This is a genomic window from Eisenbergiella massiliensis, from assembly GCF_003435485.1.
In genome coordinates this window covers 1-57,671 of the sequence record NZ_QVLV01000003.1, presented here as the reverse complement: position 1 = coordinate 57,671, position 57,671 = coordinate 1, and the positions used below count along the sequence as shown (strand labels likewise).

Below are 57,671 nucleotides of genomic sequence, written 5' to 3'. Positions count from 1 at the left end.
TGGGGGAGGAAGTGAACGATACCACGGCCAGCCTGGTTGTGGCACAGCTTCTCTTCCTGGAAGCCGAGGATCCGGAGAAGGATATCCATCTTTACATCAACAGCCCCGGAGGGTCTGTGACGGCAGGTATGGCGATTTATGATACCATGCAGTTTGTAAAATGTGACGTATCCACCATCTGTATCGGCATGGCGGCCAGCATGGGGGCATTCCTTCTGGCTGGCGGCACAAAGGGCAAGAGAATGGCCCTTCCCAATGCGGAGATCATGATTCATCAGCCTTCCGGCGGTACGCAGGGGCAGGCAACCGAGATTGAGATCACTGCGAAGCATATCCTGCAGACCAAGGAAAAGCTTGCAAGAATCCTTGCACAGAATACCGGTCAGGATTTTGAAGTCGTTATGGCAGATACCGAAAGGGATAACTGGAAGACGGCGGAAGAAGCGAAAGCTTACGGACTGATCGACAGCGTTATCATATCAAGAGCAGATGCCCAGAAACAGGCATAAATTTTTTCCGGGTATACTGCCGCTTTGCGGCGGTGTATCCGGTAAGTTTTGACGCAGATGTCAAATGTTCCCCGCGGGTCCGCCCTGCAGGGCGGAACGGATGCATACGGCATTGTATTGCAGCCGCAGGGGACCGGACAGCTGTACTTTGGCAAAGTATTTTTGAAGGGAAAATTAAGGATAACTATTCAGCCAGCCAGGCGCAGTAAATGCGCTGAGGGCAAGAAAGTGATGCAGGAGCGCCTGAATCCATCGCCGAAGGCGATTTAAGATGGAGCCTGGCAGCAACTGGGAAGGGACTGAACAGTTACAAATTGAGGTAAAAAAATGGCAGGTAGAAATTCAGACGACCAGATAAGATGTTCTTTTTGTAATAAGACGCAGGATCAGGTCCGTAAATTAATTGCTGGCCCGAATGGTGTCTATATCTGTGACGAGTGCGTAGATATCTGTGCGGATATTATTGAGGAAGAATATGAAGATGAAGCACCGGAAGAAGCGATGGACATCAATCTTCTGAAGCCTGTGGAAATAAAGGAATTCCTCGATGATTACGTGATCGGCCAGGATGAAGCGAAGAAGGTTTTGTCGGTTGCGGTATATAATCATTATAAACGCGTGACCGCAGAGAAGGATGCGGATGATGTTGAACTTCAGAAGAGCAATATCATCATGGTCGGCCCCACGGGTTCCGGTAAGACCTATCTGGCACAGACACTTGCCAAGATTATCAACGTACCGTTTGCAATTGCGGACGCTACAACGCTGACGGAAGCAGGCTATGTAGGAGAGGATGTGGAAAACATTCTCCTGAAGCTGATTCAGGCGGCGGATTATGATGTGGAACGAGCACAGTATGGAATCATTTATATTGATGAAATAGATAAAATTACAAAAAAGAGCGAAAATGTATCCATTACCAGAGATGTATCAGGAGAGGGTGTACAGCAGGCGCTTCTTAAGATTATAGAAGGCACTGTTGCAAGCGTTCCGCCTCAGGGAGGCAGGAAGCATCCCCATCAGGAGCTGATACAGATTGACACTTCCAATATTCTTTTTATTTGCGGCGGAGCTTTTGACGGCCTGGATAAAATTGTGGAAACGCGCCTGGATAGAAAATCGATCGGTTTTAATGCTGAAATAGCTGATAAGAGTACCAGGGAGATGGGTGAGCTTCTTGCAGAGGTGACACCTACCGACCTTGTTAAGTATGGTCTGATTCCGGAGTTTGTCGGCCGTGTGCCGGTGAATGTATCCCTCCAGGGACTGGACAGGGAAGCAATGATGCGCATTCTCACAGAGCCTAAGAATGCTCTGGTGAAGCAGTATCAGAAGCTGTTTTCCTTTGACCATGTTAAACTTACTTTTGAGCCTGATGCAGTGGAAGCAATTGCCGAGAAGGCAATGGAGAGAAAGACCGGTGCGAGAGGACTTCGTTCTATCCTGGAGAATGTGATGATGGATGTGATGTACCGCATCCCTTCCGATGACACAATTGAACAGTGCATTATCACTAAAGAAGCCGTGGACGGAGAAAGTAAGCCTTTGGTTGTCCATCGGGAAACCGGGGGACGGCTGGAAGATTATAGAGAAGCACAGTAATTGGTTAAGATAACGCCGCCCTTTTTTAAGGGCGGCGTTTATGGTAATATATAACAGCTGCTGCGCGCTGGATGATTTCATGAAGGGCAGACAGCGGGAGCAGTAAAAAAACAAACAGATGAGGCCGGCCGTGCTCGGAAAAGGAGAGAGAGCAGTACGGCTGCTTGCCAAGATATAGGGATAATCAAAATGGAAGAAAATACAAAAGCAGGAAATATGAATTTGGATGAAATTATAACAGATTATGCATCCTCAGAAGAACAGAATGGAAATTCCACAAGAGTCCTTCAGGTACCCACAGTAGCGCTGCGTGGTATGACAGTGCTTCCGGGCTTGGTGATTCATTTTGACTTAAGCCGCACAAAATCCATTTTGGCAGTGGAACAGGCTATGATGAGCGATCAGAGGGTTTTTCTGGTAGGCCAGAAGGATGTGGAAGAGGATGATCCGGATTATACCAAGGTATATCATATGGGATGTCTTGCCCAGATCAAACAGGTAACCAGGCTGCCTGAAAATGTGGTGCGCGTGCTTGTAGAAGGGCTTGACCGGGCAATTTTGCGCGGTTTTTCGGATGAAGAGAAAAATTATCTGGTAGGGGAGATCGAAATTGTGGAATCCCCTCTCCATCTGGAAGGCGTTGCCGAGGGCAGCACCATCGAAGAAGAAGCCATGATGCGCAATCTTCGTGAGCTGTTCATGGAGTTCTGTTCCTTCTTCCCGAGAATCGGTAAGACTATGCTGAAGCATTTTGACGGCACCTTCAGCCTGGGTGTGCTGATGGATGAACTGATCGAAAGCATGCCTGTTACCTTTGACAAAAAGCAGGCGGTTTTAGAGGCTGTCGATCTGGGAACCCGTTATCAGGTGCTTGCGAAAATCCTTTATGAGGAAATCGAGGTTGCCAAAATCAGGACGGAGCTTACGGAACAGGTCAAGGGCCGGATGGAGAAAAACCAGAAGGAATATATGCTTCGTGAGCAGATGAACTATATCCGTGAAGAGCTGGGTGAAGATAATGTAATGTCCGATGCGGAGCAGTTCCAGCAGGAGCTGAACAAGCTGAAGGCGGGCCGGGAGGTCAAGGAAAAAATACAGAAGGAAATCAACCGTTTCAGGAGCCTGGGACAGGGAAGCGCCGAATCCTCCGTGGAAAGAGGATATCTGGAAACCCTTCTGGAGCTGCCCTGGGATAAGGTTTCCAAGGATAATACAGACATTAAGCGGGCAGAACAGATTCTGGAGCGTGATCATTACGGTCTGGAGCAGGTAAAGGAGAGAATCCTGGAATTCCTGGCGGTCAGAAGCCTGACAAAGCGGGGAGACAGTCCGATTATCTGTCTGGTGGGACCTCCGGGAACAGGCAAGACCTCCATTGCAAGAAGCGTGGCGGAATCCCTGAATAAAAAGTACGTCCGCATCTGCCTGGGCGGCGTCAGGGATGAGGCGGAAATCAGAGGACACCGCCGTACCTATGTGGGCGCCATGCCCGGACGCATTGTCACCGGACTGAAGCAGGCCGGGGTGAAAAATCCGCTGATGCTTCTGGACGAGATTGATAAGGTAAGCAGTGATTACAGGGGTGATACCTCCTCTGCGCTGCTGGAGGTGCTGGACAGTGAACAGAACAACCATTTCAGGGATCACTATGTGGAAATCCCGGTGGATCTGTCCGAGGTGCTGTTCATAGCTACTGCCAATTCCACGGCGGAAATACCCAGGCCTTTGCTGGACCGCATGGAAATCATTGAAGTGACAAGCTATACGGCCAATGAAAAATTCCACATCGCCAGGGAGCATCTGATCGCAAAGCAGCTGGAAAAGAACGGCCTGGATGCAAAGAAGCTGACTATCAGCGATGGGGCGCTGCGGGAAATCATACTTTCCTATACAAGCGAGGCAGGTGTCCGCGAGCTGGAGCGAAAGATCGGGGAAATATGCCGGAAGGCGGCAAGACAGTTGCTGGAGCAGAAAAAGCCGGCGGTTCATGTTACCGGAAGGAATCTGGAGCAGTATCTGGGCAAACGTAAAATTGCCAGGGATAAGGCCAATGATAAGGACGATATCGGTATTGTGCGCGGACTGGCCTGGACGAGCGTAGGCGGCGTTACCATGCAGGTTGAAGTGAACATGATGCCCGGAAAAGGGGAAATCAGGCTTACGGGACAGCTGGGAGATGTGATGAAGGAATCCGCGCTTACGGGCATGAGCTACATCCGGTCCGTCAGCGATGAATACAGCCTGCCGGAGGATACCTTTACCGCCTATGATTTCCATATCCATATCCCGGAGGGAGCAGTGCCCAAGGACGGGCCTTCCGCAGGCATCACCATGGCGACGGCAATGCTGTCCGCCATTACCAGGACTCCTGTCAGGGCAAATGTGGCCATGACGGGTGAGATCACCTTAAGAGGCCGTGTGCTTGCTATCGGCGGCCTGAAGGAAAAGCTGCTGGCAGCCAAGACTGCGGGAATGAAGACAGTGCTTGTTCCCAAAGAAAACGAAAAGGACGTGGAGGAAATCTCCAAGGAAATCAAGAGCGGCCTGGATATCATTCTGGTGGAAAAAATGGAAGAGGTAATCCGGCACGCGTTTGCAGAAAAATAAAAAGCGGCCGGACAGGCACGGCGGTCTGCCCATGGTCAGGCTGCCGGAAAAAGGGCAGGCAGAAAGGAACCAATATGATAATTAAAAATGTAAACCTGGAAACCGTATGCGGCATAACAAGTACGCTGCCTGACAACACACTTCCGGAAATCGCTTTTGCAGGAAAGAGCAATGTGGGAAAATCCTCCCTCATCAATGCGGTTATGAACAGAAAGTCCCTTGCAAGGACCTCCGCCCAGCCGGGAAAGACACAGACCATTAATTTTTACAATATCAATGATGCTTTCTATCTGGTGGATCTGCCGGGTTACGGTTATGCGAAAGCCAATGAGGCGGTGAAGGCCCAGTGGGGAAAAATGATTGAGAGATACCTGCGCAGCTCGAAAAAGCTGAAGGCGGTATTCCTGCTGATCGATATCCGCCATGAACCCTCCGCCAATGATAAGCAGATGTATCAGTGGATTCTGTATCAGGGATATCATCCGATTATTATTGCCACAAAAATGGATAAACTGAACAGAAGCCAGATTCCGAAGGCTGTAAAAACGGTGAAGCAGGGCTTGGAAGCGGAAAAGGATGCGGTGGTCATTCCATTTTCCGCCCAGACCAAGCAGGGACGGGAAGAAATCTATGATTTGATTGACAATCTGCTTGCAGGGGAGGGAGCGCAGGCGGATTAACCCGAAGCAGACTGGAAAGGCAGGTGTACGGGATATGCAGCAATCCGGTTCAACGAAGTATATTAAGGCGGTGCTGAATCTGCTTACGGCGGTGGTTCTTTTGCTGCTGGTGATTTTTGTGCTGCCCAGACTGTTGGGATTTTTCATGCCTTTTGTAGTGGGCTGGATCATTGCCATGATAGCCAACCCTCTGGTGCGTTTCTTTGAACAGAAAATTAAAATCAGGAGGAAGGCAGGCTCCGCCATCGTCATTGTGGCGGTGCTGGCGCTGGTCATCGGCCTGGGCTATCTGATTATCGCCAAGCTGGTATCCGAGGGCGCCGGATTTGTATCCGAACTGCCATCCATCTGGAATAACCTGGAACGGGACATGAATCAGGTGGGGGATAACCTCACGGATCTCTACGCCCGTTTTCCGCTGGATTTCCGGGATAAAATAACCACGGTGATTGACAGGCTGGGCCAGTATATCGGAGAGGCCGTCAATGGGCTGAGCGCGCCTACGGTAACTGCAGTGGGGAATTTTGCAAAAAATATTCCTTCGATTATCGTCAGTACGATTATGTGCCTTCTGTCCGCTTATTTTTTCGTGGCGGAAAAGGATAACATCGGCAGGTTTATGAAAAAGAATCTGCCGGAAAGCTTCCGCAGAAAGTGGAATATCCTGTCCTCCAGCCTTACAGGGGCATTGGGGGGATATTTTAAGGCACAGTTTAAAATTGAGATCTGGATCTATCTTGTGCTGATGGTGGGGCTATGGATTTTAAAGGTGAAATATTCCCTGCTCATTGCGCTTTTAATCGCATTTCTTGATTTTTTCCCAATCTTTGGGACCGGCGCGGTCCTCTGGCCCTGGGCTTTGATTGAACTGCTGGCCGGGGATTACCGCATGGCGCTGAGCCTGATGATAATCTGGGGAGTTGCCCAGCTGCTTCGTCAGATTATACAGCCCAAGATCGTGGGGGATTCCATCGGAGTACCTCCTGTTCCAACGTTGTTTCTTCTCTTTATCGGCTATAAGATTGGAAGCGTGTTGGGGATGATCCTGGCGGTGCCCGTAGGAATTGTTGTGCTGAATATGTATGAAGCGGGCCTGTTTGAAACGACACAGAACAGCATACGGATTTTGATAAACGGTTTTAACCGGTTCAGAAGGCTGAATAAGGAGGACCTGGAAGAATAATGAAGAAGGTAGCGGTTTTTAATTTAAGGGAATTTGATGAAGCGGAATGGTTTGAAAAATATGCCGGGGATCTGGGGCTGGAGCTTTCCACGTGCCCGGATGCGCCGGATATGGATAATATCGCATCCGTTACGGAGGGCTGTGAATGCGCCGATATCATTACCTCCCAGATTACCAGGGAGCTGATGGCGGAGTTTGCCAGGAACGGCATCCGTTACATCACCACAAGGACCATAGGCTATGATCATGTGGATCTGGAGGCTGCCAGGGAATTCGGCATCCATGTGGGCAATGCGCCCTACGGGCCGAATGGGGTGGCGGATTATACAGTAATGCTGATTCTCATGAGCATCCGCAAAATGAAACGTATCCTGGAGAGGACCAATATCCAGGATTATACGCTGGAAGGAATCCAGGGCAGGGAGCTGAAGGATCTTACGGTGGGCGTAATTGGGACGGGACGCATAGGACGTACCGTTATCAGTAACCTGAGCGGCTTTGGCTGCCGTATCCTGGCCTATGATCTGTATGAAAACGAGGAAGTGAAGCGTTACGGACAGTATGTTTCCCTGGAGGAGCTGTGGAGGGAAGCGGATGTAATCACCATGCATACGCCTCTGACCGAGGAAAACTTCCATCTGGTGAATGAAAAAACGCTGTCACAGATGAAGGACGGCGTTGTGATCGTCAACACGGCCAGAGGCGCGCTCATCGATTCCGAGGCTCTGATTGCGGGAATCGAAAACGGAAAAATAGGCGCGGCCGCCCTGGATGTGGTGGAGAATGAGTTCGGACTGTATTATTACGACCATAAGTCAGATGTGCTTTCCAACCGGGAGCTTGCTATCCTGCGGGGGTTCCCCAATGTGACGGTTTCCCATCATATGGCGTTTTATACGGATAACTATACAAAAACGGTGGTAAGGGATTCCCTTTCCAGCTGTAAGCTGTTCATGGAAGGGAAAAAGAATCCCTGGGAGGTTTGTTGATTGCGTAATTTCAAAATAGTTCTTCAATATGAGGGCACAAGATATAAGGGCTGGCAGAAGCAGGGCGGAACGAATGCGGGCCGCAGGGAGGATGCGGAGTCTTCCGACAGCAGTTTCCTGGAAACAAATGCGAAGGAATACACCATCCAGGGAAAGCTTGAACGCCTGCTGTCCCGCATTGCCGGGGAACCGGTGGAAATCCATGGCTCCGGCCGCACGGATGCAGGCGTCCATGCTTACGGTCAGGTCGCCAGCTTCCATATGGATACGAAGCTGACTGCGGAGGCCCTGATGGAGAAGATAAACAGCTATCTTCCTGAGGATATTGCCGTGATTTCCATAGAAGAGGTGCCTGACCGCTTCCATGCCAGGCTGGGCGCGAAGGGAAAAACCTATCGCTACCGGGTGTTAAACAGCAGCGTGCCACATATATTTGAAAGAAGGTATGTCTGGCAGGTCCCGGAAAAGCTGGATGTGCAGGCCATGTGCAAAGCGGCCTCATACCTGGAGGGCACTCACGATTTTAAGGCGTTTACTTCCACAAAGAAGGGGAAAAAATCCACGGTGCGCACCATCGAAGCTATTGAAATTGTCCGATGCGGGGATGAAATCCATTTTACCTTCCGGGGAAACGGGTTTTTATTCCACATGGTGCGTATCCTGATGGGGACTCTGATTGAAACAGGTAAGAAGAACCGCAGGCCTGAAGAGATGCCGGCTATTCTGGAAAGCGGGCTCCGGGAAAATGCGGGGCCGCTGGCTCCTGCCTGTGGACTGGCGCTGATGGAAGTAAGCTATTGATCCGGTGTCTGGCAGGAGCGCACCGGGGCAGAGAGGATATCATTTGCAGAAACAAAAACGGGAAAACATCCGCAGGGCTGTTTTTTTGATTTATCTGATGCTTACTATCAGGCTTATTATTTTTAAATACCCTTTCGCTGATCTGAAGGAGATTATGGATACCTGGCAGAGCGGCGTAATTCTGCGGGGGCTGGAGACTGCTAATTTCAGGCTGTTTAAGACGGTGCGGATGTATATTGTGTACAGGGACCGGCTGAACAGTTTTGAGAACCTGTTTGGGAATGTGGCAATTTTTATTCCCTTCGGGGCGCTTCTGCCCTGGGTGGATTCCCGCTTTGCAGCCTGGTGGAAGGTGCTTGTTAATGCGTTTTTGTTTGTGGCGGGAATTGAGGTGTTCCAGCTGTTTTCCTCCTTTGGCGCTTTTGATGTGGACGATCTTCTGTTAAACTGCTTTGGCGCCATGCTTGGCTACTGGGGCTGGCTGGTTTTCAGGAAGAAGGCTTGACAGGGGAAGAGGCTGAGAGTAAGTTAAAGGTAGAATAGTAACAGTTCAGGCAGGTCTGCGCATTTGCTGCGCAGACCGTGAGAAAATGTGGTGGCAGCAGGCATCCGACCGTCGCCGAAGGCGATTTTTAATGGGCGGATGCGGTAACAGTTCGGCCCAAGACTGTACTGTTACGTAGAATATGCTGTGACTTTAGCCGTACAGGCCCTGGCCGCAGAAGCGGAGGAACCGCAGAGGGGAGCTTGAATTAAATGAAAGATTTTATGCAGGAGCTGAAGCTTAATTTTATTTTAACCGCGCTGTTCTGTATTGTATGCGGAGTGGTGTTGTTCGTATGGCCGGATGTGTCGGCCAGAATCGTGTGTATGGTGCTGGGAGCCATTCTGGTACTGATGGGAGCGGTCTATCTGGTAAGCTTCTTTTCCTCACCTGCGGGATCGTTCATGAAGCAGATCCACCTGCTGCTCACGATCTGTTTCGTGGCCATCGGCGTATGGATTCTGCTGAAGCCGGAATTCGTAATCAGGCTGATACCGGTGATTGTGGGGATTATCATTATTCTCCACGGCATTTACGATTTGCAGCAGGCGGTTTACCTGTGCAGGGCGAAGTACAGCTTCTGGTGGCTGGCCCTGCTGTTTGCAGTGCTGACCGTGGCTTTCGGGGGCGTCCTGATCTGGAATCCTTTTGAGGCGATGAATATTGCTGTTAAATTTATCGGTGTTTTCCTGGTATTTGACGGTGTTTCCGATCTGTGGATTTTCTCCAGGGCGCGGCGTGTGACGAAGATTATCCGGGACGCGGTGGAAAACGGAATGGACGGCAGCCTGTATGGGGATGATGACATTATCGACTGAGGGAAGCTGATATGTTTATCCTGAGCTGTGCGGTGCTTTAGCAGTACAATTGCGGATATAAAGCGGCAGTGGCATGGTTGGCTTTAATCGCAGTACACTGCATATGTTACAATTCCATAAAAAGGAGGAGCGGTATGGGGTATTTTGAGCTGGACAATGGGAAAATTACGGCCCGGATAGCATCGTTTGGGGCGGAGCTTCAGTCACTGAAGGATGCCGGAAGCGGCAGGGAATATATGTGGAGCGGCGATCCGGCATACTGGAAGAGAGTGTCTCCGGTGCTTTTTCCATTGGTAGGAAATTATAAGAATAAAAAGACCAGCTTCGGCGGACAGGAATATGTCATGTCACAGCATGGCTTTGCAAGGGATCGGGAGTTTACGCGGATATCCGGTACGGATACGGAAATCTGGCTGGCGCTGGATTCGGATGAGGAGACAAGGAAAAGTTATCCCTTTGATTTCCGGCTGGAGCTGGGGTATCGTCTGAAGGACAGAACCCTGGAAGTGCTCTGGCGGGTGAAAAATACGGACAGCAGGAAAATCTGGTTTTCCATCGGAGGGCATCCGGCCTTTGCCTGCCCTTTGAATGAAGAGGGAAATAAAGACGGCTATGCCCTGCAGTTTGATACGGCAGGACCGGTGGAAACAAGGATTATCGGACCGGACGGCCTGGCGACGGATGAGCATGAGGAATATCTTCTGGAGGATGGAAGGCTTCCGGTAAAGGAAGCGCTTTTCGACAGGGATGCGCTGGTGCTTGAGGGCGGACAGGCCCATTCCCTGGGACTGGTGGATCCAAAGGGAAATACTTTTGTGACGGTCCGGTTTGACGCGCCTCTTTTCGGCATCTGGTCGCCGCCGGGGAAAAATGCGCCTTTTATCTGTGTTGAGCCCTGGTATGGAAGATGCGATCACAGGGATTTCAACGGCACGCTGGAGGAACGGGAATGGAGCAATTCCCTGGAAGCGGGCGGCGAATTTAACGCTTCCTACAGCATCAGCGTGTAGCATTTTTAAAAACTAAAAAAAGAAAACGGCAGCCCCGCATAATTACGGGGCTGTAATATTGAAAACAGGGGATTTACATAAAGTGAGCTTACGGAAAAAACTGATAGGGACAAAAGACTTTTACAAGCTGGTGCTGTCTGTGGCGGTGCCGATAATGATTCAGAACGGAATCACTAATTTTGTGGGACTGCTGGACAATATTATGGTCGGGCAGGTAGGAACGGAGCAGATGTCGGGAGTTGCTGTTGCCAACCAGCTGCTTTTTGTGTTTAATATCTGCATTTTTGGCGCAATATCGGGGGCCGGAATTTTTGGCGCCCAGTTTTACGGATGCGGAAATTATGAGGGCGTGCGGAATGCGTTCCGGTTCAAGCTGTGGTTCTGCGCGGCGCTGGTGCTGCTTGGCATCGCTGTGTTCATCGGCGGCGGGGAAAGCCTGATTTCCCTCTATCTGCATGAAAGCTCGGAGGCGGGGGATGTGGCAAGGACGCTTTCCTTCGGCTACAGCTACCTGCTATGCATGCTTTTCGGGCTGGCGCCGTATGCGTTGTCGCAGGCGTATTCCAGTACGCTGCGTGAGTCGGGGGAGACCATGCTTCCCATGAAGGCCGGGATTGCGGCGGTGCTGGTAAACCTGGTATTGAATTATATCCTGATATACGGAAAGTTCGGTGCGCCTGCCCTGGGTGTTGTGGGCGCGGCGATTGCCACTGTAATCTCCAGATATGTGGAGTGCCTGATTGTGGTGCTTTGGACGCATGTCCACCGGGAGCGCGCGCCGTATATGGAAGGCGTGTACCGGACGCTGAAAATACCCTCTCATCTGATTGGGCAGATTGTGATCAAGGGGCTGCCGCTGATGTTAAATGAGACGTTGTGGTCCGCAGGCATGGCGATTATGATGCAGTGCTATTCCATGCGGGGGCTGGCGGTTATTGCCGGGCTTAACATATCCTCCACGATTTCTAACCTCTTCAACGTGGTTTTCCTGGCTCTGGGGAATTCCGTTTCCATCATTATCGGCCAGCTTCTGGGCGCGGGAAAGATGGAAGAGGCGAAGGATACAGATACGAAGATGATCTTTTTCTCCGTGGTGAGTTGCCTGGGCATCGGCGCCGTGATGGCGGTGATTGCGCCGCTCTTCCCCAGAATGTACAATACGACGGATGAGGTGCGCCACCTGGCGGAGCAGTTTATCTGGATATCCGCGATGGTAATGCCGATCCAGGCCTTTATGCATGCCTGCTATTTCACGCTGCGTTCCGGAGGGAAAACCTTTATTACCTTCCTGTTTGACAGCGCATTCATGTGGGTGGTGAGCATACCGCTGGCCTTCTGCCTGAGCCGCTTTTCGGGCCTGCCTATCGTACCGCTGTATCTGATATGCCAGATGGCGGATATAATCAAGTGTGTGATTGGGTTTATCCTTGTGAAAAAAGGAATATGGATACAAAACTTTGTTGCGGAGGAAGCATAGGGATGAGAATTATTTTTGTGAGACACGCGGAGCCGGATTACGCTAACGATACGCTGACGGAAAAGGGCTGGAGAGAGGCTGCGCTTCTGGCGGAGCGCGTGAGCGGATGGGATGTGACGGATTTTTATGTGTCGCCGCTGGGGAGAGCCCGGGATACGGCGTCGCTGAGCCTGAAAAAGATGGGCAGGACGGCTGAAACCTTTGACTGGCTGAGAGAGTTCCATGGCCCTGTTAACGATCCCACCAGAGGGGAAAATGTGATACCCTGGGATTTTTATCCGGAATACTGGACGAAAATACCTGAGATGTACGATAAGGACGGGTTCGGAAATACCGAAGTGATGAAGAGCGGCCGGGTGATGGAGGAGTACGTAAGAATTTCGGGTGAACTGGATGCGCTCCTGGCAAAATACGGCTATGTGCGTGAGGGAGGGCTTTACCGTACCGGCAAAACGGAGGGCGCGGCGCATGATGCCACAATCGTCCTGTTCTGTCATATGGGCGTGACACTGTTTCTGTGCAGCCATCTTCTGGGCATTTCCCCGGTGGTGCTCACCAGCGGCTTCTTCCTGGCGCCTGCCTCAGTCACGGTGCTTGCTTCCGAGGAACGCTGTCCCGGAACGGCATATTTCCGCTGTCAGACGGCGGGGGATACCAGCCATCTGAGGGCCGGAGGGGAACCGGTTTCGGAAATGGGGTATTTTACGGAGCCGTTCCAGGGATAACAGGCATGGGGGCCATGCAGAGGGAAAGAGTGCGGTGTTTCAAGGTTTGGCATATTAATAAAAAAGCAGGTTTGCCGCTTTAAAGTTTGGCGTTTCAATAAAAAAAAGCATTGACAACAGCCTCTGTCTTTGTATAATATAATCATATGAACAATCAATCATATGTTTTAACGAAATTTTCAGGAGGCATATCATTATGAAGAAAAAATACAACCTTACCGATCTCGACTGCGCAAACTGCGCTGCAAAGATGGAGGACGCCATTAAGAAAATTGACGGCGTCAATAATGCGACCGTGAGCTTTATGGCGCAGAAGCTGACCATTGATGCGGATGACAGCCGTTTTGACAGCATCATGAAGGAAGTGGTAAACGTATGCCGCAAGGTTGAGCCGGACTGTGTTATTGAAATGTAAACCCGGCCGGGCCGGTTAACCGGACCGGTGCGGGAAATGTGTTGCAGCCCGGTCCTGGTATGCTCGCCTGCAGGCCGGACTGTAACGGATATGCCTTAATATGGCAAACTTGTACTTGCAATGTATATCAGTATTGTGTACAATAAAAAGCAGTTCAGGAAAGACACAGGCAGGGGAATCCTCTGCCTGTATTTTATAGGAGTTTCAGACGAAAGAGGTGTACCCCCATGCTTGAAGTGAAACATCTTTCATACACGGTAACGGAGAACCAGGAAACGCTTCCCATCGTTGCCGATATCAGTTTTACCGTAAATGACGGCGAAATGCTTGTCATCACAGGCCCTAACGGAGGCGGCAAATCTACAATTGCCAAGCTCCTGATGGGAGTTATTAAGGAGACGGAGGGACAGATCCTTCTGGACGGAAGGGATATTACGCCGCTTACGATTGACCAGCGCGCCAATGCGGGAATCGGTTTTGCCTTCCAGCAGCCGCCCGCTTTTAAAGGGATGACCGTGCGCAGGCTTTTGAACCTGGCGGCGGGAAGTGAGCTGCCGGAGCATGTCAGCTGCAGGCTATTAAGCAGCGTCGGCCTGTGCGCGAAGGAATATCTGGACAGGGAGGTGGACACCACGCTGTCCGGCGGAGAAAGAAAAAGAGTGGAAATTGCCACGGTGATGGCGAAGGATCATAAAGTAAGCATCTTCGACGAACCGGAGGCCGGAATCGATCTGTGGAGCTTTTCCATGCTGGTGAAGCAGTTTGAGCAGATTCACAGGGAGAAAAAGGAAAGCCTTGTCCTGATTTCCCATCAGGAAAGAATTATCCGCATGGCAGACCGCATCATGGTAGTCAGGGACGGCAGGGTGGAGAGCTGCGGCAGCAGGGATGAAATTGTCCCCATGCTTTTCCTTGACCAAGCGGGATGCACATGTCTGGACAGGGAAGGAGGAAACGGCAATGAAGCTGGATGCAGTTACTGATGGCGTATTAAGCAAAATAGATGACCTTGGCTTTAAGCAGGAGGGCGCTTTCAACCTGCGCTATAACGGACAGCCGCTTTGCCACGGTGATACGGAGCATATCAAAATCCGCAGGAAAGAGGATAAGCAGGGGATTGACGTGTATATCAGCCGTGAGGCACAGGGGGAGCAGGTGCATATTCCTGTAGTGGTATCCGCTTCCGGTATCACGGATGTGGTATACAATGATTTTTATGTGGAAGAGGGAGCCAACGTTACGATTGTGGCAGGCTGCGGCATCCATAACGATGGCTGCAACGACAGCCGGCATGATGGTATTCATGCCTTCCATGTGGGAAAGAATGCCAACGTTACCTATGCGGAGAAGCATTATGGAGAAGGAAGCGGCACCGGAGAGAGGATATTGAATCCTGTGACGCAGATTTTTCTGGAGGAGGGCGCCGTATTTACGCTTGATACGGCACAAATCGGCGGCGTGGATTCCACAGTGCGAAAAACTGAGGTTTCCATGGAGGCTGATGCGAAGCTGTTTGTGATGGAGAAGCTGATGACCCATGACAACCAGACCGCTGTTTCGGATATGACTGTGGAAATGAACGGCGCCGGAAGCTCGGCCCAGATCGTGTCCCGTTCCGTGGCGAAGGGCCATTCCGTTCAGACCTTCCACCCGATTGCCATCGGCAATGCGCTGTGCCATGCGCATGTACAGTGTGATTCCATTATCATGGATAAAGCGCAGATTTCCTCCATACCGGAAATCAACGCCAGGGATATTGACGCCCAGATCATTCATGAGGCGGCTATTGGAAGGATTAATAATGAACAGATACTGAAGCTCCGGACCTTCGGCATGACGGAGGAAGAGGCGGAAGCGGTGATTATAGAGGATTTCCTGGCATAAAAAAAAGTAAAACAGATAAGTTTTGATAGGACATTGGATTTTAATAAACCAATGTCTTATTTTTTTTCTCGGATTATCGTAATTGTAACACTTAATGTTACACGCAAAAGAGTATTATAAATATAAAAATATCTTTAGATGTGCATTTGTTAATCAGGAAGATGGGGGCAGGAAGGATAAAGATGTTTTTGGATTTGGCATTTTACTCACCCTGAAGAGTAAAGGCGGTTTTACAGGATGATTCACAGAAAATGCAAGGAGAGGCGGGAGGTATTCCTTATGAAAAGATTAGTAAGCAGGAAAAAAAGGAGTAAGGTGTCGCTGTTAATTTCCCTGATGCTGTGTGTTGTCTGTATTTGCGGACAAAGCGGTATTCCGCTGACTGTTTTCGCAGAAACAGAAACTCCGGTTTTCACAGAAGAGGCGCCTGTGTTGGATGAGGATGCTGGGGGCTCAGTAGAGACGGAAATGACCAATGAATCCATAACCAGTACAGTGTCTGATCAAAATGGATCCGGAAGTAACGTGAAAGAGGGAAACGTGGTTCTGGAGACATCGGATGTCCCGGAGAAAAATGAGAAGGCTCCAGGGGAAGAGACCATGACCGTGTCTGAAACAGAGGAAGTACAGGAAAGTGAATCTGGGGAGCATTCCGGTACTGAGTCTGAGAGTATGCCCGGTTCTATGACGAATTCCTGCACAGTCTCCTTCAGTGTTGGCGCGGATGCAATGGCTGCAGGCGTTTCCATACCGGAAAGCGTTTCTGTAAACGAGGATGAAACCATAGGAAACCTGCCTGTCCCTGTTTGGAATGATGAGGATGGAAAATCAGTAAAGGTCTTCGGCGGCTGGTATATGGATGAAGGATTTACCCGGAAATTTGATACAGGAACTCCTGTGAAAAGTAATATGACCGTCTATGCAAAATGGGATGTTTCAGAAGCGGAAGATATTTCTGCGGACATTCTGGGGGCTCAGAACTCTTTATTAAAAGTAAAAATAAAACCAGAGGATTCCTGTACGGTTTCTTTCAACATAGGAGCTGAGGCAGCTGCAGCGGGGGTTTCTGTTTCGGGAGACATTACCGTAACTAAAAATAAAAATGCCGGCAGCCTTCCCGTCCCTGTTTGGAATAATACGGATGGAGAACCTGTAAAAGCCTTTGGCGGCTGGTATACAGGTGAAGATTTTTCAGAGGTGTTTGATTCGGAAACGGTTGTCAGCTCTGATATCACCTTATATGCAAAGTGGAACAGTCTTGATGAAAAAGAGCTTTATTATGTCAGCTTCTACAGCCGGGATGGAGCTTCCGTGTGCAGTACGATTTCCGTTTCAGAGGGACAGATGGTTAGCCCACCCGACCCTCCTGTTTTGGAAAATATGGTTTTCCTTGGGTGGTCGGAAACTATGCAGGAAGAGCCATTAGCTGAAGTTTCGGAAGAGATGGAATGGTTTGATTTTACGGTTGCTGTGAGTGCGGCAGCTGCAGATGGCGGTAATATATTAAAACTGTATGCATGGTATGGCGATTCCTTAGAAATGAATGAACAGAAGGATGATGTTCCGGCATTGGGGCTTTATAAGGTATCGTTTAGTATCGGGGCAGATGCAGAGGAAGCGGGCGTGGCCGTTCCGGAAGATGTTTTTGTAAATGAGAAGGGAACAGTGGACAACCTTCCCACCCCTGTCTGGATGGGAGAGGACGGAAATCCTGAAAAGGCTTTCGGCGGCTGGTACCTGGATGAAGAGTTTAAAACAGAATTTGATACGGACACAGTTATAAGTTCTGATACTGTTGTTTATGCTAAGTGGAACGGGTTTGATGAAGAAGACCTTTATTATGTCAATTTCTTCAATCAGGATGGCTCTGTTGTCTGTCTGACCCTTTCTGTAGAAGAGAACAGAACCGTAAATCCTCCTGACAATGCTCCTGTAGTGGAGAACAAGATTTTCCGCGGCTGGTCATCAGTTTTACAGGGGGATTCCCTGGTAACTGATATTGTCAAATTTGATTTTTCAAAAACGGTGAGCGAAGCGGTTGCGGATGGCAGCAACACTTTGAATCTATATGCATGGTATGGTGATGAGGTCAGTGTAAGTTTTGTATCCAATGGCGGCATGGCGGTTCCGACAGCTGTTATTGCGGCAGGAGAGATGGTGGAAGAACCGATAACCGAACGGGAAGGCTATACCTTCCGCGGCTGGTCCGAAAGTAATACGGAATTTATGGAATTTGATTTCACTGCTCCTGTAATTACCAGCATAACTCTGTATGCTTTCTGGGAGCCGAAGCTGGTTCCGGTTACGCTGGTTTATATGTATGAGAATGCGAATGACAGTGAATATACTCCTGCGGGAGCCGGACAGACTGTTTATGCGCCTGCGGGCAGTTATCTGTCCATACGGAAAAATAATATTACAGCTTTGAATCAAACGCATGACATTATATATTCCAATGATGCGGGAGGGGAAGCAGTGGGGAATGCTTCCGGCAATGCGTCGGGTACGGGCAGAGCCACGCTGCCGGATATCCGCGACACTTATTTCCAGTATTCTTCTGCTTCCAATAACCGTTTTGTAATGCCGGATGGTTCTACGGTTATGCTTATATATTATAATCGTGCCCGGGTTACGCTGAAATTTACCTATGGCCTTTCCAACAATGCCTCAATTGATGTGAATGCACGGATAAGCGCTGCTGACCAGGCTAAATATAATGTTCAGTATATTGAAAAACAAGTAGGTTACTGGACTAAGTATAATGTCTTTGACTATTCATTTACAGCGAAATACGGAGAAAACATTGTACCGGTCTGGCCGCAGATTGGATGGGTGGAAAATGACAGCTCCGGAGGAAATCAGTTCTATGGCTGGAGGAAAAGCAATAACGATATTCAGGTTACAAATATGTACACTTTAGAAAGGGATCTGTTTAATCAACGTTACATAACTAATGGTGTACTGGTTTGCACCGGAAATCTTCCGGCAGTGGCAAAAGTAGTATCCGTCCTATGGGCTATCTATGTGCGGACAACGCTTCCCGGTGAAAGACCTGATTTTGTATCTGACGGTAAGAATTATACAATTTATACGGAAGCTTGCCAAAAGTTATATATTGAAAGCACTACAAACTTAGGCTATAAACAATTAGAAGGATGTACCCCTATCAGTGGAACGCCGAGGTTTGAGGGCCGCTATCATAATATAGGTAGCAATACTATTAGCGCGAATAATAATAGATATAGTGTAAGAACCGCAGATAATAGTTCTATGCAGCAGGTATTTGACAGTATATTCCCTGATCAGATTAATCATGGGACAAGTAACAGGAATCCTGGTGATAGGTGCCAGATTCTGCTCTATGACCGGAATAAAATTTCTCTTTCGCTTCACGTAAACGATGATACATACGGAATAAACGTACAAAAGGAGGACTACCTTTACAACGATTGGATTTATAACGATGATACCGATTTGCTTAAAACCGTGGAAGCGGGAATGGAAAAAAAGAATTACATATTTGCCGGTTGGTATACGGATTCCAGGTTTACTGACGGTACCCAGTATGTCCCTGATATAAACTCAAGAATTTCCGGAAACATGGAACTTTATGCCAAATGGGAGCCAAATCAGTTTACGGCAAGGTTCTACCTCTATACGGACGATGAATCAGTCCCTTACCGCGAGGAAGGCTTTGCGGAAGGAGGCAGGATTACGGACTGGACGGTTCCGCCCGCAGTGCAGGATATTTTCCTCGGCTGGTACTGGTATCAGGACGGCAGGCTGCAGCCCTTTGATTTTACTTCTGCCGTGGGCCAAAACCATGTGGACCAGGATGGAATCCTCAAGCTTTATGCCAGATGGAATGGCACGGAAGGTAAGGTCAGCTATCTTCCCGGTGCAGGCGGAGATAACAGTACACAGGAGGTCTTTGACGAACGAAAATATGAGATTAATGCGGCCAGCGTCATGCTGCCTTCTTACGATTCTGTCTGGAAAGATAATTCTGTACCTTCAGACAAGAGTATGACCTTTGTTGGCTGGAAAGCGCCCAATGGGGCAATTTATCAGCCGGGCAGATATGTTCCTGTAACCCGTATCCTCATGCAGTTTGAAGCCCAGTGGTCCAGGGATGCCGTAAAGCTAATTTATAATGCTAACGGCGGAAGTGGAAATGATGTGAGCGAAACCTGGGATCGTGGGAGCGTTGTAACTGTCTGGGATAATATGGATGCTTCTACTCCCCATTTCGTGCGTCAGGGATATGAGCTGGCCGGCTGGGATGAAAACAGTAATGCCGAGGTTCCATCCTATAAGCTGGGAGAAGGAAGCATTACGTTAACAAGTGATATAACAATCTTATATGCTATCTGGAGACCCATTTCTATTGATGTAACCATCAGGAAAATGGTTGCTGGCAGTATGGGAGATATAACGAAGAGCTTTGATTTTATTGTTTCCTGTGACCGGGAAATGGCGGAGGGAGACGGTTATACCCTCTCGGAAGGCAGCAAGGAAGCAAGGTTCAGCCTGAAGCACGATGGCAGCATAGTGTTGAAGGGAGTAAGAACAGGCTCTACCCTGACTATTTACGAAAGCAATGCGGATGGATATGAGATGACGTTTACGGTGGGCACGGATCCGAAGGAACTCAGTGAAGGTTCCTATACCATTCCGCTGAATGCTTCAGAACCGATTAATATAACTGTAATAAACCGTAAGGAGGGGGAGATTCCCGATACCGGTGTTTTACTTGATTCCGTACCATATATTTTGATTCTGATGATTGTAATAGTCGGTACGTTTATGTTCCTGAGGAAGCGCAGGAATCATGATGACGATTAATTGAGGAGGTGTAAATGAAAAAATTCAACCGGCATCAGGAACAAAGCGATGGCGCTATAGGTTCCGTTTCGCAGATGCAGAAGGATATGGAGCGCGGTTCACCGCAGAAAGAGGAGCGGCTGCGTATCAAAAAATGGCTGAAAGAGGTTCGCTTTAAAAAAACTATCTTGGGTGGAGTCAATGAAGCGGATGTGTGGAAGAAAATTGCTGAGCTCAATGAGCTGTATGAAGCCGAACTGGCCGCTGAACGGATTCGGTATGACGTTCTTCTGAAGGAATATGCGGATTATGAAGCAAAGCGGCTGGAAAAAGTAATATGTGAAAAAAGTAAAAACATTACGGAAATGGAGAAAGCTGGTGATGAAACAGAATACTAAAAATCAATCTATTGCAGAAATCATCAGCAGACGCAGAGAGAATGTTCTTGTAAGACAGGACGGTGTAAGTCTCCTGTTGCGTATCCTGTTTCTCACACTGGCAGTATGGTTCCTGTTTACCAGGGTGTTTTTCATTACACAGGCCAGCGGAAATGCCATGTTTCCGGCCATAAAGGATGGGGATCTGGTGATAGGCTTCCGCCTGCAGCAGGATTATGCCAAGAATGATGTGGTAGTCTGCCATATCAACGGGCAACAGTACATCGGACGTATTCTTGCAAGACAGGGGGATACGGTTATGCTGGATGAAAGCGGAAAGCTGCTGATAAATGGAACCGCACAAAACGGAGAGATCCTGTATCCCACCTATGCTGAGGAAGGGCTGGAATACCCACTGACAGTACCGGAAAACCATGTGTTTATCCTGGGAGATTACCGTACGCAGACCGTTGACAGCCGGGACTTTGGGCCGGTACCGATGGAGTGTGTGGCGGGGAAGGTCATCACCATTCTCCGCAGACGGGGATTATAGCCCCCATGAAACAGATGCTTTGATCAGTACGGAAGTACTGAATCAGCATACAACCCATTAAAGGAAAGGGAGGAAATCCAAATGAAGAAAATTTTATCCATTGTGTTCGCTATTGTTCTTATGCTGAGCATGGGCACCGTTGCATTGGCTGCGGAAGGGAATTATACGGACATGTCCCAAGTAACAATTACCAAGGAGTATAAACTGACGAATCCTGGTACGACATCACCTGCCGAGACATTTACTTTCAGTGAACTGACCAATGTCTCCGTTACAGATGCTGCGGAAGGAGTAACTGTAGAGAATATGCCGACTCCTACAATTGGCAGTATAAGCTATGAATTGGGGGAAGCGGGTTCCGAAAATATGAAAAAGACCGCTGTCATAACCTTGCCTGATAATTATAGTAGCGTTGGCGTTTATACCTATTCATTCAAAGAAATTCCAGGAAAAACCGCTGGTGTTACATATTATGATAAGGAGATTAAGCTGGTGGTAACCGTTCTGCAGGGGGAGAATGGCAGGCTCCGTGTAGCTGCAGTTCATACCGAGGCAGAGGACGGGGATAAAGCCGATAAATTCCCGAATGAATATTCCGCAGGTTCCCTGGCAATCGCCAAGGTAGTTACCGGAAATATGGGAGATAAGGAAAAGTACTTTAAGGTGACCGTTACCCTCACTGGCGAAAAAGAAAAAGGCTATGCTACCTCTTACAGCGTTACAGGCGGCAGTTATGAGGAGAATCCGGAAATCATTGAAATCGGAATCCCTACAGATTTTTATCTGAAACACGATGATACCATTACCATTGAAAACCTGCCTTATGGTGTTACCTATACCGTTGCAGAAGCTGATTATACAAAGGATGAGGAGGGGAATGATGATTATGATAAAGCGGCCTATACTTTATCAGATGGAAACTGTAAAATAGACTCCGCTTCCGATACGGTGACAATTACCAACAATAAAGATATGGATATTGATACCGGCGTCATTCTTGACAATGTTCCTTATGTTCTGATTCTGGCCTGTGTCTTTGGCGGTATGAGTGTATTTTTCGCAAAGAAACGCAGCTCCCGTGAAAAGTAACGGAGAAGTATGTTAACGATGTAAATTCCTGCCGTCGGGTACAGAGGGCGTTTCGGCCCTCTGTGAATCCGACAGTCTGGTGTGATGGAAAGGAGCAGGGCTGTCAGATAAGCCTGTTTCAATTTATGATAAAAATCCTGTTAAAAGCCGTGAATTTTATAGTCAGCTTCATTGTGTTTTTTTCCCTCTGTACCGCCGGAGTATATGCAGCCTATGCTTTATGGGATAACAGCCGTATTTATGCGGCTGCCAAAGATGTACAGGCGGACATGCTGAAACTGAAGCCTCAAACACAGGATGTGGAAAACGGCGCCTCCTTTGAGGAGCTGCTGGCCGTTAACCCGGATGTATGCGCCTGGGTGAGCCTGGATAACACCAAGGTGGACTATCCTGTTTTACAGGGAGATACGAATCTGGCTTATATCAATAAAGACGTTTACGGCAATTTTGCCCTTGCGGGAAGTATATTTCTGGATTCCCGCAATGACAGAACCTTTGCTGACACCTATTCCCTGCTGTATGGGCATCATATGGAAAACAGCGGAATGTTCGGAGATCTTGAGTTATATAAAAAGAAAGCATTTTTCGATAATAATACCACGGGAATGCTGATACTGCCCGACAGGGCATATAAACTGGAAATCCTTGCCTGCCTTCTGATTCCGGTTTCGGATGATTTTATTTTTAATACGGAGCAGTGGCAGGCTGATATAGATGGAGAGCTTGCTTATATAGAGGAAAACGCATTGTATCTTCATGAGAATACTCTGGAAGAGGTGAACAGGCTTAAGGAACCTAAGCTGCTTGCCCTGTCTACCTGCTCTACGGAGTTTACAGATGCGCGAACCATTATTCTGGCTGTAATGAAACCTTATCAGACAGCGGATTAGAAGGAGGGGGCACATGAAAAAGAAGATTATCAGCATATTTACGGCATTGCTGTGGATGGTGATCTGTACTATGCTCAATGCACAGACAGCCTTTGCGGCCGGGGAAGCGGGGATTTCCATACCGGTGAAGATTTCCCTTTCGGGAACACTCCCCTCCAGGGCGGAGGACTTCACAGTAAAGCTGTCTGCAGGACACGAGTCGTATCCCATGCCGGACGGCGCAGAGAATGGGGTGTACTCCATGGTTATCACTGGAGGAGGCAGCGGGAATTTTCCAATGATAACTTATGACAGACCGGGAATTTATACTTATACGGTCTATCAGGAACCGGGAACAAATGCGAAATGCACCTATGACCGCACCATATACAATTTGACGGTCTATATTGTCAATGCCGAAGACGGCAGCGGTCTGGAAGCTGCCGCTGTACTTCATCCCTCAACGGGAGGGGATAAGCTTGCCGGTGTGGAATTCAGAAATCAATATGAGACGGAAGGGACTCCGCCGCCTGAAGATACGCCGGGAACACCGTCAACACCGGGGACGCCTGCTGTGCCAGCTACAGCGGTGCTCGGAGACAGCGCGGCTCCTGTGATAGAAATCCCTGAAACCCAGATCGGTGTTTTAGGTGAGGCCCAAGGTCCGGGTACGTCAGATATGACGCCTGTGATATCCTGGCTTACGGTATTTGCGGGTGCGGCGGCAGTATTAGGCGGCTTTGGTTTTTGGAACAGGAGGAAACGCAGCCAGGATAAAAAATAAAGGCAAAACAGGCATTTGAGTCATTTAAAAACAGAGTATCGGATAAATTCCAGTATCCGATACTCTGTTTTTATGGCTTCTTTTTATCCGCAATCCGTTCCCGGTACTCCGAAGGTGAAAGCCCCGTTTCCTTCCGAAACTGCTTCGTGAAATGGGACTGGTATTCATAATCCATCCATTCGGCGATTTCCTTTACGGGAAGATCTGTTTTTTCCAGCATTTCACAGGCCTTATCCATCCGCATGCGGGTGATGAAGCACTGCGGGGACATGCCGGTATTTTTCTTGAAGATGCGGTAGACCTGGGAGGTGTCCAGCCGCATGTAGTTTGCCAGGTTTTCGATTGTGATCCGGGAGCGGATATTCCGCCGGATATAGATAACGGCGTCGTCAAAGCGGGAAAAGCTGACGATGTCAGGTTCTTTCTTTTCTTTTTCCTCATGCAGTTCTATCAGCCGGCCGGCGAACAGGTAGAAATAGCCTGTAATAGAGGCGATGTTTTTGCCGGTTCGGCTCTCATTGTAAATATTCTTGATGCAGTTTTCCAGAAAATCATCCTTATCATAATGAAAAATCAGATGCTCTTCGTCCAATCCGGCTTTTTCCAGAAGTGCGGCAGCGCGCCTGCCGAAAAAGGCAACCCAACACAGATCCCAGGGTTCCTTTTTATCCGCCGTATGTACGATTGTGGTGCCGGGAGTGATTAAAAAACCATCGTTTGCGGACAGATGGAAGATGCGCTGCCCTACCCGGTAGGTACCCTTCCCCCGGGTGACAAAATGAATGAGATAGTAGTCCCGGGTATCCTTGCCGTAGCTGTAGTTGGGAGACGTGGAGCAGAAGCCGGAGTGGAACACGACGATATCATCGTCAATATCCGGTTTCTCCGGGTATATATACTGATCATAAACAAGCATGGCAGCAGTCCCTCCTTATTTCCAGTGTAAAGGGCAGCAGGAGAAAATGCAAGATTTATATAAATGACTGCATGCATTTATTATAGCTTTTCTTTTGATGCCATCTTATAATAAGCCCATAAAGTGATTCCGGGGAAGGAAAAATCCCGAAACAGGGGATATTTATGCGTGAAAATGTATAAGTAAGGTTCAATACGGGCAGCCAAAAGGCGGACGGCCGTAAGTCAGACAGATAAAAGACGAACAGTTAAAAGCCATACAGTTAAAAGCCAGACAAATAAAAGTCAGACAAATAAAAGCCAGACAGCCGTCAGGCTTCGGGGAGACTATGGCAGCAGGCTGATGATTCTGGAGGTTACATATGATGGAGAGCATTGAATTTCTGACACTGGAAAATGAAGCGCTATCGGTGCGCATCCTGCCCGGGCTGGGAGGCAAAATCACTTCCCTGCGCCTGAAGGAAAATGATTTTGAACTGGCGGCTCCTAATACGGGAGGGAAATACCGGCAGCCGCAGGAGGATTACGGGAAGGAAGACACAGCAGCGGCGCGGGATGGGGATACAGGGCCGGATTTTTCCAGGTATGACGCTTCCGGACTGGATGATGCGTTCCCCAACATAGACGCCTGTGTGACACAGTGGGAGGGAAGGACGTACTGCTATCCGGATCACGGAGAGATATGGAGCCACCCTTTTACTGTGTGTGAGACCCCGGAGGGGCCGTTGCTTTCCTGGGAAAGCAGCAGGTTCGGTTATCTGTATGAGAAGCGGTTTTCCCTGTCGGGCAATTCCCTTTTCATCCGTTACCGGATAGAAAACAGGTCCGAAGCAGCCTTTCCCTGGCTGTGGACCTTCCACGGCCTGATGCGTTATGAGGAGGATATGCGGCTGCTTTTACCTGAAGATTTTGAAAGGTACCGCTGTGTGGCCGACCATCCGGTGATGGGGGCGGCGGGGAGCATCCTGGAGGCGGTGAATGGCCGCTATGATTTTACCAGGGTGCCGAAGGCTGAAAGCCATTCGGCGGTAAAATATTATGGGGAGGGCAGGAGCCATGCGGGACAGTGCGGCCTGTGGTATCCTTCCCGGGAAGTGCGCTGCACTTTGAAATATGATGCAAATAAGCTGCCCTATCTGGGCGTATGGATCACCGCAGGCGGCTACAGGGGAGATTATAACTGCGCGCTGGAGCCGGCCACCGGTTTTTATGACGATGTCCCAAGGGCAATAAAAAACGACACCATCCGTGTGCTGGAGCCGGGCGGGGAGTTCGCTTTCACATTGGAAATCAGTCTGAGAAAGGAGAAGCAATAAATGGAACACGGTAAAGCAAAGGTCTGGGAGGAAAACGTGGTAATCCCCACCTATGGAATCGGGGAACCCAATAAAAATCCCATGTTCCTGGAAAAAAGAGTGTATCAGGGAAGCTCGGGCAAGGTATATCCCCATCCCGTCATCGATAAAATCTATGATGAAAAAAAGGACGTAACCTACCACGCCGTTTTCCTGGAAAACGATTATCTGAAAATCATGGTGCTTCCGGAGCTGGGAGGAAGAATCCAGAGAGCCACGGATAAAACCAACAATTATGATTTTGTCTATTATAATCATGTGATTAAGCCGGCGCTGGTAGGCCTGGCAGGTCCCTGGATTTCAGGAGGCATTGAGTTCAACTGGCCGCAGCACCACAGGCCCAGCACCTATGATCCGGTGTCCTTCCATATGCAGGAAAACGAAGACGGCAGCGCCACCGTTATGGTGGGCGAGGTGGAGAACATGTTCCGCACCAAGGGAAACGCCTATTTTACCCTGTACCCGGATAAAGCCTGGCTGGAAATCCGCGTCCAGCTTTACAACCGGACCAGCGTGCCCCAGACCTTCCTCTGGTGGGCCAATCCGGCGGTGCCCGTCAATGACAATACCCAGTCCGTGTTCCCTCCGGATGTGCATGCAGTGATGGATCACGGCAAAAGGGACGTATCCCGTTTCCCCATAGCCACGGGAACCTATTATAAAATGGACTATTCCGCAGGTGTGGACATTTCCCGGTATAAAAACATCCCGGTTCCCACGTCCTACATGGCCTGCCATTCCGACTATGATTTCGTAGGCGGGTATGATTACGGGAAAGAGGCGGGAATCCTGCATATCGCAGATCATCATATTGCGCCCGGCAAGAAGCAGTGGACCTGGGGCTGCGGGGAATTCGGCCAGGCCTGGGATCGGAACCTGACGGATGAGGACGGTCCCTATGTGGAGCTGATGACCGGCTGCTTTACGGATAATCAGCCTGATTTTTCCTGGCTGGCTCCCTATGAGGAAAAGACCTTTACCCAGTATTTCATGCCCTACAAGGGTGTGGGCATGGTGAAAAATGCCACACTGGACGCTGCCGTGGGACTGGAAACGGAAGGCGGGAACGCTGTCGTGACCGTTTATACCATGGGCGAAGAACATGTAAAAATCCGTCTGACGCGCGGAGAGCAGCTCCTTTTTGAGGAGGACGCACAGCTGGATCCCGGCCTGCATTACAGGAAGGAAGTGAAGCTGCCGGAGGATATCAGGGAAGAGGAGCTTCTGGTTCAGGTGATTTCTGAGGAAGGAAAGGAACTGGTTTCCTACAGGCCCAAGAAGGAGGAAGTGGTTAAGATACCGGAGCCTGCCAGGGCGGCCCCTGCGCCTGAGGATGCGGCAAGCTGCGAGGATCTGTATCTGTACGGCCTGCATCTGGAGCAGTACCGCCATGCCACCTATGATCCGGCGGATTATTACAGAGAGGGGCTTCGCAGGGACGGCAGCGACATCCGCTTAAACAACGCTTACGGAAAGCTGCTGTTTAACAGAGGGCTGTTCGCGGAAAGCGAACCTTACTTCCGCAGGGCGGTGGAGAAGCAGCTGCGCTCCAATCCCAACCCCTATGACGGGGAGCCTCTTTACCAGCTGGGCCTTTCCCTGAAATTCCAGGGGAAAATGCAGGAAGCCTATGACGCGTTTTACAAAGCAACATGGAACGGAGCCTGGCAGGACGCGGCCTTCTATCAGCTGGCCTGTATTGACTGTGCCGGAGGGGATTTTGCAGCCGCCCTTTCCCATATAGAAAGATCCCTTGTGAGAAACTACCATAACATCAAGGCAAGAAACCTGAAATCCTGTCTTCTCAGAAAAATGGGAAGGACAGAAGAGGCAAAGGCATGGACGTTTTCGACTATCGCCATTGACGGGCTGGATGCAAACAGCCGCAGAGAGCTGAGGATGATTGCAGAGAAAGAGGGCGCGGCAGACGATGCACAGCCGTCCTGGGAGGAAAAACGTATTTTAAGCGGCAATCATAATACCTGCCTGGAAATGGCCTTGGATTATATGGAAGCGGGAGACTTTGAAGATGCGCGCGGCGTGCTTACGGATTTCGCAGCGGATTTTGTGGATAAAACAAAGGTATATCCTCTCATTTATGCAGCTCTTTCCTATTGTGCGGCGCAGCTGGGGGATAAGACGGAGGCGCTTTCCATGGCGCAGCGCTGTGAGGAGGCCTGCAGTGATTACTGCTTCCCACACCGTCTGGAGGATATCGTGATTCTGGAGCATGTGCGCCGGATCCTGCCGGAAGGAAGCAAGGCGCCCTATTATCTGGGAAATCTGTGGTACGATAAAAAGCAGTACGACAGGGCGCTGGAATGCTGGGAATATTCCAGAGAAAGAGATGACACCTTCCCTACGGTACACCGCAACCTGGCGCTGGTGTATTACAACAAGAAGCAGGAAGCAGATAAAGCGCTTGCTTCCCTGGAGAAGGCATATATGCTTAATACCGGGGATTCCCGTGTGCTCATGGAGCTGGATCAGCTTTATAAAAAGGTTGGCAGAAGCCCTGAGGAAAGGGCGGTGTTGCTGGAGGCACATATGGAACAGACCCAGGACAGGGATGATCTGTATGTGGAATATATCACTTTGCTGAATATCCTGGGAAGGCATGAAGAGGCATTGGAACGGACCCTGGGCAGGCAGTTCCATCCATGGGAAGGCGGAGAGGGCAAGATTCCAAAGCAGTATGTGACAGCCCTTTTGCAGCTGGCCAAAGAACATAATGCCAGGGGAGAGTATGCACGGGCGGAGGAACTGCTCCGTCAGGCGGCAGGCTCCTATCCCTGGAATCTGGGAGAGGGCAAGCTTTACGGCGCCCAGGAAAACCACATCTATTATTATCTGGGCTGCACGCTGGAGGCACAGGGAAGGGCGGAAGAAGCCGCGGAATGCTTTGCAATGGCCTCCACAGGTATTTCGGAGCCGGTAGGAGCCATGTACTACAATGACCAGCCGCCGGAAATGATTTATTACCAGGGCCTGGCCCTCCTGAAGCTGGGACGGCAGAAGGAGGCGTACGGACGCTTCAATAAGCTGATAGCTTACGGAGAAGCCCATCTGTTTGACGAGATGAAGATTGACTACTTTGCGGTTTCCCTGCCTGATCTCCTCATATTCGAAGAGGATCTGAACAGGAAGAACGTAAGCCATTGCCTGTTTATGAAAGGGCTGGGCCATCTGGGCAGGAAGGAAACGCAGCGTGCGGAGGAATGCTTTGAGGAAATCCGCACAAAGGATTCCGGTTTTTATGATGCGAATATCCGTAATATATTTTAATTAACAGGTAAAAAATCTGATTAATATGGCAATTTCCGGTTTGAAATGGAAATTGCCATATTTTTTTCCTGAAAAACAAGCTGTGCGGATAACAGATACGTTGAAAAATACGGTTTACGCAGATCAGGCTGAAAACGGGTTACTGTTCACTCCGTGACCAGTAACTGCATAAATCCATTAAAAATCGCCTACGGCGATGGGATTTATGCACTCTTGAATCACTTTCTTACGTACTGTGCAGTAAATGCACAGTACTGAGTGACCAGTAACGAAAACGGATCCTTTTTTCTTTGTGTCTGTTTTTCTTTGTTGAAAGTAAAAATCCAACATAGTAAAATAGTATTCATGAGCGGGAAGATCGGATGCTGGGTGAAAGATTAACAGAGGTGATGCGACAATGGACGAAAAACAGATATGGCTGGTATTGGAAACAGAACCCACAAAGGAGGAAGAGCAGATAAAGCAGGCTTACAGAAAGAAGCTTGCGCGGACCAACCCGGAGGATGATCCGGAAGGGTTCAAGCGTCTGCGGGAGGCTTATGAGCAGGCGCTGCGTCTGGCGGCGCAAACGCAGGAGCCTGAGGAGGAGCTGCCGGAGGGACCGGTGGGGGACTGGCTTTGGGAGGTGAAGGAAGCCTATGGCAGGCTGTCCTCCAGGCTGGATACAGAATTGTGGACAAGTCTGCTGGAACAGGATGTCTGTGTGGATCTGGAGACGGCGCTGGAAGCAAGGGACGGCCTGCTGCGCTTTCTGATGGATCACTTCCGTCTGCCCTCGGAAATCTGGAAAATCATAGACGAGAAATTTTCCCTGATGGAGGATATGGAGGATCTGGGAGAAAAGTTCCCCGGTGATTTCCTGCAATATGTGCAGAACAAATGCACCCAGGAGGAATGGTTCCCCTATGCCCTTTTTGAAGGGGAGGAGGACGCGGATTATGATACGTGGCTTTCCTGTTTTTACGAAATGCGCAGCGCATGGCAGGAAGGGAATACGGAAAAAGCGGAAAGCCTGTATGAGGATCTGGGAAAAACAGGAATCAGCCACCCTTACGCGGCCGCGGTCTATGCCGCCGTACTGGTGCAGAAGGATAAAAAGGAAGAGGCACGCAGGTTGATGGAAGAGGTGACGGAAAAGACGCCGGAGGATCCCTGGCTGAGGGATATTGCCGGACAGGTCAGGCAGGCGGCGGGAGACGAGGACGGCGCTTACCTGGATTTCCTGGCGGTGCTTGAAAAGGAGCCTGTAAGCTATCTGCCGTGCCTGCGGTGCAGTCAGTTCGAAATGAAACGGGGAAAAGAGGAGGAAGCCAAAAAGCGTTTGATCGCGCTGGTGGACGCCGGCTATGACACGCAGGATGTAAGAGACGCCATCCATGAGGTCAATGGACGGCTGATTCCCCTGTACCGGAAAAACTGGGAGGCGGAAAAGGAAAACCTTTCCCTGTTTTTCAAGCTGGGCTGGTGCCTTTTGCAGAATGAGGACAGTAAAACGGGAGTTTCTCTGATGGAGGGGATCGTCCCGGATCAGGCAAACTCCGCGGAGTATCACAGCCTGCTGGGCCGTTTTTATTACAATGAAAAGGAATATGCAAAGGCGGAGGAGCAGTTCCTCTCCTGGCTGGAAAGCATCCGTCTGGAACCGGCGGTAACGGAAAGTGAGAAGGAGGCGCTGCCCGCCCGCTTCGGCACTGCCTACAGCCTTCTGGCGGCCTCACGGAAGATGCAGGAGGACTATGAGGGGGCGCTGGAGGCAGCAGGGAAAGCGCTGGAGCAGCGGGAAGACGCCGCCTACTACCAGCAGAAGGCGGATGCGCTTTTCAAGCTGGGGAGATATCAGGAAAGCGTGGATGTGTGCGATATTATCCTGGGGCTTAACGACGGCTACCTGCCCGCCCTTGTGACCAGGCAGGAGGACTACTATGCGCTGCATATGGCGCAGCAGGTGGTGGATGATTTCTACCGGATTAAGGAAATTTATGCGGCGCTGCCCCGGCCCTATGAGCTGGCGGCCGATGTTTTCCAGATTTACAGGCAGTATAAGGACGTGCTTCATATTGTGGAACAGGCCGTGCAGGCGGAGGTGGACAGCCGGAAGCTGGATCTGATGGAGGTGAAGGCAAAGAGGGCATTGGCCGAGGAAAAGGAGCAGTATGAGGAGGTGCTGAAGCTTTCCGGCGGACTGCTTAAGAAGCTGGAGGAGGAGCGCAAGACGGACGGAGACAGCGGCGGGGAGGCAGTTTCCGAGCTGGATCGCAGGGAAGCGGAGGTTTTCCGGGAAATGGCGTTGTGCCACTCGAGCCTTGGAGAACTGAAAAATGCACTGGAGCTGATAGATAACGCTATCCGTTTTGACCCGTCAGCCTATGTTTATGTGTGGGTGAAGGGAGATCTGCTTTATCAGAACGGTTCCTTTACCCAGGCGCTGAAGGCTTATGAAGAGGTGAAGGAGCAGATACCGGATAACGCGAATATCTGGACGGACATGGCTGCCTGCCATAGGAAGGGCGGCCGGGAGGAAGAGGAAAGGGAGTGCCTGGAGGAGGCGGTGCGGCTGGATCCGGAGCACCCCAGCGCCTGCGGGCGCCTTGCGGCCATCTACCGGGAAAAGTACAGCAGCCGGGAGCGCAGGGAGGATTACGACAAGGCGCTGGACTATGCCTGCAGGCAGCTGAAGCAGACCCCTACAGCCTATTATTATATTGAAAGGGGACAGCTTTACATAGAGAGCTGCGAATGGGAAAAGGCGCAGGAGGATTTCAGGGAGGCCGCCAGGCTGGAACCTGACAATGCCTATGCTTACTACAACTGGGCCTGCATGCTGAAGTATGCGGGACAGTATGAGGAAGCGGTAGAAATGTTTGAGAAGGCGATTTCGCTGCGCACGGAAAAGGAATCCACCGTTTTTTTCAGAGGGCTGGGAGAATGCTATGAAAGAATGAACCAGCTGGATCGGGCGGCCGCCGCCTATGAGAAAAATATTGCGGAATTCCCGGAATCCGCCGCTGTGCGTTGGGATTATGTGAAGCTTCTGGAGAAGATCGGGACGCCGGAGCTTCTGGAGAGAGCCAGACAGATCCTGGAGGAGATCCTGAAGCTGAAGGGAGTGCGCAAGGCCTACTATCAGTCGAAGCTGGCCGGGATTTATGAGCAGATGGGAGAATATCAGACTGCCATAGAACTTTGTGAGCGAGCCATGCGGGAGGAGGCGGAATATCTGCGTCCGTACATTACTCTGGCGGAGCTTTACCTGGACAGCTTAAGAGATGGCAAAAAGGCGGCAAAGACTTTTAAATCAGCCCAGTCCTTCCTGAAAAAAACAGACTCTCTGTATGAGGAATATGTAAATGATATGACGAAAATATCGGCTTTTCGGGGGAAATGGAAGGAAGCCCGCAGCTACGCGGATGAAGCCATTGGCATTATCGAAAAGAAGTACGGTTCCCTGAAGGAATATCTGTCGGCGAAAAAGTACAGGAATGCCAGACTGTTTGCGGTGGGAAAGCTGTTTTATTATTCCGGCAGGCTTACGGAAGCGGCGCAATGCTTCCATGCAATGGCTCCCTGCATGAAAGCGCAGGAGCCGGAGGGGGAAGCGGCCGGATCTTACAGGGGAAGAATCTGCCAGCAATGTACTGAGCCTGCATGCTGGGAGTATTATCAGGCGCTGGGAATGCTTGCGGAGGCGGCGGAGGATTATGAGGCGGCCTGCGGCTATTACCGCACGGCATTTAAGATCGGAGGAAGAAACATCTGTATTGAAAAGAGTCTGGAGGAGTGCACGAAGGCCGCCGGACGGGCGGGTAAGACAAAGAACAGGAAAGGGAAAAAAGAATGATTATAGGAATTGACCTGGGGACGACAAACAGCCTGGCCGCTTATTTTACGCAGGAGGGGCCGAAAATCATACCGAACCGTCTGGGACACCATCTTACGCCGTCCGTAGTGAGCATGGATGAGGAAAATCAGATTTATGTGGGAAAGACCGCCAGGGAGAGAATGGCGCTCTATCCCGGCACTGCCGCCGAGGTTTTCAAGCGCAGCATGGGAACCGGCAGAAAATACCGGTTAGGGAAAAAGGAATTTTTGGCAGAGGAGCTTTCTTCCTTTGTCCTGCGTTCCCTGAAGGAGGATGCGGAAAGCTTTCTGGGCGAGGAGGTGACGGAAGCGGTAATCAGCGTGCCCGCCTATTTTAACGATTCCAGGAGAAAAGCGACCAAGCGCGCGGGAGAGCTGGCCGGGCTGAAGGTGGAGCGGATTATCAGCGAACCCACCGCCGCAGCGATCGCCTATGGGCTGTATGAAAAAAAGGGAGCAAGCAAGTTCCTGGTATTTGATCTGGGCGGGGGCACCTTTGACGTCTCCATCCTGGAAATGTACGACAACATCCTGGAGGTCCGCGCCGTGGCCGGGGACAATTTCCTGGGCGGGGAGGATTTTACCGAGGTCCTTTACCAGCTGTTTTTAAAACGCCGGGGGCTGGAGGAAGAAACGCTGAGCCTGAAAACGCGGCTTTACCTGAAAAAACAGGCGGAGCTGTGCAAGCTGGGCTTTTCGGAGGAACGCTCCAGTGTGATGCGCTGTGTGATGGACGGGGAGGAATGGGAGGAGACGTTTAAAATATCGGAGTACGAGGAAGCCTGCGCTCCGCTGTTTGAAAAAATACGCAAGCCCGTGAAACGGAGCCTTTCCGACGCCGGCATCCGTCTGTCCCAGATAGACGAGGTGGTGCTTGTGGGAGGCGCAACCAAACTGCCCATCGTGCGCCAGTTTATCAGCAGGCTGTTCCGCCGGGTGCCAGATACCCACATCAATCCCGATGAGGCTGTGGCGCTGGGAGCGGCGATCCAGGCTGCCATGAAGGACAGAAACGACGCCATCCGCGAGGTGATCCTTACCGATGTCTGCTCCTTTACCCTGGGAACGGAGGTGGCGGTGAAGGAACGCATTTCCGGCCAGTATGAGAGCGGGCATTTCTGCCCCATCATTGAAAGGAACACGGTGATACCTGCCAGCAGGACGGAGCGTTTTTATACAATTTATGATGATCAGACCAAAATAAGCATCCCTGTCCTCCAGGGGGAGAGCCGCTTTGCCTCCAATAACCTGCTCCTTGGAAGGGTTGAGCTTGAGGTGCCCAAAAACAAGGCGGGAGAGGAAGCGATAGACATCACCTATACCTATGATATCAATTCCATCCTGGAGGTGGAGGCCACCGTGGTTTCCACCCAGGTGATGACGCGGAAAATCATCAAGGGTGAAGAGGTGCAGATGACGGATGAGGAAATCGAAGAACGGTTCCGGGAGCTTTCCTTCCTGAAAATCCATCCCCGCGATCAGGAGGAGAACAAGCTGCTTCTGCTGAAATGCGAACGCCTCTATGAAGAGAGCCTGGGCGACAAGCGCATGGCCATTGAGCTGGAGCTGAGAAAATTCGAGGCCGCTCTGGATACCAGGGACAATGGGAAAATTGAAACGGCCAGGGAGGAACTGAAGGAGGCGCTGAAGGAGCTGGATGAGTTCTGGGAGGACTGAGCTGGACAATGGCGGCTGCCGCGAGGGTCAAATACCCCGCAGCTCTGCAAGTTTGATACCTCGTTGCTTGCAGAGCTGCGGGGTATTTGATTGCCTTTGTGTTCAAGCTTTTCCTGATATTAATCCTCAAATCTTTTATGACCTGGTGTACTCAACCGCTGCAATATTATGGAAATATGATATACCGAATGGTTCACTGTACCAACTTCGTATTGTGAATCCTGAAAAAGTAATTAAATGTTTACAATTTTCTGTTTAGTAGGCGGAGAAATTTACAAACCGTGCATTTTTAGTCAGCAGCTTTTTTAATCCGTGTATACTTCTGTTTTCAGAATTGCGCAGAGCCGGAAATCAGGGTATACTTTTAAGTGGAGTGTAAGGAGAAGCATTGTTCGTTGGTAGAAAGGAAAGCTTATGGAAAGAACGCTGCCTATTGGAATTGAGGATTTTAAAAAACTGCGTGAAAATAATTTTTATTTTGTAGATAAATCTATGTTCATAAAGGAATTGCTGGATAACAGAAGCGAAGTCAGCCTGTTTATGCGCCCTCGCAGATTTGGGAAAACCTTAAGCCTCAGTATGCTGAAATATTACTTTGAGAAGGCCTTTAATGAAAATGGCGCTGAATTGGATAACAGCAGTCTGTTTGAAGGCTTACGGATTATGGAAGCCGGCGAGTTGTATACAAAACATATGGGGCAGTATCCGGTAATCAGTTTATCACTGAAGTCAGCAAAGCAGCCGAATTGGGAATTGGCATATAATTGTCTGACAGATGAAATCATTACTGAATTTGACAGACATAGTTATATATTGGAAAGCCCCAATTTAAGCCCGGCGGATAAAAAGCAATATCAGGAGATGCTTAACAGGCAGGCTCCTGCCGCATATTGGGTTAAGGCACTGGAATTCCTGTCAAGATGTCTGAAAAAGGCATTCCGTAAAAATGTGATTATCCTGTTGGATGAGTACGACGTCCCTCTGGAGAATGCATATTTCAATGGTTTTTACCAGCAAATGACTTCTTTTATCCGTTCCCTGTTTGAGTCAGCGTTAAAGACAAACCCAAACCTGGAATTCGCAGTAGTAACGGGCTGCCTGAGAATTTCCAAAGAGAGTATATTTACAGGATTAAATAACCTGAAAATGGTATCGCTGCTTGATGTAGGCTATTCCGAGCAGTTTGGCTTTACCCAGGCGGAAGTGGACAGAATGCTTCAGTATTATGATATTACAGAGCGCAAGGAGGAAGTAAAAGCCTGGTATGACGGTTATAAGTTCGGAAAGACGGAGGTCTATAATCCCTGGAGCATACTGATGTATGTAGATAAGCTGAGGCTGGACAGAGATGCATTGCCCAGGCCGTACTGGGCAAATACCTCATCAAACAGTATCATCCGTGAATTGGTGGAACGCGCTGACAGCAGCGTAAGGCAAGAGATGGAAACGCTGATAGCGGGCGGCACCATTGAAAAGCCGGTACATGAGGATATCACCTATGAGGACATTTACCAGACGTCGGATAATCTCTGGAATTTTCTTTTTTTTACAGGATACCTGAAAAAAGTGGAGGAACGTCTGGAGGATGTAACCTCCTACCTGACGCTGGCAATTCCCAACCTGGAAGTAAAATATATATACCAGAATACGATTCTGGACTGGTTCGATAAAAAAATCAGGCAAAAGGATCTGTCCGGGATTTACAGTGCGCTGCTGAAAAAGGACACACAGCTGCTGGAAAGGGAGCTGTCCGTAAACCTGATGGAGACAATCAGTTTTTATGATTACCGTGAGGATTACTACCATGGCTTCCTGGGAGGCCTGCTTAAAATGATGGATGGCTATACCATCAAATCCAACCGTGAAAGCGGACTGGGAAGAAGCGATCTTCTGCTTCTGTCAGCCCCTTATGATGGGATTGCCATTATCATGGAGCTTAAGGTGTCGGATACCTATGCGCAGCTGGAGGAAAAGGCGGAAGAAGCGCTTGCGCAGATAGAAGAGAAGCAATATGATGCCGAACTGAAGCTGGAAGGTTACCATACTTTCATTAAGTATGGGATTTCCTTTTATAAAAAGCTCTGCAAAGTGATGTGCAGATAAAAGAAAACGTAACTGTTCATCAGGTCAGCGCATTTAGCTGCGCAGGCCAGCGCTTTGCGTTGACCGTAAGAAAATGATTCAGGAGTGCTTAAATGCATCGCAGTCCAGACAGTTATGAACCCATATAAAAAGACACAATCCCGGTCCCGCAGCAACAGGCGGACCGGGATTGTTTTAAATTTTTCAGATTTATTGCCGTGGGCAAAGAGCCGGGCAGCCATGCCTGCAGTGGAAATTAGGCCTTCGAGGCAGTGGGGCAGATTTCCGGTCTGCCATTTTGCTGAAATCAGATATCCAGCTTCATATCCCCCATCTTAATCCATCCCTTTTTCCGCATCAGCTCAGAAAACAACAGCGCCAGAATGGCAGGGGCAGCCACATGCATCAGCAGGATCTGGAGAAGTACCAGGGCGGCACCCATCCCTTCACCGGTCATGGTCTGGAACGCCATGATCTGTCCAACAAGGCCGCAGGTCCCCATACCGCTTCCGGTGGCATTGTTGGTCATACCGAGGACGCAGGTGGAAATCGGCCCCAGGATGGCACTGGCCAGAATGGCGGGAAGCCAGATCACGGGCTTGCGGATGATGTTTGGCATCTGGAGCATGGAGGTGCCCAGCCCCTGCGCCACCAGTCCGCCCGTTTTATTTTCACGGAAGGATGCGACGGCGAAGCCGACCATATTGGCTGCACAGCCTACGGCCGCGGCCCCTGCGGCAATTCCGCTTAAGTTCAGCGATACGCCGATGGCGGCAGAGCTGATAGGAAGCGTCAGGGCAATGCCCATCAGGACGGAAACGATGATGCCTGCCCAGAAGGGCTGCTGTACGGCGCCCCAGTTGATCAGTTCGCCCACCTTGGTCATAAATGCGGCGATGGGAACGCCGATGGAAAGACCGACAACAGCGCCTACGGTAATCGTGGTGATGGGTGTTACAAGGATATCGACCTTTGTTTTCCCGGCCACCAGCCCGCCGATTTCCACGGCCAGGTAAGCGGCGACAAAAGCACCCAGCGGTTCCCCTACGCCTGCCAGGGTAAAAATGCCCTCCGACAGAATGGTGCCGCCGATGATGGTCTTGGCATATGCGCCGATCATGCCTGCGGCAGCGGCGGATACGGTCACAAGAGGCGGTTCCTTGAATTTGCTGGCGACACCGATGCCGATTCCCGCGCCGGTGAGCTTTTTGGCTACGGTGGCAACGACGATGATATAAGCGCCGATGGTGCCGCCGATGAGGTTACCCACCTGTTCCAGGATGGTGCCTACCAGAAGCGTGGCAAACAGTCCCTGTGCCATGCCGGAAAGGCCGTCAATAAAAATCCGGTTGCAGAGTTTCTTTACTTTTTCCATATTCTTCATCCCCTCTGATGCCCTGGCGGGCATATTTATGCAAGTCAGGCGGCAGGATATGTTTTGTAGCAGTCCGGTTATCTGAACGGTTACTGCTTTTTGCAGAGAATACTGCAGAAAAAATGCCACGGCATAAATTGTTCCCTATGCCGTGACAACTGCATTTACATATGTATTTACATGTGTCTTGTCACCTTGAGGTATAAAATAGCACATCAGGGTGCCGAAAGCAAGTATTTTTTTTCGGCAAGGGCTTTTTCAATGGAATCCAGGACCTCCTCGCTTTCCGCCTCCACCGTATGGTAATGGATGTCATCGGTAAGCTCCTTTAAAGGCTTGGTCTGTTTGGTTGCGATTTTCCGGACGAAATCCTGCACATCCCTGCGGCTGGAAATAATCAGGTTCACTGTAATGGTGCCGTAAATGGGATGGGTGATGATCACGTCAAGCACCTTGCCGCCCAGATCCACAATGGTATTCAGTTCATCCGCAATCTGTTGTGTGGAATGGGACACCATAAAACAGCGGTTGCAACGGGCACCGGCAGGATTATAGAGCAGATATCCCCTGGCGGTGGAAAGAATATCGCGGTTGGTCGCCCGCAGGAGCGCGATATCCTGGACGATGACCTGGCGGCTCACTCCCAGCCTGCGGGCCAGTGCGGATCCTGATAAAGGTTCCCGGGCATCTCCCAGCATTTGAAGCAGGGCTTCCCTGCGCTGTTCTCCATCCATGTGATTACCTCCTGAAAAATATTTCAACTGGCCGGCTGGCTGGAACCGTGCCGTATTTATCTGTAAACGGGCAGGAAAACGGCCATTATCAACCGGTATCAGGCGGTTTTATTTTAGCACAGGGAGGGCGCGGGTGCAAGGTGGGGATGCCGGGACATGGATGCAGCGTAACAGTTCAGGCAGGTTTGTGCATTAACTGCACAAACCGTGAGAAAACGTGATGCCAGCAGGCATCCGCCCCCGCCAAAGGCGTCTTATCATGGGCGGATGCAGTAACAGTTCGGCCGAAGGCTGAACTGTTACGATGCAACGCCGCTTGCGGAACAGCCGCAGGCGGAATCAGAGGCGGAGTTAGGCGGCCCCGGTGTATGTGCAAACAGGCCTGGATGTGGTAAAATAAGGAAAAAGTTACAAAAGGGGCTTTCAGAAAATGTTTCAGTACATAACGGATAAAATCAGGGGAAGGCGGAAGCGGCTGCTCCATGATTATATTGCTATTTTTATCATTATGGGGATGGTGCTGCTGCTGTCCTTTCTGATCATCGGGTATATTGCCAATTCCACAACAATGGAACAGTCCAGGAATTCCTCAAGGGTCATTTACAAACAGGCCAGGGAGCAGCTGGAGCAGGTCGAAGAGGATCTTCAGAACATGTACATGAATGTGGTAAAAAATGATTCCGTGCTTGCCTTTCTGGAAGCCGCGGACAGCTATGAACGCTGGGAAATGCTGGAGAGCGTCCAGGGGATGGTTGGAATGAACCGGAGAATCAACCGGAACCTGGAAAACATCATTTTTTATGATGAGGATGGGAACCTGATTTTTGCGCTGGGAAATGTTTTCCTGGACAAGCCGGAACTGGAACTGAATGAAATGCTGAATTTTTCAGGCAGAATGTGGGATGAAGCTACGAAACAGGCATGTTTTGAGGTGGGGCTTCCCATCTATAAGGAGGAGACGGACGGCTATACGCTGCTGGGAAGCGCTTACCTTTTATTCAATGTGGGAAATCTGCAGGAAATCATGGATCGGGCGCTGTTAAACCGGGATTCGGCCATTGCGATTGTGGACGGCAATGGAAGGGCCATCGTCAAAGCCGGGCAGTGGGAAGATTATTACGGGGATTTTGAGACGGCGCTGGAGGATAAAAAAAGGCTTGTCTACGCGGATTACATAGGTACGACGGGCTGGCGGATTGTGAATGTAATCCCAAAGAAAGCGCTGCTTACCGGGGCGGAGCAGATGAGAAACATCACTTATGTGACCTTTTTGGCGGTGGTTTCCATGATGATTTTCCTGTGCGCCATGCTGTATAAGCGGATCATTTATCCCATTTCACGCCAGACGGCATTTATGGCGGGCTTTACGGAGGATACCCATCAGCGTATTGAGGTGCTGGAGGAGAATGAAATCGGGGAAATGGCCCATAAGATGAACCAGATGCTGGATGATATCGAAAAGCTGAACGGGGAAATTATCGAATCCAACCGGAAGTATCTGGAGATGGAGTATGCAAAAAAACAGACGGAAATGATTGCATACCGGAGTCAAATCAATCCCCATTTCCTGTACAATACCTTTAACTGTATCCGGGGAATGGCGCTATATCACGGGGAAAAGGAAATTGCGGAGCTGACAATGGCGCTGTCCAGCTTTTTCCGGTACAGCGTACAGGGAGAGGAAACAGTAACCGTGCGGGAGGCGTTGGAAAATCTGCAGCGTTATGCCAGAATCATCCAGTACCGCTTCAACGGAAAACACAGGGTGGAGGTGGAAGCCTCCCGGGAGGTCTATCTGGTCAAAATTCCCAAAATGCTGCTTCAGCCCTTGGTGGAAAATGCGGTGCTCCACGGCCTGGAAACGAAGGTGGATGGGGGCGTGGTGCACGTTGCCGTGAGCGGGACGGAACAGAAAATCGTGGCAGTGGTAAAGGATAACGGCCAGGGCTTTCCCAAGGAGACGCTTGTACAGCTGCGCCAGGCCATGGAATGCTACGACAGGGAAGGTACGATTCCTGATGACGGCCACGGAATCGGGTTCCTGAATGTATACAGGCGGCTGCGGCTTTTTTACGGGACGGCGGCTGAATTTACGGTGGAAAGCAGGGCCGGGGAAGGCACGGAAATTACAATGGTTTTGCCGGTGGGAGGTAGATAGAGATGTATCATGTTTTTTTAGCGGATGATGAACCCTGGGCGCTGATGACGCTGCAGAATCTGATTGACTGGAGTGATTACGGCTTTGCCGTCAGCGGGGAAGCCGAGGACGGGGAGCAGGCTTTGGAACGGATTATCAGAACCAATCCGGATCTGATCATTTCGGATATCCGTATGCCGGGAATGGACGGGCTGTCACTATTGCAGACTATCAGGGACAGAGGGCTGGGGGCGGAGGTGCTTCTGGTGAGCGGCTATACGGATTTCGAATATGCCAGGAAGGCCCTGCAGTACGGCTGCGCCGGATATCTGGTAAAACCGGTGGAGGAGCAGGAGCTGGTAGAATATCTGTCCAAGGTGAAGGGCATACTGGACGGGAAAAATTCAGGGGGGGGGGGTAAAACTTTCCGGAGAAAATGAGGATGAGGGCTACCAGTCGGAAAAAATCCAGGTGCAGAATATGGTAAAATATATCCAGGAGCATTTTGGAGAGGGACTGACGCTTGCCACGCTTGCCGGTGAGTTTAAAATGAGTGAAAGCTACATCAGCAGTCTCATAAAGAAGAGAACCGGAAAAGGCTTTGGGGAACATCTGATGGAGGTAAGGATTCAGAAGGCCCAGGAATACCTGCGCACGACCAATGACAGCATCGAGGCCATTGCGGAAAGGGTGGGCTATCCGGACTATTTTTATTTTACCAAGGTCTACAAAAAGGCCACGGGGATCAGTCCTGCAGCCTACAGGCGCCAGTTGTAGGGGGGAGCGGAATGCGTCCGCCTGCGTGGGGCTGCCGCTGTATTTCTTCTCCGGGGGCGGCTTTGGGGGAGTTTCCGGTCCAGTCTCAAAAACGGGGTGTTTCTAACTGTTTCCGGAGGCCGGAATTCTGCCAGCGCGGCCAAAACTCCTCCGCAGGCAACGGGGTAGTGGGCAGCCGTGGGCGTTGGGAGCGGCCGTTGCCTGTGTTCGTCAGACAGGCCGCTAGGGGCGGCAGAATTCCGGCCTCCGGAAGCAGTAAGAAACATCACCGTTTTTTCCTATGGACCGGAAACTCCCCCAAAGCCGCCCCCGGAGAAGAAATACAGCAGCAGCCCCACACAGGCGGACGCATTCCTTTGGCTATGCGGCAGGGTTGTGCTGGATTGACAGATGTGATAAGAACAAGTTGAAAAATGTAGAAGATATTATAAAATTTATAAGAGTAATTGTGAGGCTGCGGGGAAAAATCCGTGGCCTTTATTCGTTTTGTATATGAGAATCTAAATATTTGACAAAAATAGTAAAATAATCTCCATACAAAAGATGGAGGGAAAAAATTACAATAAAGTCCATCAGGTTACAATGCATTGTACAGATAAATGGAATTATGAAAAAGGTAACAGTCCGGTTTTCTGGGCTGTTAATAAAGAAGGAAAGAGGAATGGTTATGAGAAGACATGTACTGCAGAAAATGTGCGCGTTGGCACTGGCCGGAACTATGGTTTTGAGCCTGGGAGCGTGCGGTTCGGCTGAAACAGGGACGGCAGGGACACAGGCGGCCCAGAGTGAGGCTTCAGGGGAGAATGCCCCGGCAGATGCTTCTGCTTCCAGTGAGGGAACAAGCGAGCTTTACTGGTTTTCTGATGTATCCGGATGGGGACCTGCGACAGCGAACTGGTCCACCAAGGAATCACCGGCGACTGAATACATAGAAGAAAATTTCGGGCTTACCCTGAAAATAGAGCAGCCGCCTACGGATGCAACCACAAAGCTGGGCCTGATGATCGCCTCAGGAGAGCTTCCGGATATGATGTCCATTACGGATGCGGACATATATAAGCAGCTTGTGGCAGCGGACAAGGTATGGGATATGAAAACCTTCCTGGAAACCTATGATCCGGAATCCCATTTGCTCAAGGACTTCCCGGAGGATATCAAGCAGGCTCTGACAGATACCTACGGCGGCTGGTATTCTTATCCCAGCCATATGGAATCCAAGGATAACAGGAAGGTATTCCCTCCCGATGATCAGGTATGGATTGACGTAGTGGAAAAGGGCAGCAACAGCTGTATCATGTTCAATAAGGAAATCATGGATGCGCTGGGAATTACCCAGGAGGACGTACAGACGGAGGAAGGCTTCTACGCTGCCTGCGAAAAAGTGAAAAATTCCGGCTATCAGGTGGACGGACAGAGCGTCCTGCCGGTAGTGCTGCAGTGCAACCTCTGGATTAACTCCAGCCTGGACGGCATTGTTTCCTGGAACTTCGGTGCAGTGCCGGTGGATGAAAACGGCAATTACAGGCATATGGAACTCAGCCCGGGATATAAAAACGGCCTGAAATTCCTGAATACCCTGGTACAGAAAAACTACCTGGATGTGAATACCCTTACAATTGATGAAACCGCCCTGAAGACCTATCTGGATGCAAAGAGAGTATTCTGCTGGATCGGCAACCAGGCACAGCAGGACAAAACAAATATGCCCTGGGTATCCTTCGGACCGATCCTTGCCTCCAACGGCGCCAGACCGGCCATGCCCGTTAACCAGTCCGCAGGCACCGGCTGGATTCAGACCCTTGTTTCCAAGGACTGCAAGAATCCTGAAAAAATTGCAAAATTGTTAAGCTGGGCTTCCAGCCAGGAAGGACTGCTCCTTAATTATTATGGTATTGAAGGAACGGACTATACGATTGACGAAAAAGGCATTGTAACAAAAACGGAAGAAGGTAAGAAGAAGCTGGCGGAAGAGTATGACAACAATGTACTGATGTGGCCGTTTGCCAACACCTCTTTTGAAAGGAATACGGAGCCTATTCCGGATCCCACAAGCAACAGAGGCGTGGAAGTAGCGCTGATGCCTGCATTCGGCAATTACAAGGATACATACATTTATGATGATTCCCTGCTGGGCTTCAAAAACAGCACGGTTATCGAGCCTTCCAGCGACCTGGGTATCAAGCTTTCCCAGATCAAGACCTATCTGGAATCCCAGAAGGCAAAAATCGTAACGGCTGCTTCCGACGAGGCCTTTGAAAAGGAATACCAGAACATGCTCGACACCCTGGATCAGTATGAAATCACAGCGATTGACGAGGAATACAACAAAGTATACCAGGAGTACTGTGAGAAGAAGGGCAACAAAATCGAAGATATAAACGCCGGACTTTACAAATAATCCCCGGCGGCAGCATAAGGCTGGCCCGCAAAACGCGGCAGCCTTATGTTTGCCTGAGGAAGACGGAGGTTCTATATGAAGAGTAAAAAGAAAAAAACTACGGGATTCCGGCTGGGCTATGACAGGGCCACACAGCTTCAGCTGCATACGCTTATGCTCCCCGGAACCGTATTGATGCTGCTGTTTTCCATTGTGCCGCTTTTCGGCCTGCTGCTGGCTTTTAAAAACTACAGTGTCATAGAGGGCATTAAAGGCGTATTCACCAGCCCCTGGTATGGCTTCCAGAATTTTAAGGTGATATTCGGCAATTTTGACTTCAAACGCATGCTGGTGAATACGCTGGGCATTAACCTGATCGGAAACCTGGTGAATATTGTGATGGCGATTCTGTTCGCCCTGTTCATCAATGAAATAGCCCGCCCCAAATTCAAAAGCTTTGTCCAGACGGTGACCTATATGCCGCATTTTATTTCCTGGGTAGTATTCGGCGGCATTGTTATCACGCTGCTGAGCGGGGACGGCGGGCTTTTCAACCAGATTCTGCTGAAGCTGGGCGTGATTGAGCAGCCCATCGTTTTTATGGCGGATTCGAAATATTTCTGGGCGATTGCCATCCTTTCCAATCTGGTTAAGGAATTAGGGTGGAGCACCATTCTGTACACGGCGGCCATTTCCGGCGTGGATCAGGAGCTTTATGAAGCGGCCGATCTGGACGGGGCAAGCAGAGTGCAGAAAATGCGTTATGTGACTCTTCCCTGCATCAAGGGAACCATTGTGATCATGGTGATTTTTGCTGTGGCCGGTATCATGAACAATAACTTCGACCAGCTTTACGTGCTGCAGAATTCCTTTAACCTGGAAAAGAGCGAAGTGATTGACACCTATATTTATAAGGTCGGCCTGCAGCAGCTGCAGTTCGGTATGGCGGCGGCTGTGAATATTTTCAAATCCATCCTGGCAATTATCCTTTTGACCACCGCCAACTTTGTATCCAATAAACTGACGGACAGCGGGCTGTTCTGATCGGAAAACGGAGGGTTCCTATGAATAAAATCAAGTCAAGGAAGGAGAAGCGTTTTTCCGTTCTCCTTACCGCAGTTATGATACTTATTATGATAATCACGGTTTATCCGGTGTGGTATTCCCTGATAAATTCCTTAAACAGCGCGCAGGATATTGCCAAAAACGGCTATGCCATGCTGCTGCCCGGCGAATTTTCCCTGGAAAGCTGGCAGTCGGTGCTGAAAAATCCTGAGATTTTCAGGGCCTTCGGGATTACCTTTACCAGAACCATCATCGTTACGGTGATACAGACGCTTTTTACCTCCATGTTTGCCTATGGTTTTTCCAGGGACAATCTGGTGGGGAAAAAATTCTATACCGTAATCGGTTTTGTCAGCATGTACTTAAACGGCGGCGTTATCGCCTATTTTATCCTGTTTAACGCCATGCATATTTACAATACCTATTGGGTTTATATCCTCCCGGCACTGTTCGGCGGTTTTTATAATGTAATCATTTTCAACACCAATTTCAAAGCGATTCCGGAATCCCTGTTCGAATCAGCTAAAATTGATGGTGCCAGTGAGTATACGATTTTCTTTAAGCTGGTAATCCCGCTTTCCAAGCCGGTAATCAGTGCGCTGGGGATTTTCACGGCGGTTGCCACCTGGAACGATTACACCCAGACGCTTTACTATACGAAATCCGCAGAAATCCAGACGCTGTCCTACTACATGCTTTCCATCACAAAGGCCAGCGCCTCCGCAGCGCAGCTGGGTGAGACGATGAGCGCAGGGGCAGCCTCCGTACTGACAACGGTATCCAACTCCGCGGCGAATTACAAGACCATCGAGCTGGCCTGCATGGTGCTTTCCGCACTGCCGCTGATCATTATGTATCCGTTCGCACAGAAGTTTTTTGAAAAAGGTGTTATGGTTGGGTCAGTGAAGGGCTGATTGCCATTTGCATGTACCTGTGGCAGAATAAAAAGAGCAGCTGCCTGAAATGTTGCCAGAATCGGGAGGAAAAGGGATATGGCGGAAATTATTGTGGAAAAGGAATGGACAAAGGAACCGGCGGGCCGGCGGATTTTCGGGAATTTTATTGAATCCGGGTTCGGCAGGCAGGTGAACGGGATGTGGAGCGAAATGCTTTACAACCGCGCCTTCCGGGATGTGCCGGCCATTAAAATCGCCACCTGGGAGTGGCTGGGGCTGGATAAGGAGCATTATAACAGCAATGCGCCCTTCTGGCACAGCGGCTATGAGGAAAATGACTGGGAGGTGATCGGCGCGCCGGAACGGGAGCATACCTGCGGAACCCATACCTATAAGGGAATGACATCGCTGCTTCTTAAGAATACGAATGGGAGCGAATGCGGGCTTTCGCAGAAGGGGATCCATCTGCAGAAGGGGAAACGGTATCAGTTCCGGATTTTTGCAGGCGTCAGGGGAGATATGAGCGAGGCCGGGCTGAACGGCTTCGGGGATACCATCCACAGCGAAAAGGCGGAGCTTCTGACTGTGAAAATAGGAACGCAGGAGACCAGCTTTGCCCTGACCACGGTTCCCCGCCTGTTTACCTGGGAATGGGAGGAAGCCTGCGGGGGAAATGCACAAATCCGGCTGACCTTTTCCTTCCCGGGCACGCTGGTGCTTTCCTTTGCCTCACTGATGCCTGCCGATAATCTGGGCGGCTGGCGCGCTGACGTGGTGGAAAAGCTGAAGGAGGCGGCCCCCAGCGTGGTACGTTTTCCCGGAGGCTGTTTTGTCAGCTTCTACAACTGGGAAAGCTCCATCGGCGACCGGGACAGAAGGGAGCCGCAGCCCAGCTTTTACTGGGGCGGCCTGGAGGAAAACGATGTGGGGCTGGACGAATTCCTGCAGCTGTCCCGGCTGGTGGGCTTTGAACCGCAGCTTTGTTTTAATATGATGACCTCGGAGCCCTTCAAGGCCAGGCAGATGGTGGAATACCTGAATGCGCCGGAGAATGTGGGAATGGGGCGCCTTCGTATGCAAAACGGGCATAAGGAGCCTTACGGAGTCAGGCTGTTTGAAATGGACAATGAGCCGGGAAGAAAATGGACGGCCTGCCAGTATGCCGAAGAGTGTGTGAAATTCGCAAGGGAAATGCGGCTGGCGGATCCTGACATCGAGCTGATGATGGCAGCTTATACCTATTCCCCGGAGCTTCTGCCGGATATGCTGGAGATTGCGGGAAAGGATATCCAGTATGTGATTTACAGGCAGGGCGATCCGGATTTTGTCCACAACATCCTTCCCGTTATCAGGGAATATAACCGGAAAAACGGTACGGATCTGAAGCTGGTCAACACGGAATGGCTGCCCTCCTGCCATAGCCCGGAGCCTTTTGAGAACCCTGCCATGCCGCAGGATTTCAGATGGCATGGGGAAGTGACCAATGATTATGCCAATATTTTTGGCGTGCAGCAGATCAGCTGGAACTATGCCTTAAACGGCGCGCACAGGCTGTTGGATTACATCAGCTACGGCGGAGAGTTTGCGCTGGCTAATTTCAATAACATGTGCAATACCTGGGGGCAGAATATCATTGAGGCAACGAAGGAAACCTGTTATTTGTCCTGCATGGGCCAAATTTTTGCCATGTTTGCCCGTGTCTTTGAGCCCTGCACAGCGGCCGGGACAGAGACGGGAGCAGAAAATCTGTTTGCCCTGGCTGTGAAAACGGTAAGCGGTAAGGAGCAGCTCTATATCGTGAACCACTCCGGCGCGGCGGTGCAGACGGCCCTGCCGGAAGGACACTGGTTTTTGAAGGACGGGCTGCAGGGAGAAGGGCGTATGGCCCATGAGACGGAGGCTGAAAGCTGCATAAGGCGGTGCACGGCCGGGCCTGACGGGAATGCCATTGTGGTTCCGGGGCTGAGCTTTCTGTGTCTGGAGCGTGGGTGAGATGCTGGCCGTTGCCTGAAAGCGTATAATAGATGAGAACAGAAGAACCGGCAAATACACAATTATGGTGTGTTTGCCGGTTTTTTTGTGTATTCAGTATAAAATGTTTTACAGAAACCTTACAGGGAAAGTTATAAGCATGACCTGAATGTAATTGATTGTATTCGCTGGAATAGGAAAACAGGTGAAAGTTTTGATGGCAGAAACTGGTCTGCCTTTTCCAATGCGTTGTGGTATGCGTCAAGGACTTCTTTTTTGCGTTCAAGGCGCACGTCAACGTATCGGGCGGTAACGGCTTCAAAGTTCATAGATAGCCCCAACGACACGCCGATACCCGCAAGCGTATGTCCCAAGATTTCGCCCACGGTATAAAAGTTGCCTGTCAGTTGGTGCATATTGGTAGCTGCCGTATGGCGTAAATCGTGAAAACGGATATGTGGCATTTCCAAATCTTCAAGCAGTTTTCCAAACTATGAAGATACCCACGACGCGGCGATAGGCGAACCGTCCGGCTTCGCTACAACAAGGTCATTGTCGTAGTAAGGGTTTCCGTCCTTTTCTGCCTGTTCCTTTTGCGCTTCCTGCACCGCAAACTGTTTGAGAAAAAACGGGCGGGCAAGATCAGTAATGGGTAGCGTCCTACCGTTGGATTTCGGCGGTGCCATTTCTTCAATGGTTTTTGTTTTCGGCGGCACCTTAAAAGGTAGCTGCTCGGAAACGTCAAAGGTGTTGTTTTCCAAATCCACATTACGCCAACGCAAGCCCAAAATCTCGGAACGGCGCATACCGTACAGCCCGCCAAGAATAACGGGCATTTCCCAAACCGTACCCTCGACGCGCTGCATGAGTGCTTTGACTTGCTCCGGTGTATAAGGGTCGGGTGTCTTATCGCCCTTACCAAACTTTGTGAGCGTGTCCCGCGCCGCGTTGGTTTCAATATACCGATACTTGCGGGCGTGTCCCAGGGCGACGCTCAAAACGCGCTTTGCCCCCCGCTGCGGTGGACGGTTTCAAGCCCTTGTCGATAATCTGCTGAAACATCTTGTCCACCATAGCAGGGGTAAGCTGATTAAGGGCAACGCCGCCAATATAGGGATTGATATAGTTTGCAATGGTCTTTTTGTAGCCGTCGTAAGTAGAGGGGCGCAAGTAGAGGGGCGCAAGTTTACCCTCGCATAGCTTTCCACCCATTCATTGAGATAGTGGGCGACGGTCTGCTTTCCCTGTGAAGAAATAGACGCGATTTGCCCGGGGCTTTGGAGCTTCGTTTTCATTTCTGCTTCATGCTGTGCCGCTTCGCGTTTGGTTGCAAACCCTCGCTTTGTATAGGATTTTTTCGCCCCGTCGGGGGCGGTGTACTTTATATCAACGTCGTAAACGGTACCCGGCCGCCCGGTCAGTACGCCGTTGCTGTCGCGTTTGTTCTTTGCCTGTCATGTTCTGATTGCCATAGCTTAACCCCCTTGTTCTGCCGGGGGCTTCGCCGCTATCTTTGCTCTGTGGTACCAATCCCAGATAGCAGCGTCGGCTATCAACCGACGGTTTCCATTTTGTATATATTCAAGCTCTCCGTTATCCATAAGCTCATGCAATTTATTTTCCCCGATACCGCTGATTTTGCTCATTTGCTCAACGGTCTTTAACATAGGGAATACAGGGATAACGGGGCTTGCTGTTTCCTTTTTTGCCATAGGAATACCCCCTTTCGTAGAATGGCTAAAAGGTCAATTTACGAGAAAGAGCTTTAATCAGACGGTTGTTAGCACAACCTCACGGGAGTTTCACCCCTGCATGGTTCTCATGCAGCCCTACCCATTGCCTGCGACGCTTTGAACGCTCGGACTATTATGGCTATAAGGGAGTATCATTATCTATTTTGCGCGTTGTCGCCCACAAGCCGCTACGCTTGTTTTCCGGCGCGGTGTTGGTCGCTCTTTCCTGTTAAGGAAGTCATGGCGCACCCGCCGTATAGCTCGGCGCAAAAGGAACGTATCTGATTTGCCCTATGCTGCGCCGCCGTTCTCTTGCGCCGCTTTCTTTTTCAAGGAGCATGACGGGCTATTTGCTTCTCGCTGCGAAACTGAAAAGGGGGATAAAGTGTTTCGCTTTGGTCGGCAGTTATTCAGCCCTGAATGTGAGGATAGCCCTCATCAGCTTTGCTTGCAGCCGTTCACGAATATCCTCGTCCACGCCATAATAGGCGTTGCCGCGCTCGTCGTAGAGCTTTCGCATAGACAGGCTTGCTATGTAGCCGCTAAAGTGCTGCAAGACAGTTTTCATAGCGTCCGGGTCGCCCTTTGTCGCTGCCAAAATGCCAGGATAAGGAACAAGGGCTATTTCCGGTTAGTCGGATTGTTTACCATTCGTCCCATTCATCAGCGTGTTCCTCCAAATATCTTTTTAGCAGTTCAAAAGAGCTTGTCCGTCTGTACTTTATCGTGCTGCGCGACGTGTCGAAAATCTTTCCAATCTCAACATCGGTCATTCCTGCAAAGTAATACAACAGGACGGCTTTGCGCTTTTCTTCCGGCAAGGTGCGGAGAGCTTCGGCTATCAGCTTTGCCGTTATCCTTTTCCCTGCAATGTTAAATCCCGGCTCCGCTTGTTCCTCGCTTTCAAAATACTTGACACGGGTATAAAGCTGCCGTTCCTCATGCAAGGCAAGGTCGGAAAAAGTGATCTCCTTAACTCTGTGCCGCCGGATTTCCTCATGGGCGTTGCAGGCTTCGTTATGCAACACCCGTTTACAGAAACTTTGAAAAGCACATTGTTTCTGAAATTCCATGCGATTAGGTTCCATGTTCTCACCTCCTTTCGTGCCGAAAGGCGGGTAGGACTTCCGATAATACAGGCGATTTTTTCAAACGCCGAATGACAGGTAGATTTTTTTGAAAAAATCTTTTGGAAAAGAAAAATGCGCCCGTCCGAAAAAACGGACGAGCGCAAAGGAATTGTAAACAGTATTCAGATGGTTTGGCGTTTACGTCAGCGGTTATATCCGCTAATGATTATGGTTATCCTTATTCAAGCTGTTTTTCGACTTTTGCAAAAAAGTCTTTCGTTTTGAAACCAATCATGCACAAAATTATTCCTGTTGGAATTAAAATAACGTAAACCATGTTTGCAAACGTATCAAATAACAATCCATAAATGATTTGTCCTAATGGTTGCGCACATAAGGAGAACGTCGCCGTATATGCCATCACTTTACCTATCATATTATTTGGAGTTAATTGCTGAATAATTGATAAAGCAAATATAGAAAAGACACAAGCCACAATTTGAATAATGGCAAATGATAGCATTAATACAGTATACTTCATATAAACACCAGTTGAAATTATGAAAATAGCGCCAACAGGTAACAAACATATTCCGACAGAAAACAAAGTTAAATATAATTTCCTTATTTTAAATTTTGAAACTATCAATCCAGAAATGACGCTACCAAGAATAACAGTAAGTCCAAGCATACTTTCTGTTGCACCATAAAATTTCGCATTTAGTCCCAGTATTGTTCTAACCATATATGGTAATCCAACTAATGCAATTCCTTGAATAAAAAAGCCAATAACAGCTACCAAAAGCAGTATTTTTAAAATAGCTGTTTTTTCCTTACAGATAAATTTTGTACTATCTTTTAAATCTTTTTTTACTATTTCCAAAACATTTTCAGTCGTCCGTTCCGGATGATAGTCAAGTTTAATAAAGCACTCAAATACTGCTGTTATGAAAAAACAAATGACACCTGCATACATAACTGGTTTTAAGCCAAAAGCTGTATATAACAGGCTTCCAATAAAAGGAGCCGCAAAAGCAGAAACAGCACTAATTTGATTTACAACTGCATTCCCCAAAATAATGTTATCTCCTGTTTGCATTTGTGGCACACACGCTTGAACTGTTGGCGTTTCAAAAGCCCCTAATATTGACTGTATAACAAGCGTTAAACATATTATCACCAAATGATTTTCCGAGTTTATGAAAACAGCAGCTAATAAAACTATTACCCCTGCCATAAAATCCAAAATCACCATAATATTACGCCTGTTTGCTCGGTCGGCAAGAATACCCCCTAACGGAGATAATAAAATCGTTGGTAACATTGCAAGTGCTAAAAAACTTGCGAAAATTGTTGCCGAACCTGTTACCTCTAAAACATACATTGATAGGGCAAAATCTAATATACAGTTGCCAAATAAAGAACTTGTCTGGCCTGCTATTAGTAAAGAAAAATTTTTGTGGAAAAGTTTGTTGTTCATACGTCCTCCTATTTTAATCTAATTAATTTGATGTGTATCTAATATGTGCGGTAAAAAAATAATCGCATTGCGATTAGAAGTACATAATATATGTTACAGTAAAATTAGATGTTTGTCAAATGCTGAATGAGAAAAATTTTATCCTGCCTCAAAAATCAAAGAGAAAAAATAGATGAAATCTGATTAGTCAAATCTCGTAATGTCTCTTTAGAAATCGTGTAATATACTCGTCCGTCCTTTTTTTCTACGTTTACTAATTGATTTGATAGTAATACATTCATGTGATGTGAAACAGTGGCAGCGGAAAGATTCAATTTTTCCGCTAATTCCAAATTATATTTTGGTGCTGTCAATAAAGTAAGTAGTATGTCAAATTTACTGCTGTCACCAAGGGCTTTTAATGCAGGAAGAAGTTTTTTTTGAGAACTTCTTACTTTCTCAATATGTTTATATACATCTTTTGCAAACAGACCCACATAAGCAGTACGTGAGTTTACTATTTCAATGGCAGGATATATTAAAATAGGGGTTGGATTAACATCTTTTAAAATATTTTTGCTCATATAATTACCATTAGGAAAATCAGTAAGCAATTTATCCAAAGGCTTTTTAATAGCGTCTATCGCTTTTTGATATGCAACAATATTCTGTTTAATAAAGTTTAATAAACTTTCCATTTTCTTTTTAGGTGACTGTATTAAAACCATAAGTTTCCAACATATATTAGTGGAATATTTTGTACTTTGCAATAAAGTGATTATCTCATTTAATGGTGGAACTACATCAAACTCTTTTCCTTCAAGTAACTCATTGATAATTGCTAAAATAATTGTATCGTCAGTCACTCCGCTAAAATCATTATCGAACCACTCTGAATTATCTGCGCATATAGTTTGTAAAAGTATGAGGAAATCGTCATCAGCAAAAAAGAAGTCAAAATCTTCACACTTCTGAAAAGTCATATTTTGGCGGAAGATAGTAAAATATTTTTTGTGTATAGCCCCAAATTTATTAAAAAGCTGTGTACCATCAATGCCATACTCCGCTGCGGCATTTTCCCACAACTCTTTTTCTATAAAATTAGTATGATTGCACCCATATAACAAGCCGATTATTTCAAAATATTTATTTAGATTGCTTCCAGTTGTTTTTTCCATGTCCATTCCTCACTTTATTTACAAAATCAAATTAGATGTTATTCAAACACGATAGATATATATTATATCCGTCTCGAAAAAATTAAGCAAGCATGAATTATATGCTCTATTTCTGTCAATGCTATGATATGTGTACTCATATGCCGAAAAAAGGTGAATTGTTAAATGTAATAGGGTGAAATAATATGAAGCAAAGCAAAGAAAAATACGATTTTAAGGCTTTTGGACAAGCCATAAAAGCCGCAAGAAAAGCAAAGGGAATATCGCGCAATCAGTTAGCCGATACGCTGCACATTGCCCCTCGGTATATTGCTTCAATCGAGAACAGCGGGCAGCACCCCAGTTTACAGATTTTATATGAGCTTGTTACCCTGCTTGATGTATCAGTAGACCAGTTTTTCTTCCCGAAAAAAGAAATGGAGAACTCTACGCGCCGCCGTTAGCTTGATACCATGCTTGACGATATGAGCGAAAAGGATTTGAAAATCGTGTCTGCCACCGCAAAGGGAATTGGGGAAGCCAACAACGAAACGACGGAGGAATAACGCCCCCGTTGCTACATATATAGAGCCTTTTTAAGCGTCGCAAATTGCAGCGTTTTTCTTTTGAGCTCTTTTGGCAAAACGGGGCTTTCCGTTGTAGTAGAGATAAGGAAAAACTTTCGTAGCAAGCATAGGAAAAGGGTACCCTCTTCCGAAAAATGACTTATTGGAAAGTATCGTCCCAAGCCCTCTTTAACCTCTGTGAAATTAGTACCAACTGTAATGTTGACATGAATAGCAGATAATATAGTATAATACTGGAGGAAAGTAAGAAAAGCACGAGGTGAATTTATACCTTGGGAGGAGAATTGTGAAAGAGCAAAGACGATATTATGAAGCGTATGATGAAAGATATAAGCAAGTTCATCAAAAATCTTTACAATGGTTTTCGAGCCTACCATCCAAAATTGTTGAGGAAACTATAACTGAATACGGAATATCAAAGATATCAAAGATTTTGGAAATTGGATGTGGTGAGGGTAGAGATGCAATATATTTGATGAAAAATGGATACGATTTACTCGCAACAGATGTCTCTCCTACTGCAATCAATTATTGTAAGGAAACATTTCCATATGTATCTCAATCTTTTAAGGTTTTTAATTGTTTGACTGAGCGAATAAATGATAAATTTGATTTTATCTATGCGATTTCCATATTACATATGCTGGTATTGGATAAAGATAGAAATTTATTTTATCAATTTATTTATGAACAACTAAAAGAGAACGGCATCGCGCTAATTTGCACAATTGGAAATGGTTATGAGGAATGGAGTACAGATATATCAAAGGCATTTGAGTTGCAGAAAAGAACTCATGAGGTCACAGGGGAAGAAGTTCATATTGCGGGTACATCATGCAGAGTGGTTAGTTTCGATACGTTAAGCAGAGAGATTGACAATAACAATCTTATGTTGTTAGACAGTGGACTAACTTCAATTGAACCTGATTTTCCGACTATAATGTTTGTTGTTATTAAACGTAATTCTACCAAATGAGAAATCTGCACAATAGGTAGCAGAGCCAGCCGACCTTATCAGTGGTAAGATAAACGGCTGCGTCACCATTGACGAGCACGTCTGCCCCGCTTATGCGGCAATTGAGAGTGCGAAAGCAACAGATCCTTTTGTTCGCTGCTCTTAGCCGGGGCAGCATGTACCCAAGTAGAGCGTCATAAATGTAGCATTCATGCGGTTGTGCAGGCGTTGAAATAAGGTGACCAGGATTTTATATTCTGACCTCTCAAAATGCCCTTTGACTGCGTAACAACACATTACTACCTGACGCTTTTTTGACGCCCGTGTTTACAACGAAAAGATATAAAGAGTTATAAGCGGATTTATGGCGATATGTGAAAAAGCCTGTGTAAGCGATGGTACGATGGTTATCTTTTCGGCAATACTGAAGTATATAATCCGTGGAGCATGATTAATTATGTGAAAGAGGCTGAGAATGACATTAACGCACTGCCCCGACCATATTGGGCGAATACTTCATCAAATGATATCATTCGTGATATGATAGAGAAAGCGGATGCCGGTGTCAAGCAGGAACTGGAAGCGCTGATTGCCGGAGAATACATTGAAAAACCCGTGCATGAGGATATCACCTATGAAGACATACACTGTTCACAGGATAATCTGTGGAATTTCCTGTTCTTTACAGGCTATCTGAAAAAGGTCGGGGAACATATGCAGGCGGATACCATTTATATCGTATTGGCGATTCCCAACGCGGAGATAAAATATATTTACCGGAATACGATTATGGATTGGTTCAACCGTCAAATCCGGCAAAAGGATTTTTCGGCTTTATATAAAGCCCTGCTGAAAAAAGACACCTCTTTATTGGAAAAGGAGCTTTCCAGGAATCTGATGGAAACAGTCAGCTTCTTTGACTATAAGGAAGATTATTATCACGGCTTTACGGCAGGACTTCTGAAAATGATGGATGGCTATCTCATACAGTCAAACCGGGAAAGCGGGCTGGGGAGACGTGATATCATCATCCGTTCGGCACCTTATGAAGGGGTGGCGGTTATCATAGAAACAAAGGTGGCGGATACGTATGCACAGCTGGAAGAAAAGGCCGCCGAAGCGTTTGCCCAGATTGAAGAAAAACAGTATGATGCCGAGCTGCGGCTGGAGGGCTACCATACCTTTATAAAATTCGGAATCGCTTTTTTTAAGAAATTATGTAAGGCGGTGTCAGATTAATACAAAATAATTCCAATGGATAAAAATCAGCTCCGCAGGACAGAAAGGCCTGTCGGAGCTGTTTTTTTATCTTGCACAATTAAATGAACTTCACTCAGTCAATCAAATACCCCGCTACGAGCAGGGTATTTGACCCTCGCGGCAGTTGCCAAATAGCCATGCTTGCATGGCTGCCTGACTCGTTGCTCGCGGGAATAAAAATATCAACTGATATCAGTCAATGCAAATCAGCTCATACTCCCTGCTTCCCACACCAATTTCCGCCGCCGCTTCCACCGTATGCACACCGTTGCGGGATTCAATTCTTTCAATTAAATCTTTTTTACCGGGATCCTCGGAACTATAAACAAGATCCAGACACGCCTGATCCAGGGCTACCGGGTCGAGAGAGGAAAGGATACCGATATCCGCCATTTTCGGATCTTCTGCCACGGCGCAGCAGTCACAGTCAACAGACATATTGCACATAACGTTGAGAAAGGCGATATGGTTCTTTCGATACGCCACGATTGACTTGGCAGCATCGGCCATGGCTTCCAGGAAGGAATTATGATCTGCGGTCCACATGGCCTCCGGATGGCCTGCGCCGTGGATATGGGCTTTGCCGTGAGAAGAGGCGATTCCGATGGAAATATTCTTCAGGGCGCCGCCGAAGCCGCCCATGGGGTGCCCTTTAAAATGGGAAAGCACCAGGATGGAATCATAATTTTGAAGATTCGTTCCCACATAATTGACGGAAATCTGTTTCCCGCCCTCCACAGGCAGCTCCAGTTCCCCGTCCTCATCCATGATATCCACCCGGAAATGCTCCGTCCAGCCATGCGCCTTCATGGTTTCCCAATGCTCCTTTGTGGTATTCCGCTTTCCTTCATAGGCTGTATTGCATTCCACAACGGTGCCGTTTACGGCTTCTATTACCTTCTTCATAAAATCCGGACGGATAAAATTCTGGTTCCCCATCTCTCCGGAATGCACTTTGACTGCCGTTTTCCCGGAAAGCCCGTTTCCCAGAACCCGGTACATGCGCTCCATTGCTTCGGGGGTAAGTTCTTTTGTAAAATAAACCTTTGCTTTTTCCATGCTGCATCCTTCTTTCTTTGTGTAAATTTTATCAGGCTGATAAAAAGCATACCCCATTGAGTCAACTCTAAGTCAAGATTTTTATGCTGAAACAGCCTAAAATGTTATAGTTAATTCGTGATTCACCATTTAAATTCGTGCTTGACG

The 57,671-nt window shown here is 48.8% G+C and carries 46 protein-coding genes and 2 pseudogenes (1 of these 48 running past the window's edge); 36 read left to right on the top strand and 12 right to left on the bottom strand.

Annotated elements, in window-relative coordinates:
- The 21 genes from clpP to DXC51_RS05370 form a co-directional block, all read left to right on the top strand.
- Positions 1 to 509: the 3' portion of an ATP-dependent Clp endopeptidase proteolytic subunit ClpP gene (clpP, locus tag DXC51_RS05475; RefSeq protein ID WP_021636601.1), read on the top strand. The gene continues 94 nt to the left of window position 1, outside the view; 509 of the gene's 603 nt are visible here — the last part of the coding sequence; its start codon lies beyond the left edge, outside the window; it ends in the stop codon at positions 507 to 509.
- Positions 510 to 836: 327 nt separating this feature from the next.
- Positions 837 to 2,111, top strand: a complete 1,275-nt coding sequence (gene clpX / locus DXC51_RS05465) for an ATP-dependent Clp protease ATP-binding subunit ClpX (protein WP_021636603.1) — start codon at positions 837 to 839, stop codon at positions 2,109 to 2,111.
- A gap of 216 nt (positions 2,112 to 2,327) precedes the next feature.
- Positions 2,328 to 4,718: an endopeptidase La gene (gene lon / locus DXC51_RS05460; RefSeq protein WP_243003132.1), complete on the top strand. Its 2,391-nt coding sequence runs from the start codon at positions 2,328 to 2,330 to the stop codon at positions 4,716 to 4,718.
- Positions 4,719 to 4,792: 74 nt separating this feature from the next.
- The gene (gene yihA, locus DXC51_RS05455; protein ID WP_021636605.1) at positions 4,793 to 5,398 is read left to right on the top strand and encodes a ribosome biogenesis GTP-binding protein YihA/YsxC; all 606 of its coding nucleotides are present in this window, start codon (positions 4,793 to 4,795) and stop codon (positions 5,396 to 5,398) included.
- Positions 5,399 to 5,432: 34 nt separating this feature from the next.
- Positions 5,433 to 6,581: a sporulation integral membrane protein YtvI gene (gene ytvI, locus DXC51_RS05450; protein WP_021636606.1), complete on the top strand. Its 1,149-nt coding sequence runs from the start codon at positions 5,433 to 5,435 to the stop codon at positions 6,579 to 6,581.
- Complete coding sequence (locus DXC51_RS05445; protein WP_025488953.1) at positions 6,581 to 7,570, top strand: D-isomer specific 2-hydroxyacid dehydrogenase family protein; 990 nt, start codon at positions 6,581 to 6,583, stop codon at positions 7,568 to 7,570. The genes ytvI and DXC51_RS05445 overlap by 1 nt, the downstream gene beginning before the upstream one ends.
- Positions 7,571 to 8,371, top strand: coding sequence for a tRNA pseudouridine(38-40) synthase TruA (truA, locus tag DXC51_RS05440; RefSeq protein ID WP_102287921.1), 801 nt, complete (start codon positions 7,571 to 7,573; stop codon positions 8,369 to 8,371).
- 43 nt (positions 8,372 to 8,414) lie between these two features.
- A complete protein-coding gene (locus tag DXC51_RS05435) occupies positions 8,415 to 8,876 on the top strand; it encodes a VanZ family protein (RefSeq protein WP_035321995.1) in 462 nt (153 codons plus the stop codon).
- 251 nt (positions 8,877 to 9,127) lie between these two features.
- Positions 9,128 to 9,733: an HdeD family acid-resistance protein gene (locus DXC51_RS05430; RefSeq protein ID WP_021636610.1), complete on the top strand. Its 606-nt coding sequence runs from the start codon at positions 9,128 to 9,130 to the stop codon at positions 9,731 to 9,733.
- Between the two features lie 134 nt (positions 9,734 to 9,867).
- Positions 9,868 to 10,743, top strand: coding sequence for an aldose 1-epimerase family protein (locus DXC51_RS05425; protein ID WP_025488955.1), 876 nt, complete (start codon positions 9,868 to 9,870; stop codon positions 10,741 to 10,743).
- Positions 10,744 to 10,825: 82 nt separating this feature from the next.
- Positions 10,826 to 12,220 carry an MATE family efflux transporter gene (locus DXC51_RS05420; protein ID WP_025488956.1) on the top strand — a complete coding sequence of 465 codons (1,395 nt, stop codon included), beginning with the start codon at positions 10,826 to 10,828 and terminating at the stop codon, positions 12,218 to 12,220.
- A 2-nt stretch (positions 12,221 to 12,222) separates the two neighbouring features.
- Complete coding sequence (locus DXC51_RS05415) at positions 12,223 to 12,945, top strand: histidine phosphatase family protein (RefSeq protein ID WP_025488957.1); 723 nt, start codon at positions 12,223 to 12,225, stop codon at positions 12,943 to 12,945.
- Between the two features lie 196 nt (positions 12,946 to 13,141).
- The gene (locus DXC51_RS05410; RefSeq protein ID WP_021636614.1) at positions 13,142 to 13,360 is read left to right on the top strand and encodes a cation transporter; all 219 of its coding nucleotides are present in this window, start codon (positions 13,142 to 13,144) and stop codon (positions 13,358 to 13,360) included.
- 227 nt (positions 13,361 to 13,587) lie between these two features.
- Positions 13,588 to 14,343 (top strand): ABC transporter ATP-binding protein, encoded by a 756-nt coding sequence (locus DXC51_RS05405; RefSeq protein WP_025488958.1) that lies wholly within the window; start codon positions 13,588 to 13,590, stop codon positions 14,341 to 14,343.
- A complete protein-coding gene (locus tag DXC51_RS05400; RefSeq protein WP_021636617.1) occupies positions 14,321 to 15,244 on the top strand; it encodes a SufB/SufD family protein in 924 nt (307 codons plus the stop codon). The genes DXC51_RS05405 and DXC51_RS05400 overlap by 23 nt, the downstream gene beginning before the upstream one ends.
- Before the next feature lie 279 nt (positions 15,245 to 15,523).
- Positions 15,524 to 20,089 (top strand): InlB B-repeat-containing protein, encoded by a 4,566-nt coding sequence (locus tag DXC51_RS05395; RefSeq protein WP_162162450.1) that lies wholly within the window; start codon positions 15,524 to 15,526, stop codon positions 20,087 to 20,089.
- 14 nt (positions 20,090 to 20,103) lie between these two features.
- Positions 20,104 to 20,466 (top strand): hypothetical protein, encoded by a 363-nt coding sequence (locus DXC51_RS05390; protein WP_021636620.1) that lies wholly within the window; start codon positions 20,104 to 20,106, stop codon positions 20,464 to 20,466.
- A complete protein-coding gene (lepB, locus tag DXC51_RS05385) occupies positions 20,450 to 20,998 on the top strand; it encodes a signal peptidase I (RefSeq protein WP_021636621.1) in 549 nt (182 codons plus the stop codon). Before DXC51_RS05390 ends, lepB begins: the two co-directional genes overlap by 17 nt.
- An 81-nt stretch (positions 20,999 to 21,079) precedes the next feature.
- Complete coding sequence (locus DXC51_RS05380; RefSeq protein WP_021636622.1) at positions 21,080 to 22,087, top strand: DUF7601 domain-containing protein; 1,008 nt, start codon at positions 21,080 to 21,082, stop codon at positions 22,085 to 22,087.
- Between the two features lie 62 nt (positions 22,088 to 22,149).
- Positions 22,150 to 22,977 (top strand): class B sortase, encoded by an 828-nt coding sequence (gene srtB / locus DXC51_RS05375; RefSeq protein ID WP_243003131.1) that lies wholly within the window; start codon positions 22,150 to 22,152, stop codon positions 22,975 to 22,977.
- A 13-nt stretch (positions 22,978 to 22,990) separates the two neighbouring features.
- Positions 22,991 to 23,740 (top strand): Spy0128 family protein, encoded by a 750-nt coding sequence (locus tag DXC51_RS05370; protein WP_117531229.1) that lies wholly within the window; start codon positions 22,991 to 22,993, stop codon positions 23,738 to 23,740.
- 70 nt (positions 23,741 to 23,810) lie between these two features.
- Here DXC51_RS05370 and DXC51_RS05365 read toward each other — a convergent pair whose 3' ends face one another.
- The gene (locus DXC51_RS05365) at positions 23,811 to 24,656 is read right to left on the bottom strand and encodes an AraC family transcriptional regulator (protein ID WP_117544051.1); all 846 of its coding nucleotides are present in this window, start codon (positions 24,654 to 24,656) and stop codon (positions 23,811 to 23,813) included.
- Between the two features lie 361 nt (positions 24,657 to 25,017).
- Between DXC51_RS05365 and DXC51_RS05360 the strand changes: the two genes are divergently transcribed.
- The 5 genes from DXC51_RS05360 to DXC51_RS05340 all read left to right on the top strand — a co-directional run bounded on the left by DXC51_RS05360 (position 25,018) and on the right by DXC51_RS05340 (position 36,933).
- Positions 25,018 to 25,971, top strand: coding sequence for an aldose epimerase family protein (locus DXC51_RS05360; RefSeq protein ID WP_044914835.1), 954 nt, complete (start codon positions 25,018 to 25,020; stop codon positions 25,969 to 25,971).
- The gene (locus DXC51_RS05355; RefSeq protein WP_044914837.1) at positions 25,972 to 29,295 is read left to right on the top strand and encodes a DUF5107 domain-containing protein; all 3,324 of its coding nucleotides are present in this window, start codon (positions 25,972 to 25,974) and stop codon (positions 29,293 to 29,295) included.
- 397 nt (positions 29,296 to 29,692) lie between these two features.
- On the top strand, positions 29,693 to 33,133 hold the full coding sequence (locus DXC51_RS05350) for a J domain-containing protein (protein ID WP_025488962.1): 3,441 nt from the start codon (positions 29,693 to 29,695) through the stop codon (positions 33,131 to 33,133).
- Positions 33,130 to 34,830, top strand: coding sequence for a molecular chaperone HscC (locus DXC51_RS05345; protein ID WP_117544050.1), 1,701 nt, complete (start codon positions 33,130 to 33,132; stop codon positions 34,828 to 34,830). Before DXC51_RS05350 ends, DXC51_RS05345 begins: the two co-directional genes overlap by 4 nt.
- Positions 34,831 to 35,244: 414 nt before the next feature.
- Positions 35,245 to 36,933 carry an AAA family ATPase gene (locus DXC51_RS05340; protein ID WP_117544049.1) on the top strand — a complete coding sequence of 563 codons (1,689 nt, stop codon included), beginning with the start codon at positions 35,245 to 35,247 and terminating at the stop codon, positions 36,931 to 36,933.
- Positions 36,934 to 37,219: 286 nt separating this feature from the next.
- Here the strand turns inward: DXC51_RS05340 and DXC51_RS05335 are convergent, their stop codons facing one another.
- Positions 37,220 to 38,287, bottom strand: coding sequence for a PTS sugar transporter subunit IIC (locus DXC51_RS05335; RefSeq protein WP_025488964.1), 1,068 nt, complete (start codon positions 38,285 to 38,287; stop codon positions 37,220 to 37,222).
- Positions 38,288 to 38,502: 215 nt separating this feature from the next.
- Complete coding sequence (locus tag DXC51_RS05330) at positions 38,503 to 39,021, bottom strand: transcription repressor NadR (RefSeq protein ID WP_102287936.1); 519 nt, start codon at positions 39,019 to 39,021, stop codon at positions 38,503 to 38,505.
- 430 nt (positions 39,022 to 39,451) lie between these two features.
- Here DXC51_RS05330 and DXC51_RS05325 point away from each other — a divergent pair, with 430 nt between their 5' ends.
- The 7 genes from DXC51_RS05325 to DXC51_RS05290 all read left to right on the top strand — a co-directional run bounded on the left by DXC51_RS05325 (position 39,452) and on the right by DXC51_RS05290 (position 48,265).
- Positions 39,452 to 41,179 carry a cache domain-containing sensor histidine kinase gene (locus DXC51_RS05325; protein ID WP_117544048.1) on the top strand — a complete coding sequence of 576 codons (1,728 nt, stop codon included), beginning with the start codon at positions 39,452 to 39,454 and terminating at the stop codon, positions 41,177 to 41,179.
- A gap of 2 nt (positions 41,180 to 41,181) precedes the next feature.
- Positions 41,182 to 41,598 (top strand): response regulator, encoded by a 417-nt coding sequence (locus DXC51_RS05320; protein ID WP_117544047.1) that lies wholly within the window; start codon positions 41,182 to 41,184, stop codon positions 41,596 to 41,598.
- A 40-nt stretch (positions 41,599 to 41,638) separates the two neighbouring features.
- Positions 41,639 to 41,935, top strand: coding sequence for a helix-turn-helix domain-containing protein (locus DXC51_RS05315; RefSeq protein WP_147332340.1), 297 nt, complete (start codon positions 41,639 to 41,641; stop codon positions 41,933 to 41,935).
- Positions 41,936 to 42,602: 667 nt separating this feature from the next.
- Positions 42,603 to 44,333 (top strand): extracellular solute-binding protein, encoded by a 1,731-nt coding sequence (locus tag DXC51_RS05305; protein WP_181970036.1) that lies wholly within the window; start codon positions 42,603 to 42,605, stop codon positions 44,331 to 44,333.
- A gap of 75 nt (positions 44,334 to 44,408) precedes the next feature.
- Positions 44,409 to 45,356 carry an ABC transporter permease gene (locus DXC51_RS05300; RefSeq protein WP_117544043.1) on the top strand — a complete coding sequence of 316 codons (948 nt, stop codon included), beginning with the start codon at positions 44,409 to 44,411 and terminating at the stop codon, positions 45,354 to 45,356.
- Positions 45,357 to 45,376: 20 nt separating this feature from the next.
- On the top strand, positions 45,377 to 46,291 hold the full coding sequence (locus tag DXC51_RS05295) for a carbohydrate ABC transporter permease (RefSeq protein WP_117544042.1): 915 nt from the start codon (positions 45,377 to 45,379) through the stop codon (positions 46,289 to 46,291).
- A gap of 78 nt (positions 46,292 to 46,369) precedes the next feature.
- Entirely contained in the window at positions 46,370 to 48,265 is a 1,896-nt protein-coding gene (locus DXC51_RS05290; RefSeq protein ID WP_117544041.1) for an alpha-L-arabinofuranosidase family protein, read from the top strand.
- Positions 48,266 to 48,735: 470 nt separating this feature from the next.
- On the opposite strand, the gene DXC51_RS29920 is transcribed toward DXC51_RS05290, so the two are convergent.
- The 8 genes and pseudogenes from DXC51_RS29920 to DXC51_RS05255 form a co-directional block, all read right to left on the bottom strand.
- Positions 48,736 to 49,242, bottom strand: coding sequence for a site-specific integrase (locus tag DXC51_RS29920; RefSeq protein WP_243003130.1), 507 nt, complete (start codon positions 49,240 to 49,242; stop codon positions 48,736 to 48,738).
- Entirely contained in the window at positions 49,199 to 49,456 is a 258-nt protein-coding gene (locus DXC51_RS30555) for a tyrosine-type recombinase/integrase (RefSeq protein WP_243003129.1), read from the bottom strand. The genes DXC51_RS29920 and DXC51_RS30555 overlap by 44 nt, the downstream gene beginning before the upstream one ends.
- A gap of 77 nt (positions 49,457 to 49,533) precedes the next feature.
- Positions 49,534 to 49,629 (bottom strand): annotated as a pseudogene (locus DXC51_RS30550) (Arm DNA-binding domain-containing protein); the annotation flags it as partial.
- Between the two features lie 90 nt (positions 49,630 to 49,719).
- Entirely contained in the window at positions 49,720 to 49,956 is a 237-nt protein-coding gene (locus DXC51_RS05280; protein ID WP_117544040.1) for a helix-turn-helix domain-containing protein, read from the bottom strand.
- A 427-nt stretch (positions 49,957 to 50,383) separates the two neighbouring features.
- Positions 50,384 to 50,602: a helix-turn-helix domain-containing protein gene (locus tag DXC51_RS05270; protein WP_243003144.1), complete on the bottom strand. Its 219-nt coding sequence runs from the start codon at positions 50,600 to 50,602 to the stop codon at positions 50,384 to 50,386.
- Between the two features lie 19 nt (positions 50,603 to 50,621).
- Positions 50,622 to 51,065 carry an RNA polymerase sigma factor gene (locus DXC51_RS05265; RefSeq protein ID WP_117544039.1) on the bottom strand — a complete coding sequence of 148 codons (444 nt, stop codon included), beginning with the start codon at positions 51,063 to 51,065 and terminating at the stop codon, positions 50,622 to 50,624.
- A gap of 220 nt (positions 51,066 to 51,285) precedes the next feature.
- Positions 51,286 to 52,527, bottom strand: coding sequence for an MFS transporter (locus tag DXC51_RS05260; RefSeq protein ID WP_117544038.1), 1,242 nt, complete (start codon positions 52,525 to 52,527; stop codon positions 51,286 to 51,288).
- A gap of 155 nt (positions 52,528 to 52,682) precedes the next feature.
- Positions 52,683 to 53,684: an ArsR/SmtB family transcription factor gene (locus DXC51_RS05255; RefSeq protein WP_181970035.1), complete on the bottom strand. Its 1,002-nt coding sequence runs from the start codon at positions 53,682 to 53,684 to the stop codon at positions 52,683 to 52,685.
- 185 nt (positions 53,685 to 53,869) lie between these two features.
- On the opposite strand from DXC51_RS05255, the pseudogene DXC51_RS05250 reads away from it, so the two are divergent.
- The 3 genes and pseudogenes from DXC51_RS05250 to DXC51_RS05240 all read left to right on the top strand — a co-directional run bounded on the left by DXC51_RS05250 (position 53,870) and on the right by DXC51_RS05240 (position 56,444).
- Positions 53,870 to 54,229: pseudogene (locus DXC51_RS05250) on the top strand (helix-turn-helix domain-containing protein).
- A 307-nt stretch (positions 54,230 to 54,536) separates the two neighbouring features.
- Positions 54,537 to 55,226, top strand: coding sequence for a class I SAM-dependent methyltransferase (locus tag DXC51_RS05245; protein WP_117544036.1), 690 nt, complete (start codon positions 54,537 to 54,539; stop codon positions 55,224 to 55,226).
- A gap of 426 nt (positions 55,227 to 55,652) precedes the next feature.
- Positions 55,653 to 56,444, top strand: coding sequence for a PD-(D/E)XK nuclease domain-containing protein (locus tag DXC51_RS05240; RefSeq protein WP_117544035.1), 792 nt, complete (start codon positions 55,653 to 55,655; stop codon positions 56,442 to 56,444).
- 213 nt (positions 56,445 to 56,657) lie between these two features.
- Here the strand turns inward: DXC51_RS05240 and DXC51_RS05235 are convergent, their stop codons facing one another.
- Positions 56,658 to 57,524, bottom strand: a complete 867-nt coding sequence (locus tag DXC51_RS05235) for a DUF362 domain-containing protein (RefSeq protein ID WP_117544144.1) — start codon at positions 57,522 to 57,524, stop codon at positions 56,658 to 56,660.
- Between the last annotated feature and the right edge of the window lie 147 nt (positions 57,525 to 57,671).

Coding starts and splice junctions, on each gene's coding strand:
- clpX (WP_021636603.1), top strand. CDS start 837: ATGGCAGGTAGAAATTCAGACGACCAGATAAGATGTTCTTTTTGTAAT.
- lon (WP_243003132.1), top strand. CDS start 2,328: ATGAATTTGGATGAAATTATAACAGATTATGCATCCTCAGAAGAACAG.
- yihA (WP_021636605.1), top strand. CDS start 4,793: ATGATAATTAAAAATGTAAACCTGGAAACCGTATGCGGCATAACAAGT.
- ytvI (WP_021636606.1), top strand. CDS start 5,433: ATGCAGCAATCCGGTTCAACGAAGTATATTAAGGCGGTGCTGAATCTG.
- DXC51_RS05445 (WP_025488953.1), top strand. CDS start 6,581: ATGAAGAAGGTAGCGGTTTTTAATTTAAGGGAATTTGATGAAGCGGAA.
- DXC51_RS05430 (WP_021636610.1), top strand. CDS start 9,128: ATGAAAGATTTTATGCAGGAGCTGAAGCTTAATTTTATTTTAACCGCG.
- DXC51_RS05425 (WP_025488955.1), top strand. CDS start 9,868: ATGGGGTATTTTGAGCTGGACAATGGGAAAATTACGGCCCGGATAGCA.
- DXC51_RS05415 (WP_025488957.1), top strand. CDS start 12,223: ATGAGAATTATTTTTGTGAGACACGCGGAGCCGGATTACGCTAACGAT.
- DXC51_RS05410 (WP_021636614.1), top strand. CDS start 13,142: ATGAAGAAAAAATACAACCTTACCGATCTCGACTGCGCAAACTGCGCT.
- DXC51_RS05405 (WP_025488958.1), top strand. CDS start 13,588: ATGCTTGAAGTGAAACATCTTTCATACACGGTAACGGAGAACCAGGAA.
- DXC51_RS05400 (WP_021636617.1), top strand. CDS start 14,321: ATGAAGCTGGATGCAGTTACTGATGGCGTATTAAGCAAAATAGATGAC.
- DXC51_RS05395 (WP_162162450.1), top strand. CDS start 15,524: ATGAAAAGATTAGTAAGCAGGAAAAAAAGGAGTAAGGTGTCGCTGTTA.
- DXC51_RS05390 (WP_021636620.1), top strand. CDS start 20,104: ATGAAAAAATTCAACCGGCATCAGGAACAAAGCGATGGCGCTATAGGT.
- lepB (WP_021636621.1), top strand. CDS start 20,450: ATGAAACAGAATACTAAAAATCAATCTATTGCAGAAATCATCAGCAGA.
- DXC51_RS05380 (WP_021636622.1), top strand. CDS start 21,080: ATGAAGAAAATTTTATCCATTGTGTTCGCTATTGTTCTTATGCTGAGC.
- DXC51_RS05370 (WP_117531229.1), top strand. CDS start 22,991: ATGAAAAAGAAGATTATCAGCATATTTACGGCATTGCTGTGGATGGTG.
- DXC51_RS05365 (WP_117544051.1), bottom strand. CDS start 24,656: ATGCTTGTTTATGATCAGTATATATACCCGGAGAAACCGGATATTGAC.
- DXC51_RS05360 (WP_044914835.1), top strand. CDS start 25,018: ATGATGGAGAGCATTGAATTTCTGACACTGGAAAATGAAGCGCTATCG.
- DXC51_RS05355 (WP_044914837.1), top strand. CDS start 25,972: ATGGAACACGGTAAAGCAAAGGTCTGGGAGGAAAACGTGGTAATCCCC.
- DXC51_RS05350 (WP_025488962.1), top strand. CDS start 29,693: ATGGACGAAAAACAGATATGGCTGGTATTGGAAACAGAACCCACAAAG.
- DXC51_RS05345 (WP_117544050.1), top strand. CDS start 33,130: ATGATTATAGGAATTGACCTGGGGACGACAAACAGCCTGGCCGCTTAT.
- DXC51_RS05340 (WP_117544049.1), top strand. CDS start 35,245: ATGGAAAGAACGCTGCCTATTGGAATTGAGGATTTTAAAAAACTGCGT.
- DXC51_RS05335 (WP_025488964.1), bottom strand. CDS start 38,287: ATGGAAAAAGTAAAGAAACTCTGCAACCGGATTTTTATTGACGGCCTT.
- DXC51_RS05330 (WP_102287936.1), bottom strand. CDS start 39,021: ATGGATGGAGAACAGCGCAGGGAAGCCCTGCTTCAAATGCTGGGAGAT.
- DXC51_RS05325 (WP_117544048.1), top strand. CDS start 39,452: ATGTTTCAGTACATAACGGATAAAATCAGGGGAAGGCGGAAGCGGCTG.
- DXC51_RS05320 (WP_117544047.1), top strand. CDS start 41,182: ATGTATCATGTTTTTTTAGCGGATGATGAACCCTGGGCGCTGATGACG.
- DXC51_RS05315 (WP_147332340.1), top strand. CDS start 41,639: ATGGTAAAATATATCCAGGAGCATTTTGGAGAGGGACTGACGCTTGCC.
- DXC51_RS05305 (WP_181970036.1), top strand. CDS start 42,603: ATGAGAAGACATGTACTGCAGAAAATGTGCGCGTTGGCACTGGCCGGA.
- DXC51_RS05300 (WP_117544043.1), top strand. CDS start 44,409: ATGAAGAGTAAAAAGAAAAAAACTACGGGATTCCGGCTGGGCTATGAC.
- DXC51_RS05295 (WP_117544042.1), top strand. CDS start 45,377: ATGAATAAAATCAAGTCAAGGAAGGAGAAGCGTTTTTCCGTTCTCCTT.
- DXC51_RS05290 (WP_117544041.1), top strand. CDS start 46,370: ATGGCGGAAATTATTGTGGAAAAGGAATGGACAAAGGAACCGGCGGGC.
- DXC51_RS30555 (WP_243003129.1), bottom strand. CDS start 49,456: ATGGGTGGAAAGCTATGCGAGGGTAAACTTGCGCCCCTCTACTTGCGC.
- DXC51_RS05280 (WP_117544040.1), bottom strand. CDS start 49,956: ATGGCAAAAAAGGAAACAGCAAGCCCCGTTATCCCTGTATTCCCTATG.
- DXC51_RS05265 (WP_117544039.1), bottom strand. CDS start 51,065: ATGGAACCTAATCGCATGGAATTTCAGAAACAATGTGCTTTTCAAAGT.
- DXC51_RS05260 (WP_117544038.1), bottom strand. CDS start 52,527: ATGAACAACAAACTTTTCCACAAAAATTTTTCTTTACTAATAGCAGGC.
- DXC51_RS05255 (WP_181970035.1), bottom strand. CDS start 53,684: ATGGAAAAAACAACTGGAAGCAATCTAAATAAATATTTTGAAATAATC.
- DXC51_RS05240 (WP_117544035.1), top strand. CDS start 55,653: ATGATTAATTATGTGAAAGAGGCTGAGAATGACATTAACGCACTGCCC.
- DXC51_RS05235 (WP_117544144.1), bottom strand. CDS start 57,524: ATGGAAAAAGCAAAGGTTTATTTTACAAAAGAACTTACCCCCGAAGCA.